This window comes from Olleya sp. ITB9 (genome assembly GCF_001315805.1).
Classification (GTDB): Bacteria; Bacteroidota; Bacteroidia; order Flavobacteriales; family Flavobacteriaceae; genus Olleya; species Olleya sediminilitoris.
The window spans coordinates 1-57,671 of the sequence record NZ_BCBW01000032.1 but is presented as its reverse complement, the minus strand read 5'-3'; the positions used below and the strand labels follow the sequence as shown (position 1 = coordinate 57,671).

At 30.9% G+C, this 57,671-nt stretch carries 53 protein-coding genes (1 of these 53 running past the window's edge); 47 read left to right on the top strand and 6 right to left on the bottom strand.

From position 1 onward, the window contains the following. The 15 genes from metH to ITB9_RS08830 all read left to right on the top strand — a co-directional run. A protein-coding gene (gene metH, locus ITB9_RS08900; RefSeq protein ID WP_054851942.1) for a methionine synthase crosses the window boundary here: on the top strand, window positions 1-2,032 show its 3' portion. 680 nt of this gene lie to the left of the window's left edge; 2,032 of the gene's 2,712 nt are visible here — the last part of the coding sequence; its start codon lies off the left edge, out of view; it ends in the stop codon at window positions 2,030-2,032. Window positions 2,033-2,183: 151 nt separating this feature from the next. Further along, the gene (gene metF, locus ITB9_RS08895; protein WP_054851941.1) at window positions 2,184-3,137 is read left to right on the top strand and encodes a methylenetetrahydrofolate reductase [NAD(P)H]; all 954 of its coding nucleotides are present in this window, start codon (window positions 2,184-2,186) and stop codon (window positions 3,135-3,137) included. 26 nt (window positions 3,138-3,163) lie between these two features. After that, the gene (locus ITB9_RS08890; protein WP_054851940.1) at window positions 3,164-3,574 is read left to right on the top strand and encodes an Rrf2 family transcriptional regulator; all 411 of its coding nucleotides are present in this window, start codon (window positions 3,164-3,166) and stop codon (window positions 3,572-3,574) included. A gap of 115 nt (window positions 3,575-3,689) precedes the next feature. Further along, window positions 3,690-3,977 (top strand): DUF2061 domain-containing protein, encoded by a 288-nt coding sequence (locus ITB9_RS08885; RefSeq protein WP_028289043.1) that lies wholly within the window; start codon window positions 3,690-3,692, stop codon window positions 3,975-3,977. Continuing rightward, entirely contained in the window at window positions 3,977-4,591 is a 615-nt protein-coding gene (locus ITB9_RS08880) for a phosphoadenosine phosphosulfate reductase family protein (RefSeq protein WP_028289042.1), read from the top strand. The genes ITB9_RS08885 and ITB9_RS08880 overlap by 1 nt, the downstream gene beginning before the upstream one ends. Window positions 4,592-4,601: 10 nt before the next feature. After that, window positions 4,602-5,504, top strand: a complete 903-nt coding sequence (gene cysD, locus ITB9_RS08875) for a sulfate adenylyltransferase subunit CysD (RefSeq protein ID WP_028289041.1) — start codon at window positions 4,602-4,604, stop codon at window positions 5,502-5,504. 83 nt (window positions 5,505-5,587) lie between these two features. After that, window positions 5,588-6,835 carry a sulfate adenylyltransferase subunit 1 gene (locus tag ITB9_RS08870; protein WP_054851939.1) on the top strand — a complete coding sequence of 416 codons (1,248 nt, stop codon included), beginning with the start codon at window positions 5,588-5,590 and terminating at the stop codon, window positions 6,833-6,835. A gap of 79 nt (window positions 6,836-6,914) precedes the next feature. Further along, the gene (locus ITB9_RS08865; protein WP_054851938.1) at window positions 6,915-9,008 is read left to right on the top strand and encodes a HEPN domain-containing protein; all 2,094 of its coding nucleotides are present in this window, start codon (window positions 6,915-6,917) and stop codon (window positions 9,006-9,008) included. A 6-nt stretch (window positions 9,009-9,014) separates the two neighbouring features. Further along, the gene (gene cobA / locus ITB9_RS08860) at window positions 9,015-9,794 is read left to right on the top strand and encodes a uroporphyrinogen-III C-methyltransferase (protein WP_054851937.1); all 780 of its coding nucleotides are present in this window, start codon (window positions 9,015-9,017) and stop codon (window positions 9,792-9,794) included. 5 nt (window positions 9,795-9,799) lie between these two features. After that, entirely contained in the window at window positions 9,800-10,381 is a 582-nt protein-coding gene (locus ITB9_RS08855; protein WP_054851936.1) for a bifunctional precorrin-2 dehydrogenase/sirohydrochlorin ferrochelatase, read from the top strand. Window position 10,382: 1 nt separating this feature from the next. Then, window positions 10,383-11,432 carry an NAD(P)/FAD-dependent oxidoreductase gene (locus tag ITB9_RS08850; RefSeq protein ID WP_054851935.1) on the top strand — a complete coding sequence of 350 codons (1,050 nt, stop codon included), beginning with the start codon at window positions 10,383-10,385 and terminating at the stop codon, window positions 11,430-11,432. 84 nt (window positions 11,433-11,516) lie between these two features. Continuing rightward, window positions 11,517-12,263 carry a serine O-acetyltransferase EpsC gene (epsC, locus tag ITB9_RS08845; protein ID WP_054851934.1) on the top strand — a complete coding sequence of 249 codons (747 nt, stop codon included), beginning with the start codon at window positions 11,517-11,519 and terminating at the stop codon, window positions 12,261-12,263. Continuing rightward, the gene (gene cysM, locus ITB9_RS08840; RefSeq protein WP_054851933.1) at window positions 12,260-13,138 is read left to right on the top strand and encodes a cysteine synthase CysM; all 879 of its coding nucleotides are present in this window, start codon (window positions 12,260-12,262) and stop codon (window positions 13,136-13,138) included. The genes epsC and cysM overlap by 4 nt, the downstream gene beginning before the upstream one ends. 57 nt (window positions 13,139-13,195) lie before the next feature. After that, window positions 13,196-14,287 (top strand): acyloxyacyl hydrolase, encoded by a 1,092-nt coding sequence (locus ITB9_RS08835; RefSeq protein ID WP_054851932.1) that lies wholly within the window; start codon window positions 13,196-13,198, stop codon window positions 14,285-14,287. Window positions 14,288-14,352: 65 nt separating this feature from the next. After that, on the top strand, window positions 14,353-15,096 hold the full coding sequence (locus tag ITB9_RS08830) for a head GIN domain-containing protein (RefSeq protein WP_054851931.1): 744 nt from the start codon (window positions 14,353-14,355) through the stop codon (window positions 15,094-15,096). A gap of 2 nt (window positions 15,097-15,098) precedes the next feature. On the opposite strand, the gene ITB9_RS15365 is transcribed toward ITB9_RS08830, so the two are convergent. Both ITB9_RS15365 and gldA read right to left on the bottom strand, forming a co-directional pair. Then, window positions 15,099-15,260 (bottom strand): PH domain-containing protein, encoded by a 162-nt coding sequence (locus ITB9_RS15365; RefSeq protein WP_082396142.1) that lies wholly within the window; start codon window positions 15,258-15,260, stop codon window positions 15,099-15,101. A 5-nt stretch (window positions 15,261-15,265) separates the two neighbouring features. Continuing rightward, window positions 15,266-16,159: a gliding motility-associated ABC transporter ATP-binding subunit GldA gene (gldA, locus tag ITB9_RS08825; protein ID WP_054851930.1), complete on the bottom strand. Its 894-nt coding sequence runs from the start codon at window positions 16,157-16,159 to the stop codon at window positions 15,266-15,268. Between the two features lie 345 nt (window positions 16,160-16,504). On the opposite strand from gldA, the gene ITB9_RS08820 reads away from it, so the two are divergent. From ITB9_RS08820 to rlmN, 12 genes are all read left to right on the top strand, one after another. Further along, window positions 16,505-17,332: a prephenate dehydratase gene (locus ITB9_RS08820; RefSeq protein WP_054851929.1), complete on the top strand. Its 828-nt coding sequence runs from the start codon at window positions 16,505-16,507 to the stop codon at window positions 17,330-17,332. Further along, window positions 17,329-18,471 (top strand): pyridoxal phosphate-dependent aminotransferase, encoded by a 1,143-nt coding sequence (locus ITB9_RS08815; RefSeq protein WP_054851928.1) that lies wholly within the window; start codon window positions 17,329-17,331, stop codon window positions 18,469-18,471. The genes ITB9_RS08820 and ITB9_RS08815 overlap by 4 nt, the downstream gene beginning before the upstream one ends. Next, window positions 18,468-19,322: a prephenate dehydrogenase gene (locus ITB9_RS08810; protein WP_187294262.1), complete on the top strand. Its 855-nt coding sequence runs from the start codon at window positions 18,468-18,470 to the stop codon at window positions 19,320-19,322. Before ITB9_RS08815 ends, ITB9_RS08810 begins: the two co-directional genes overlap by 4 nt. Window positions 19,323-19,345: 23 nt before the next feature. After that, on the top strand, window positions 19,346-20,428 hold the full coding sequence (locus tag ITB9_RS08805; RefSeq protein ID WP_028289027.1) for a bifunctional 3-deoxy-7-phosphoheptulonate synthase/chorismate mutase type II: 1,083 nt from the start codon (window positions 19,346-19,348) through the stop codon (window positions 20,426-20,428). Between the two features lie 148 nt (window positions 20,429-20,576). Continuing rightward, a complete protein-coding gene (gene rsgA, locus ITB9_RS08800; protein ID WP_028606534.1) occupies window positions 20,577-21,527 on the top strand; it encodes a ribosome small subunit-dependent GTPase A in 951 nt (316 codons plus the stop codon). A gap of 1 nt (window position 21,528) precedes the next feature. Beyond that, the gene (gene dtd, locus ITB9_RS08795; RefSeq protein WP_054851927.1) at window positions 21,529-21,981 is read left to right on the top strand and encodes a D-aminoacyl-tRNA deacylase; all 453 of its coding nucleotides are present in this window, start codon (window positions 21,529-21,531) and stop codon (window positions 21,979-21,981) included. A 274-nt stretch (window positions 21,982-22,255) separates the two neighbouring features. Continuing rightward, complete coding sequence (locus ITB9_RS08790; RefSeq protein ID WP_082396138.1) at window positions 22,256-24,163, top strand: DUF3857 domain-containing protein; 1,908 nt, start codon at window positions 22,256-22,258, stop codon at window positions 24,161-24,163. Then, entirely contained in the window at window positions 24,164-26,167 is a 2,004-nt protein-coding gene (locus tag ITB9_RS08785; protein ID WP_054851926.1) for a DUF3857 domain-containing protein, read from the top strand. Between the two features lies 1 nt (window position 26,168). Beyond that, complete coding sequence (locus ITB9_RS08780) at window positions 26,169-26,495, top strand: nucleotide pyrophosphohydrolase (protein WP_028284341.1); 327 nt, start codon at window positions 26,169-26,171, stop codon at window positions 26,493-26,495. A gap of 37 nt (window positions 26,496-26,532) precedes the next feature. Next, the gene (locus ITB9_RS08775; protein WP_054851925.1) at window positions 26,533-27,765 is read left to right on the top strand and encodes a 3-phosphoshikimate 1-carboxyvinyltransferase; all 1,233 of its coding nucleotides are present in this window, start codon (window positions 26,533-26,535) and stop codon (window positions 27,763-27,765) included. 86 nt (window positions 27,766-27,851) lie between these two features. Next, on the top strand, window positions 27,852-28,901 hold the full coding sequence (gene queA, locus ITB9_RS08770; RefSeq protein ID WP_054851924.1) for a tRNA preQ1(34) S-adenosylmethionine ribosyltransferase-isomerase QueA: 1,050 nt from the start codon (window positions 27,852-27,854) through the stop codon (window positions 28,899-28,901). A gap of 240 nt (window positions 28,902-29,141) precedes the next feature. Beyond that, the gene (gene rlmN, locus ITB9_RS08765) at window positions 29,142-30,182 is read left to right on the top strand and encodes a 23S rRNA (adenine(2503)-C(2))-methyltransferase RlmN (protein WP_054851923.1); all 1,041 of its coding nucleotides are present in this window, start codon (window positions 29,142-29,144) and stop codon (window positions 30,180-30,182) included. 82 nt (window positions 30,183-30,264) lie between these two features. On the opposite strand, the gene ITB9_RS08760 is transcribed toward rlmN, so the two are convergent. Beyond that, complete coding sequence (locus tag ITB9_RS08760) at window positions 30,265-31,581, bottom strand: T9SS type A sorting domain-containing protein (RefSeq protein WP_054851922.1); 1,317 nt, start codon at window positions 31,579-31,581, stop codon at window positions 30,265-30,267. A 268-nt stretch (window positions 31,582-31,849) separates the two neighbouring features. Between ITB9_RS08760 and ITB9_RS08755 the strand changes: the two genes are divergently transcribed. From ITB9_RS08755 to ITB9_RS08705, 11 genes are all read left to right on the top strand, one after another. Continuing rightward, window positions 31,850-32,827, top strand: coding sequence for a polyprenyl synthetase family protein (locus ITB9_RS08755; protein WP_028606527.1), 978 nt, complete (start codon window positions 31,850-31,852; stop codon window positions 32,825-32,827). A 78-nt stretch (window positions 32,828-32,905) separates the two neighbouring features. Beyond that, window positions 32,906-33,466: an RNA polymerase sigma factor gene (locus ITB9_RS08750; RefSeq protein ID WP_054851921.1), complete on the top strand. Its 561-nt coding sequence runs from the start codon at window positions 32,906-32,908 to the stop codon at window positions 33,464-33,466. After that, window positions 33,453-34,196 carry a hypothetical protein gene (locus ITB9_RS08745; protein ID WP_054851920.1) on the top strand — a complete coding sequence of 248 codons (744 nt, stop codon included), beginning with the start codon at window positions 33,453-33,455 and terminating at the stop codon, window positions 34,194-34,196. The genes ITB9_RS08750 and ITB9_RS08745 overlap by 14 nt, the downstream gene beginning before the upstream one ends. A 32-nt stretch (window positions 34,197-34,228) precedes the next feature. Beyond that, window positions 34,229-35,281, top strand: coding sequence for a hypothetical protein (locus ITB9_RS08740; protein WP_054851919.1), 1,053 nt, complete (start codon window positions 34,229-34,231; stop codon window positions 35,279-35,281). Between the two features lie 433 nt (window positions 35,282-35,714). Further along, window positions 35,715-37,112: an arginine decarboxylase gene (locus ITB9_RS08735; protein WP_054851918.1), complete on the top strand. Its 1,398-nt coding sequence runs from the start codon at window positions 35,715-35,717 to the stop codon at window positions 37,110-37,112. Then, window positions 37,102-38,040 (top strand): agmatinase, encoded by a 939-nt coding sequence (speB, locus tag ITB9_RS08730; protein WP_054851917.1) that lies wholly within the window; start codon window positions 37,102-37,104, stop codon window positions 38,038-38,040. Before ITB9_RS08735 ends, speB begins: the two co-directional genes overlap by 11 nt. Beyond that, window positions 38,030-39,004 (top strand): deoxyhypusine synthase family protein, encoded by a 975-nt coding sequence (locus tag ITB9_RS08725; RefSeq protein WP_054851916.1) that lies wholly within the window; start codon window positions 38,030-38,032, stop codon window positions 39,002-39,004. Before speB ends, ITB9_RS08725 begins: the two co-directional genes overlap by 11 nt. Before the next feature lie 12 nt (window positions 39,005-39,016). Then, window positions 39,017-39,340 (top strand): hypothetical protein, encoded by a 324-nt coding sequence (locus ITB9_RS08720; RefSeq protein ID WP_054851915.1) that lies wholly within the window; start codon window positions 39,017-39,019, stop codon window positions 39,338-39,340. Window positions 39,341-39,342: 2 nt separating this feature from the next. Beyond that, window positions 39,343-40,119, top strand: a complete 777-nt coding sequence (locus ITB9_RS08715; protein ID WP_054851914.1) for an RMD1 family protein — start codon at window positions 39,343-39,345, stop codon at window positions 40,117-40,119. Window positions 40,120-40,268: 149 nt separating this feature from the next. Continuing rightward, complete coding sequence (locus tag ITB9_RS08710; protein ID WP_054851913.1) at window positions 40,269-40,592, top strand: hypothetical protein; 324 nt, start codon at window positions 40,269-40,271, stop codon at window positions 40,590-40,592. Between the two features lie 361 nt (window positions 40,593-40,953). Then, window positions 40,954-43,335, top strand: coding sequence for a GAF domain-containing protein (locus tag ITB9_RS08705; protein ID WP_054851912.1), 2,382 nt, complete (start codon window positions 40,954-40,956; stop codon window positions 43,333-43,335). Here the strand turns inward: ITB9_RS08705 and ITB9_RS08700 are convergent. Next, on the bottom strand, window positions 43,332-44,597 hold the full coding sequence (locus tag ITB9_RS08700) for a Pycsar system effector family protein (protein ID WP_054851911.1): 1,266 nt from the start codon (window positions 44,595-44,597) through the stop codon (window positions 43,332-43,334). The two genes, ITB9_RS08705 and ITB9_RS08700, sit on opposite strands and share 4 nt — an antisense overlap. A gap of 55 nt (window positions 44,598-44,652) precedes the next feature. On the opposite strand from ITB9_RS08700, the gene ITB9_RS08695 reads away from it, so the two are divergent. Continuing rightward, window positions 44,653-48,363, top strand: coding sequence for a metallophosphoesterase (locus ITB9_RS08695; RefSeq protein ID WP_054851910.1), 3,711 nt, complete (start codon window positions 44,653-44,655; stop codon window positions 48,361-48,363). Window positions 48,364-48,373: 10 nt separating this feature from the next. Next, window positions 48,374-49,657, top strand: a complete 1,284-nt coding sequence (locus ITB9_RS08690) for a DUF2254 domain-containing protein (RefSeq protein WP_054851909.1) — start codon at window positions 48,374-48,376, stop codon at window positions 49,655-49,657. Here ITB9_RS08690 and ITB9_RS08685 read toward each other — a convergent pair. Next, complete coding sequence (locus ITB9_RS08685; RefSeq protein WP_082396132.1) at window positions 49,652-50,458, bottom strand: SdiA-regulated domain-containing protein; 807 nt, start codon at window positions 50,456-50,458, stop codon at window positions 49,652-49,654. The two genes, ITB9_RS08690 and ITB9_RS08685, sit on opposite strands and share 6 nt — an antisense overlap. Window positions 50,459-50,544: 86 nt before the next feature. Between ITB9_RS08685 and ITB9_RS08680 the strand changes: the two genes are divergently transcribed. Genes ITB9_RS08680 through ITB9_RS08670 form a run of 3 tightly spaced genes read left to right on the top strand, consistent with a single transcriptional unit; the run spans window position 50,545 to window position 52,976 of the window. Further along, window positions 50,545-51,231 (top strand): glycerophosphodiester phosphodiesterase family protein, encoded by a 687-nt coding sequence (locus tag ITB9_RS08680; RefSeq protein ID WP_054851908.1) that lies wholly within the window; start codon window positions 50,545-50,547, stop codon window positions 51,229-51,231. Continuing rightward, the gene (locus ITB9_RS08675; protein WP_054851907.1) at window positions 51,228-52,439 is read left to right on the top strand and encodes an NAD(P)/FAD-dependent oxidoreductase; all 1,212 of its coding nucleotides are present in this window, start codon (window positions 51,228-51,230) and stop codon (window positions 52,437-52,439) included. Before ITB9_RS08680 ends, ITB9_RS08675 begins: the two co-directional genes overlap by 4 nt. A 3-nt stretch (window positions 52,440-52,442) precedes the next feature. Next, window positions 52,443-52,976 (top strand): DUF1697 domain-containing protein, encoded by a 534-nt coding sequence (locus ITB9_RS08670; RefSeq protein WP_054851906.1) that lies wholly within the window; start codon window positions 52,443-52,445, stop codon window positions 52,974-52,976. Here the strand turns inward: ITB9_RS08670 and ITB9_RS08665 are convergent. Next, window positions 52,973-53,533: a TetR/AcrR family transcriptional regulator gene (locus tag ITB9_RS08665; protein WP_028606518.1), complete on the bottom strand. Its 561-nt coding sequence runs from the start codon at window positions 53,531-53,533 to the stop codon at window positions 52,973-52,975. The genes ITB9_RS08670 and ITB9_RS08665 overlap by 4 nt on opposite strands. 201 nt (window positions 53,534-53,734) lie before the next feature. Between ITB9_RS08665 and ITB9_RS08660 the strand changes: the two genes are divergently transcribed. The 4 genes from ITB9_RS08660 (at window position 53,735) to ITB9_RS08645 (ending at window position 57,621) form a co-directional block, all read left to right on the top strand. After that, a complete protein-coding gene (locus ITB9_RS08660) occupies window positions 53,735-54,817 on the top strand; it encodes a diphosphomevalonate/mevalonate 3,5-bisphosphate decarboxylase family protein (protein WP_054851905.1) in 1,083 nt (360 codons plus the stop codon). Window positions 54,818-54,845: 28 nt separating this feature from the next. Continuing rightward, on the top strand, window positions 54,846-55,775 hold the full coding sequence (locus tag ITB9_RS08655) for a mevalonate kinase (protein WP_054851904.1): 930 nt from the start codon (window positions 54,846-54,848) through the stop codon (window positions 55,773-55,775). Window positions 55,776-55,793: 18 nt separating this feature from the next. Then, on the top strand, window positions 55,794-56,714 hold the full coding sequence (locus ITB9_RS08650; RefSeq protein WP_054851903.1) for a geranylgeranylglycerol-phosphate geranylgeranyltransferase: 921 nt from the start codon (window positions 55,794-55,796) through the stop codon (window positions 56,712-56,714). A 70-nt stretch (window positions 56,715-56,784) separates the two neighbouring features. Continuing rightward, on the top strand, window positions 56,785-57,621 hold the full coding sequence (locus ITB9_RS08645; RefSeq protein WP_054851902.1) for a pseudouridine synthase: 837 nt from the start codon (window positions 56,785-56,787) through the stop codon (window positions 57,619-57,621). Window positions 57,622-57,671: the final 50 nt, after the last annotated feature.

Here is a 57,671-nt window from a genome sequence, read left to right as displayed (position 1 = left end):
GTCTGGTGGTGTAAGTAATGTCTCATTTTCTTTTAGAGGAAACAATACTGTGCGTGAGGCTATGCATTCTTCTTTTTTATATCATGCCATAAAAAACGGAATGAATTTAGGTATTGTAAATCCAACAATGCTTGAGATTTATGACGAAATTGATAAAGAGTTGCTACAATGTGTTGAAGACGTTTTGTTTGATAGGCATGATGACGCAACAGAGCGTTTATTGGAATTTGCCGAAACCGTAAAAGGTAATAAAAAAGAAAGTTCAGAAATTGTTCAGGAATGGAGAAACGATCTATTACAAAATAGGATTACACATGCTTTAGTAAAAGGAATTGATACGTTTATTATTGATGATGTTGAGGAAGCAAGATTAATTGCTAAAAGACCAATTGAAGTTATTGAAGGTCATTTAATGATTGGGATGAGTGTAGTTGGAGATTTGTTTGGAAGCGGAAAAATGTTTTTGCCACAAGTAGTAAAATCGGCTAGAGTCATGAAAAAAGCTGTAGCTTATTTACAACCATTTATTGAGGCTGAAAAAGATGGAAAACAAGCCTTTGCTGGTAAAATTTTAATGGCTACGGTAAAAGGAGATGTCCATGATATTGGTAAAAATATTGTGAGTGTAGTTTTAGGTTGTAATAATTACCAGATTATAGATTTAGGTGTTATGGTTCCACCAGAAAAAATTATTGAAACTGCTATAAAAGAACAGGTTGATATTATTGGCTTAAGTGGTTTAATTACACCTTCATTAGACGAGATGGTTTACGTGTCCAAAGAAATGGAAAAACAAAACCTTGATATTCCTTTAATAATTGGAGGAGCAACAACATCAAAAGCACACACGTCGGTTAAAATTGCACCTCATTATAAAGATGCTGTGGTACATATTAATGATGCATCAAGAGCTGTAACAGTTGTTGGTGAATTATTAAATAAAAATAATGTTGTTTATAAGGAGCAAATTAGAGAAGAATACGATGTATTTAGAGAAAAGTTTTTAAATAGAACCAAACAAAAAGAATACATAAGCATTGAAGAGGCTAGAAATAGAAAATATAAAATAGATTGGCAAACCTCTAAAATTGTAAAGCCAAAACAATTAGGGATTCAAATAATCGAAGATTTTGATATTACAAAATTAGAGTCGTTTATAGATTGGTCTCCATTTTTTAGAAGTTGGGATTTGCATGGTAAATATCCAGATATTTTAACCGATAGCGTGGTTGGTACTCAAGCAACAGATTTGTTTATTGACGCTCAAGAATTATTAAAAAGAATTTTTGACGAAAAGCTATTAAAAGCAAAAGCCATCTTTGGACTATTTCCTGCTAATACTATAAATGATGATGATATTGAGGTTGCTCTCAAAGGACGTCATGCTGAACTTGTTTCAGTATCTCATAATCATGAGGACCAACTAACTTTCCTAACCTTACGTCAACAATTAAAGAAAAGAGAAGGTGTGCCTAACCATGCGTTAGCAGATTTTATTGCTCCAAAAGAAACAGGAATACAAGATTATATTGGTGCTTTTTGCGTGTCTACTGGTTTTGGTACAGCAGAATTAGCAGAGCAGTTTGAGGCTGATAACGACGATTATAATTCGATTATGATTAAAGCATTAGCAGATAGATTAGCCGAAGCTTTTGCAGAATATTTACACAAAGAAGTAAGAACAAAACATTGGGCTTATGCACAAGATGAAAGCTTAACTAACCAAGAATTAATTAAGGAAAATTATAACGGAATCCGACCAGCTCCTGGTTATCCTGCTTGTCCTGATCATTTAGAAAAACAAACCATTTGGAAGCTATTAAACGTGGAAGAAAATATTGGTGTAAAACTTACCGAAAGTCTTGCTATGTGGCCTGCAGCAAGTGTAAGTGGTTATTATTTTGGTAATCCTGAGGCTAAGTATTTTGGCTTAGGAAAAATTAAGGAAGATCAATTGTTGGATTATTCAAAACGAAAAAATATTAGCGTAGCAGAAGCTACCAAATGGCTAAACCCAAATTTGGCAGATTAGTGCGTTAGGGATTGATGTGGCATCCTTTTTACGTCAGTTGGAGTAATACGACGAAAGGAGTATTGTATCGAGAACAAGTAAAAAGATATAGCGGAAAGCGTGCCCCTTGTGGTAACGCCAAAAATAACAGAGATATAATTTTAGGTAATACATGAAAGTAACAGAACATATAAAAAATGCAAATGGAAAAACATTGTTTTCGTTTGAAATTATTCCGCCTAAAAAAGGAAAAAGTATTCAGGATTTGTATGATAATATAGATCCTTTAATGGAGTTTAATCCACCTTTTATTGATGTAACCACTTCTAGAGAAGAGTATATTTATATTGAAAAACAAGGTCTTTTAGACAGAAAAATTACCAGAATGCGACCAGGAACGGTTGGTATTTGTGCTGCTATTAAGCATAAGTATGATGTAGATACGGTTCCGCATGTGTTATGTGGTGGTTTTAGCAAGGAGGAAACCGAGTATTTGTTGGTAGATTGCCATTATTTGGGCATTAATAATGTGATGGCTTTACGTGGTGATGCGATGAGTCATCAAAAATATTTTGAAGCTTGTGATGGTGGTCATCAATATGCATCGCAATTAGTAAGTCAGATTCAAAATTTAAATTGTGGTACCTATTTGCACGATGTTGTTGAGGTTGATGATACATCTAATTTTTGTATTGGTGTTGCTGGTTATCCGGAAAAACATATAGAGGCTCCATCGCTACATACTGATTTAAAACGATTAAAGGAAAAAGTAGATGCTGGTGCAGATTATGTGGTAACGCAAATGTTTTTTGATAATAAAAAGTATTTCGAGTTTGTTGATGCTGCAAAAAAAGTAGGAATAGATGTGCCTATTATTCCTGGTATAAAACCTATTGCCATAAAAAAACATTTACAATTATTACCTCAAGTTTTTAAGATTGATTTGCCTCAAGATTTAATTACCAATATAGAGCAATGTCAAACTAATAAACAGGTTAGGCAAGTAGGAATTGAGTGGGCAATCCAGCAATCTAAAGAATTACAAGCTGCTGGTGTACCTGTTTTACATTATTATTCTATGGGAAAAAGTGATAATGTAAAAGCTATTGCTGAAGCTGTTTTTTAATAATAAAAAACGCTTACTTTTGTAACATGTTATCTAAGAAAACAAAATACGGAATCAAAGCGCTAACCTATTTAGCTAAACAGGAGACCAGAACTCCTGTTAGAATTGCGACTATTTCTGAAAGTGAAAATATTTCTTTAAAGTTTTTAGAAAGCATTTTATTATCGCTTCGTAAGCAAGGTTTTTTGGGATCCAAAAAAGGTAAAAATGGTGGTTATTATTTACTTAAGGAGCCTAAAGATATTGCAATGACAGAGGTTATGCGTGTGCTGGAAGGTCCAATAGCAATGGTGCCTTGCGTAAGTTTAAATTTTTACGAAAAATGCGACGATTGCCCAGATGAAAGTATTTGCGCTGTTAATAAACTGATGCTTAAGGTAAGAGATAATACATTGCAAATTTTTAGAAATACCTCTTTAGAGGATCTTTGCAATTAACAAATTTTTATAAAACGCTTTTTATTTTTTAATTAAAAGCCTTGATTTATAAGGATTAATTACATAGGTTTGCACTATTACCCTAGTATTCCGATAGGAATTAAAATTTACGATAATGATAATTGATGTTTTACATAAAAATAATTTAAGAAAAGAAGCTTACAGAACTTCTGAAATTAAAGGAATAGAAGAGGTGGATACAGCCCAAGAGAAAATTAAACGAAGTCTACTTAAAACAATTAGCTGGAGAATAATTGGAACTTTAGACACAGTTTTAATTTCTTACTTAATTACAGGAACTTTAAAAATGGCTATTTCAATAGGAGGTATTGAGTTAGTTTCAAAAATGGTGTTGTATTTTTTTCATGAAAGAGCTTGGAATAAAATAAAATGGGGAAAATAATGAATTTAGATATTGATAAAATAAATAAGGAGTTAAGTACAAAAACACCACAGCAAATAGTTGAATGGGCAATTAGTGTTGCAAAATCACCTGTTGTGACAACAAACTTTAGACCTTATGAAGCTGCTATTTTGAAACTTACCAGTAGTGTCAAAAGCGATATTAAAGTTATCTGGTGTGATACAGGTTATAATACACCAAACACTTATAAACATGCAGAAGATGTAATTGAAAAATTAAATCTTAACATAAAATTATACGTTCCAAAACAAACTAGCGCACATCGTGATGTAGTTTTAGGAATACCTAATATAGATGATCCAAAGCATAAAATCTTTACAGAGCAAGTAAAGTTAGAACCTTTCAAGCGTGCAATGAATGAGCATAAACCAGATGTTTGGTTTACTAATTTACGTAAAGGTCAAACAGCTTTTAGGGATAGTATAAACATTGTTTCGCAAGATAAAAATGGAGTCGTAAAAATTAGTCCTTTTTATAATTGGACCGACAAAGATTTAGATGGTTATTTAGAAGAAAATAATTTGCCAAACGAATTTAAATACTTTGACCCAACAAAACAATTAGAAAATAGAGAGTGTGGTTTACATGCTTAAAAAGATATAAATGAAAGATACTTCAAATATAAATCCGTTAGAAAACGAAGCCATTTACATTATGAGAGAAGTTGCAGCACAGTTTGAAAAACCAGTGCTTCTTTTTTCAGGAGGAAAAGACTCAATTACCTTAGTAAGATTGGCTCAAAAAGCATTTTTCCCTGCTAAAATCCCTTTTCCGCTAATGCACATAGATACAGGTCATAATTTTCCTGAAACTATAGAGTTTAGAGATCGCTTAGTGAAAGAATTAGGTTTAGAATTAATTGTTAGAAATGTTCAAGATTCTATTGATGAAGGAAAAGTTAAAGAAGAATCTGGACGTTATGCAAGCCGTAACCAATTGCAAACAACAACACTTTTAGATGCTATTGAAGAGTTTAAATTTGATGCTTGTATTGGTGGAGCTCGTCGTGATGAAGAAAAAGCAAGAGCTAAGGAGCGTATTTTTTCTGTACGAGATGATTTTGGACAATGGGATGAAAAAAATCAAAGACCAGAATTGTTCGATATGTTAAACGGACAAATTGAATTAGGGCAAAATGTACGTGTATTTCCTATTTCCAATTGGACAGAATTAGATGTTTGGTCATATATAGAAAAAGAAAAAATTGAAATCCCTTCAATTTATTTCGCACACACAAGAGCTACTTTTTTACGAGATGGATTAATTTGGTCTGCAGATGATGATGTTGTTTATAGAGATGAAGACGAAGAAGTGATAGAAAGAATAGTTCGTTTTAGAACCGTTGGAGATATGAGTTGTACAGCAGCAGTTTTGTCTGAAGCAGCAGATATATCAAGTGTTGTTCAAGAAATTAGAGATTCCTCAATTTCAGAGCGAGGTGCGCGAATAGACGATAAACGTTCTGAAGCCGCAATGGAAAAACGTAAGCAACAAGGGTATTTTTAGAATATTATTTTTATTTCCTAGATAAACGGAAAACATTACAAATTAAATAAAAGTTCCTTCAAGTTAAGAAGGTAATATATAAAATGGACGTATTAAAAATAGCAACAGCAGGTAGTGTAGACGACGGTAAAAGTACTTTAATTGGTAGATTATTGTATGATACAAAATCTTTGACTTCAGATAAGTTAGAAGCTATAGAAAAAAAGAGTAAACAACTTGGTTATGATTATTTAGATTTTTCTTTAGCTACGGATGGTTTAGTAGCAGAAAGAGAACAAGGAATTACTATAGATGTTGCGCATATTTATTTTTCTACAGCAAACAAAAGTTATATCATTGCTGATACTCCTGGTCATGTTGAATATACAAGAAACATGGTAACAGGAGCCTCAACGTCTCAAGCCGCAATAGTTTTAATAGATGCACGTAAAGGAGTAATAGAACAGACTAATCGTCATTTTTTTATCAATAATTTATTAAGAATTAAGACTGTTATCGTTGCTATTAATAAGATGGATTTAGTTGATTTTTCTGAAGAGAGATACAATGAGATAAAATCTGAATTTGAAGTTTTGATGAGCAAACGTGACTATCAAGATCAGAACATTACATTTATACCAGTAAGTGCTTTAAAAGGAGATAATGTTGTTAATAAATCAGATAATACACCTTGGTATACAGGAGAAACATTATTAGAACATCTAGAAAATATTAATCAAAAGGATGTATTTAATGCTGGTACTCCAAGATTCCCAGTGCAATATGTTATTCGACCTAAAACTGAAGAATTTCATGATTTTAGAGGTTATGCAGGTAAAGTATATGGAGGCGAATTAAGTGTAGGTGACGATGTCGTTATTTTACCATCACAAACTAAGTCAAAAATTAAAGAGATACATTTTTACAATCAAAAAGTAGAGACAGCTTCAAGACGATCTTCTGTATTAATTACTTTAGAGGATGATGTAAATATAAGTCGTGGAGACATGATTGTAAAGTCTAATGATTTACCGGTTGTAGATAAACAGTTTACTGCAACTATTTCTTGGATGGACTCTCAAAATCTAACTGCAGGAAATAAATATGTAATACAACATGGTGTTAATAAAGTTTTAGCTAAAGTAAATGCCATTAATCACAAAATAAATCCAGATTATTCTGGAATTGATGATTCTGTGAGTGCTTTGGGTATGAATGATATTGCATCTGTTACCTTTAAGCTTAATAAACCAGTTTTTTACGATGCTTTTAAAGACCATAGAACTAATGGCTCTTTTATTATCATAGATTCAAAATCAAATAATACTGTAGGCGCAGGATTTATTCAATAGTTTTTATTGAATAAATCTTATGGCCTAATATTTCATTTTTAATTACCCTACCAAATCCATAGGAATTATATATAAAATAATGCAAAGTTTTAGAACCGAAATAGAAAACCCTTTAGTACAAAAGGATATTATTGAATTAGCTAATAAGATTGAGCTATTTAATAACGGAAAAATTGACGAAGAAAAATTTAGAAGTTTGCGTTTAGCACGTGGTGTTTACGGTCAGCGTCAAGAAGGTGTACAAATGATACGTATCAAGCTACCTTATGGTAAAGTGTTAAGTAATCAATTACTTCGTATTGCTGAGGTTTCAGATGAGTATTCTAGAAGCAGATTGCACATAACAACGCGTCAAGATATTCAAATTCATTATGTAGATTTAAAGCGTACACCACAACTTTGGGCAGAACTAGAACGTGATAATGTAACCTTAAGAGAAGCTTGTGGAAACGCTGTACGAAACGTTACAGCAAGCGAAACTGCTGGTATTGATATTAACGAGCCTTTTGATGTTTCTCCTTATGCAGATGCGGTTTTTAAATTCTTTTTACGTAACCCAATTTGTCAAGAAATGGGACGTAAGTTTAAAGTATCTTTTTCTGGTACAGATGAAGATACAGGACTATCATACATGCACGATTTAGGATTTATAGCTAAAATAGAAAATGGTATAAAAGGTTTTAAAGTTATGCTTGGTGGTGGTTTAGGATCGCAACCAAGACATGCAGATTTGTTTTATACTTTCTTAGCTTCAGATAAAATAATTCCTTTAATGGAAGGTGTTTTAAGAGTGTTTGATCGTTATGGAGAACGAAAGAGTCGTGCAAAAGCAAGGCTTAAATTCTTAATAAAAGATATTGGTTTAGAAGCTTTTAAAACTTTAGTTGAAGAAGAACAAAACGCAATAGAATTTAAATCTGTTGCTATAAATGAAGCCACATATCAAACTTCAACTCCCGTTTCAGTCGAAGCTCCAATAGTTGATATTAAAGATACCGAAGCCTTCAACTTATGGAAAGCCACTAATATAATTCCGCAGAAGCAAGAAGATTATTTTGCTATAGGTATTAAAGTGTTATTAGGCGATTTTTACACAGATAAAGCTAGATTGTTAGCAGATTTAGTAGAGAAATATGCAGCAGGAGAAATACGTTTAAGTTTAAGACAAAACATATTAATTCCATTTGTAAAAGCAGATTTAATTCCGTTTTTCTATCAAGAATTAAAAAAACTAGGTTTTGCAGAAGCTGGTTATAACAAAGCAGTAGATATTACAGCTTGTCCAGGAACAGATACTTGTAATCTTGGGATTGCTAGTAGTACAGGAATTGCGGAAGAGTTGGAACGTGTTATAAAAGCAGAGTATCCACAATATTTATCTAATAACGATTTAGTAATAAAAATTAGTGGTTGTATGAATGCTTGTGGACAACACAATATGGCAAATATTGGTTTTCAAGGCATGTCTATTCGTACCAAAGATAAATTGGTTGCTCCAGCATTACAGGTTTTATTAGGTGGAGGAAATCTTGGAGATGGAAATGCCTATTTCGCAGATAAAGTTGTAAAAGTACCAAGTAGAAGAGGTCCTGAAGCGTTAAGAAGAATTTTAAACGATTTTGAAGCCAATGCCAACGGAAAGCTATTTGTGGATTACTACAAAGAAAAAGGTGAAAAGTACTTTTATCAATTACTAACAGATTTGTCTGATGTTGAAAACTTAACACAAGAAGATTTTATTGATTGGGGAACCGAAGAAGCTTATGTAAAAGCAATTGGAGTAGGAGAATGTGCAGGAGTTGTTATCGATTTAATTGCCACCTTGTTTTTAGAATGTGACGAGAAAATTGAAGAAGCAGAAGAAGCCCTAAACAACAAAGTATATTCTGGAGCAATCTATGAAACTTACCGTTCTATGGTCAACGCAGCAAAAGCCATTTTACTTTCAGAAAATGTAAAAACCAATACACAAGCAAGTATTATTAGTCAGTTTGACGAGCTGTTTGTTAGCACAAATAAAGTAGAATTAGGAAACACCTTTTCAGATTTAATCTATCAAATAAAAGTATTTCCACCAACTAAAGAGTTTGCAATAAACTATTTACAATCGGCAAAAACCTTTTTACAGGTTGTAAAACAGTATCGAGAATCGCAATTAGTTGTTAAAAATTAAATCATTATGACACCAAAATTAACAGTCGTTGGCGCAGGTCCAGGAGATCCAGATTTAATAACCTTAAAAGCTATTAAAGCAATAGCATCTGCAGATGTAATTATGTACGATGCTTTAGTAAATAAGGAGTTGTTGCAATATGCATCAAAAAAAGCAGAGCTTATTTTTGTTGGTAAACGCAAAGGATGTTACGCTTACCAACAAAATCAAATTAACGAGTTAATTGTGGTGCGTGCTTTAAGAGGTAATCATGTGGTAAGATTAAAAGGAGGCGATCCATTTATTTTTGGTCGTGGAGCAGAAGAGCTAGAGTATGCTAAAGAATATGCAATTGAAGTTGCTGTGGTTCCTGGTATTTCCTCATCTGCAGCAGTACCAGCTTACCAAGGTATTCCGTTAACAAAACGTAATGCATCTCAAAGTTTTTGGGTCATTACAGGCACTACAAAATCGCACGAAATTTCAAAAGATATCACGTTAGCAGCACAGTCAACTGCAACAGTTGTTATTTTAATGGGAATGGGAAAACTTTCAGAAATTGTTTCCATTTTTTCTTCGGAAGGTAAAGCAGAAACACCTATTGCAATCATTCAAAACGGAACGCGTAAAGACGAAAAAGTTGGTATTGGTACAATCAGTTCTATTGAAGCTATAGTTAAAGAGAAACAACTGTCTTCACCAGCAATTATAATTATTGGAGAAGTAGTAAACCAACGTGTAGATTTAACTTCAATGTATGAAAAAGCAAATCAAACTAATAAAGTGTTACAACGTATTTCAGCATAAAAACTATGGAAAGAAATAATTTATATCCTGTATTTTTAAAAGTGAAAAACTTACAGGTTTTAATAGTTGGTGGTGGATTTGTGGCAGAAGAAAAATTAACTTTTTTGCTTAAGTCAAGTCCAGATGCAAATGTGACTATGGTTTCTCCAATGTTTAGGGAAGATACTATTAAAATAGCCGAAACCGGAAATGTAACAAGAATAATAGATACGTATAACGATACTTATTTAGAAGGCAAGCATATGGTTGTAGCAACCACAGATAGTCCAGAGGTTAATGTGGAAGTTTACAATGCATGTCGTGCACAAAGTAAATTAGTAAATGTAGCAGATAATCCACCTTATTGTGATTTTTATATGGGAGGAATTGTAACCAAAGGAAATGTGAAAGTAGCAATTTCTACTAACGGAAAATCACCAACTACAGCAAAACGTTTACGTCAGTTTTTTGAAGATGTCATACCAGAAAACATAGACGATATGGTTAAAAATCTTAATGAATATAGAAAAACTATAAAAGGAGATTTTGAGCAAAAAGTTGAAACTTTAAATGAATTTACTAAAGGCTTAGTAGAAAAAATAAAATAAAATGATTAAAACAGATATATTAATAATTGGAGCAGGACCAACGGGTTTATTTACAGTTTTTGAAGCTGGATTGTTAAAATTAAAGTGCCATTTAATTGATGCATTACCACAACCTGGTGGTCAATGTTCTGAGTTGTATCCTAAAAAACCTATTTACGATATTCCTGGTTTTCCAGAAATATTAGCTGGAGATTTAACTGGTAATTTACTAGAACAAGGTAAGCAATTTGAACCTGGTTTTACTTTAGGTGAACGTGCCCAAACTATAGAAAAACAAGACGACGGGAGTTTTATTGTAACCACCAATAAAGGGACGCAACACCATGCGCCAATTGTTGCTATTGCAGGAGGTTTAGGTAGTTTTGAGCCTAGAAAACCAAAGTTGGAAAATATAGAAAAATACGAAGATAAAGGTGTTAATTACTTTATTAAAGATCCTGAAATTTACAGAGATAAAAAAGTGGTTATTGCTGGAGGAGGAGATTCTGCTTTAGATTGGTCAATTTTTCTAGCAGATGTAGCTTCAAGTGTGACTTTAGTGCATAGAAGAAATGAATTTAGAGGTGCATTAGATTCCGTAGAGAAAGTACAAGAATTAAAGCTGTTAAATAAAATAAACTTAATTACTCCAGCTGAGGTTACTGCGTTACATGGAGAAGATCATATAAACGGAATAACAGTTACTAAAGATGGTATAGAGACAACTTTGGATACAGATTATTTTATACCTCTTTTTGGTTTGTCGCCTAAATTGGGTCCAATAGGAAATTGGGGATTAGAGATCGAAAAAAATGCAATCAAAGTTAACACTGTAGATTACCAAACCAATATTCCTGGTATTTTTGCGATAGGTGATGTTAATACCTATGAAGGTAAATTAAAACTGATTTTATGTGGTTTTCATGAAGCAACATTAATGTGTCAATCGGCTTATAAAATTTTAAATCCAGGTAAAAAATTCGTTTTAAAATATACAACAGTAAGCGGTATTGATGGGTTTGATGGAACACGTAAAGAATCACCAAAAGCAGTTGTGAAGGCAATTGTTTAAATGATTATTGTTAAATTCCTGTTACAAAAGTATAAGATAATTTAAAAATAGAATTAGCTTTATAGCTTCAAATAACATTATAGTATGCAGGAGACGTTGCAAATTCCATTTAGGTTTAAAGAGAAGGTTGAAGATTTAGCAAAAGAGTTGTTTTATTGTGCTTTAGAAACTAGCGAAGCTCAAGACCAATTGTTAAATAGTATTAAAGAACAATTTTTTTACGTGTCTCAGGCATTAGATTGTGGCGTTTGTAATACCAAATGGGAACAGTTTAAAGCAGGAGTTAAAGCTTTAAAATCAAAATTGCAACTGGATGCAGAAGCTGCTTATAATAGCGATCCAGCAGCAAAAAGTGTTAGAGAAGTCTATTTAGCTTATCCTGGTTTTTATGCTATTGCAATGTATAGATTAAGTCACATTTTATGGCAATTAGATATTCCAGTGTTACCACGTATGATATCCGAATATGCTCATGGCGTTACAGGAACAGATATTCATCCTGGAGCGACTATTGGAGATTCATTTTTTATAGATCATGCAACAGGGGTTGTTATTGGCGAAACAGCTGTTATACACAATAATGTTATTATTTATCAAGGTGTAACTCTAGGAGGAATTAAAGTTGAAAAAGCTTTAGAAAACACCAAAAGACATCCAACAATAAAAGATAACGTTACCATTTATGCTAATGCGACGATATTAGGAGGAGATGTAGTTATTGGAGAAGGGTCAGTTATTGGAGCCAATGTTTGGATAACTAAATCTATTCCAGAACAGTCTTTAGTTACCTACAAATCAGATATTAAAATTATCAATAAATATAGTAAATGAGTATTTTAAAACAAATAGGAAACACACCTTTAGTAGAAGCAACTAATTTAGTTTCAAAACCTAATGTTAAGTTATTTTTGAAACTAGAAGGTAATAATCCTGGTGGAAGCGTAAAGGACAGACCTGCTTTTAATATGATTGCTGAAGCTGTAAAACGAGGCGACATCAAAAAAGGAGGACATTTAGTTGAAGCAACAAGTGGTAATACAGGTATTGCTTTGGCTTATGTGGCAAGCTTGTTTGGTATAAATATATCTTTAGTAATGCCTGAAAACTCAACCATTGAGCGTGTCAAAACAATGCGAGCTTATGGCGCAGAGGTTGTTTTAACAGATTCTGATCGTGGTATTGAAGGCTCTAGAGATGTTGCTTTTAAAATGAGAGACGAAAAAGATTATTTGTTATTAAATCAATTTGAAAATAACGATAACTGGAAAGCACATTATAAAACCACTGGACCAGAAATTTGGAGAGATACAAAAGGAGAAGTCACTCACTTTGTATCTGCAATGGGAACCACAGGTACCATTATGGGAACCTCTACATTTTTAAAAGAACAAAATAAAAACATTCAAATTATTGGAGCACAACCAGCTGATGGCTCTAGAATACCTGGAATCCGTAAATGGTCTCCAGATTATGTACCTAGTATTTTTGATGTTTCCAAAGTAGATCAAGTTATTGAAGTTAGCCAAGAAGAAGCAATAGCTATGACTAAACAATTAGCAAAAGAAGAAGGTATTCTTGCAGGAATGAGTAGTGGTGGCTCTGTAGCAACAGCATTAAAATTAATAGATACTTTAGATCAAGGTGTGGTCGTAGCAATTATTTGTGACAGAGGTGACCGTTATTTGTCTTCAGCTTTATTTGATTAATATACATTATGGGGTTGTATAATTTAAGTACTTTTGTATCCTAACTAATAGTGTTTAATGAAGTCTTATTTTAATTACCTATTCTTATGTTGTGTCTTTTTCGCTACTGCACAACAAGAAAAAAATCCATTTACCTTAGAAGCCAATTTTTTCTATGGAAATATTGCTGAACATAACTCAGATATATCTCATCTTATAAAAGGACATCCAACAGGAGTTATTTTAAGTTATAACCAGAAAACATTTGGAAAAAATGCTTGGGAAAGCAGGTTTAATTATCCAGATTATGGAGCTTCTTTTATTTATCAAGATTTAAAAAACGAAACTTTAGGTAATAATTTTGGTGTCTATGCACATTATAATTTCTACTTTTTTAAGCGTAATTTAATGTTTAGGATAGGTCAAGGGTTAGCCTATAATACCAATCCTTATGACAAAGTAAATAATTACCGTAATAATGCGTTTGGGACAACATTATTAAGTAGTACTTATTTGATGTTAAATTACAAAAAAGAAAATGTTTTTAATAATTTTGGATTGCAAACAGGTTTATCTTTAGTACATTACAGTAATGCTAACGTCAAAGCACCTAATAGTTCAATAAATAGTATTACTTTTAATTTAGGCGTAAATTATATTTTAGATAACGAAACACAAACGGAGTATATTAAACACGTCGATAATAAGTTTACTGAAAAAGTAAAATATAATATTGCAGTCAGAACAGGGGTTAATGAGAGTGATGTTATAGATACAGGTCAATATGCTTTTTATGTTATTTCAGCATATGCTGATAAGCGTTTAAACCATAAAAGTGCCATTCAGTTAGGGACTGATGTGTTTTTTTCTAATTTTTTAAAAACGCATATTAGGTATAAATCAGTAGCTTTTCCTGAAGATAATGTCTCTGGAGACGAAGATTATAAACGTGTTGGTTTATTTGTAGGTCACGAATTGTTTATAAACAAAACATCATTAATTACACAATTAGGTTATTATGTGTATTACCCTTTTGATTTTGAAGGTAGTGTCTATAATCGCGTAGGTTTAAAACGCTATTTTGGAGATAAAATCTTTGGTGCATTGACCTTAAAATCTCATGGAGCAAAAGCAGAAGCTGTAGAACTAGGGATAGGAATACGCCTGTAATTTGTTTTTTCGCGTTTGACGCGGAATTTTTTTAAATTAAAACATATCGCTTTCGCGGAAATTATATGAAGAAGCTAATATTTATTTTAACAACAATTGTTCTATTTGGTTGCAACTCTGAAAACGCACCAGATTGTTTTCAAAGTACAGGAGATATTATACAACAAGAGTTTAAAGTTGATGTATTTTCAAAAATAACTGTATATCAAAATATCGAGTTGTTTATAGAGCAAGGTATGACACAAAAAGTTGTTGTAAACACTGGTGAAAATCTTATTGGTGATATCCAAATTTATGTAGAGAATGGTCGTTTAATTTTAAAAGACAATAATACGTGTAATTTAACACGTGATTATGGAATAACTAAAATTTACGTTACAACACCCAATGTAACCGAAATTAGAAATAGTAGCACCTTAGATGTACATAGTATTGGTGTTTTAAATTTTCCTGAATTAACTTTAAAGTCAGAAGATTATAATGGAGACTTTTATAATGTAGGTAATTTTAATTTAGAGGTTAATAGTACAAACATTGCAGTCGTGATTAATAATCTATCTACATGCAAAATTTCTGGTGATACTGAAAACTTAAACATTAATCATGCGTCTGGAAATGGTCGTTTTGAGGGTCGTTATTTAGTCACGAATAATGTTAATATTTATCACAGAGGGAGTAATGATATTGTAGTTAATCCTCAGCTTAGTTTAACTGCTAATTTGGTTAGTACAGGCGATGTGATAGCTGTAACTACACCACCTACAACAAATATTACAGAACAGTTTGATGGTCGTGTGATTTTTGAATAAAACTAATAGTCTTTGACGCTTATTGCTGAGTTTACTTTTAATAAATCAAAGACCATATCATTGTTGTCTGTAGGAGCAATGTATACAGCATCGTAAAAGTTGTAATTAATAATTAAGCCGTTTTTTGCTAAAGCAGGTTTTAAGCAGTACCAGTTACAAGATATTTAAATTAACTAGTTAATTCTCTAAATAAACTTTCTAAACTTGCGTTTTTCTGATTTAACTGCAATATTTTTAGTTGGTTATCGTGTGCAAAATCAAAAACGTGACTTCTCATGTCTTGAGTTGTCGAAAACGTGATTTCGTAAATAAAATCATGTGTGTTTTTAACACTTTTAGCATTTGGTAATCGTAGTAAAAAAGCATCTTCAACACGATAATCAAACTCGACAATTACTGTTTGGTCCTGACCATCACGTAACTCTCTAAGTTTTTTGTTAGCAACAATTTCACCTTTATTAATTATAATAACACGATCACACATAGCTTCAACCTCTTGCATAATATGTGTTGATAAAAACACAGTTTTATCTTTTCCTAAATTTTTAATCAAGTTTCTAATGTCAATTAATTGATTAGGGTCAAGTCCAGTTGTAGGTTCGTCTAAAATTAAAACTTCAGGATTATGCAGTAAAGCATTAGCTAGTCCAACACGTTGCCTATAACCTTTAGATAATTGTCCAATAGTTTTATGCGCTTCAGGTGTTAATCCAGTTAAAGTGATAACTTCCTCCACCCTAGATTTTGAAACCTTATAGACGTTAGCGTTAAAGTTTAAATACTCTCTAACATATTGGTCTAAATATAAAGGATTGTGTTCTGGTAAGTAACCAACACTTTGCTGAACATTTTTAGTATCTGTCAAAACATCATGTCCATTTACTAAGGCATTACCTTCGGTTGGATTAATATAGGTCGTTAAAATTTTCATCATTGTAGATTTTCCAGCACCATTTGGACCTAAAAAACCAACTATTTCTGGTCTGTTTACTTCAAAGGATATATTGTTTAAAGCCTTTTGCGTGCCATAAACTTTAGAGATGTTTTCAACTTTAATCGACATATTTGTAATGTTTACTCAAAAATAGACATTCTGTAAATTATACCATAGATTATTAATAAATCTTTAATTATTTCTTAAAAAGCATAAAAATAGAGACTTAGTGTTTTGTTATGTCATTTAATTAATTACTTTAGCAATATAATTACAATAATGAATTTAATTAACACTACATATTACAACTGGTATTACTTCTTTTTTAGCAAAAGGAGCGAGACGTTGTATATGTAATTTATAAACATATATTTTAAAAAAAGTCTCGATATATATCGAGACTTTTTTTTGTTTAAACCTTTAGGTTTTATTAATAATTTAAGCATCTAACTAACATTAATACGTAATTTTATTTTGATAAAGACAGTCGCAATTCAAGGTATTAAAGGATCATTTCATCATATAGTATCTCAAAATTATTTTGAGACACCTGTTAGTATCTTACCATTTATGTCTTTTGATAATACAGTTGGTAGTGTATTAAAAAACGAGTCTGATGCAGCAATTATGGCTATAGAAAACTCAATAGCAGGCTCTATAATTCCAAATTATGCTTTAATAGATACGCATAATTTACAGATAGTTGGAGAGCACTATTTGGACATTCAACATAATTTAATGGCTTTACCAAATCAGAGTATTCAGGATATAAAAGAAGTGTATTCTCATCCGATGGCTTTATTACAATGCAAAGCATTTTTTAAACAATATCCTCATATAAAATTAATTGAAGATAAGGATACTGCTGAGGTTGCAGAGCGTATACATAATAAACAGTTAAAGCAGGTTGGAGCTATTGCAAGTACATTAGCTGCTAAAATTTTTAAGCTAGATATTTTAGCAGAAAGTATACAAACTATAAAACATAACGAAACACGTTTTGTAATAGTTAAACAAAATAAAGATGAAGTTTTAGAAACCGAAATTAATAAAGCTTCAATTAAATTTGAATTAGATCACAAAAGAGGAAGCTTGGCGACTATACTTAATGTTATGAGTGATTGTAAGCTAAACTTAACAAAAATTCAATCTTTACCAATTATAGAAACTCCTTGGAAATACGCCTTTTTTGTAGACGTAACTTTTCAAGATTTTCAAGACTTTAAAAAAGCAAAAACCATAATGGATATCATGGCAACATCATTTAAAGTCATTGGACAATATAAAAATGCTAAACAATAATGGAAGTAGCAAACAGATTACATAGCGTTGAAGAGTACTACTTTTCTAAAAAATTAAAAGAGGTTAATGCTTTAAAAGCAGCAGGAAAGCCTATAGTTAATCTGGGAATTGGTAGTCCAGATTTAAAACCATCAAGTCAAGTTATTGATGCTTTAACTAAAGCTTTGGTAGAAGATAATGCACATAAATATCAGAGTTATCAAGGTTTGCCAGAGTTTAGAGAAACTATTTCAAAATTTTATGATACACATTATAATGTACAAGTTAATCCTGATTCAGAAGTGTTACCATTAATGGGAAGCAAAGAAGGAATTATGCATGTGTCTATGGCTTTTTTAAACGAAGGTGATGGTGTTTTAATTCCTAATCCAGGTTATCCAACTTATGCAGCGGTTACTAAATTGGTGCAGGCAAAAGCAATACCTTATAATCTTGATGCGACTAACAATTGGTTGCCAGATTTAGCGCAAATTGAAACCCAAGATTTAACTAAAGTTAAATTAATGTGGATAAGTTATCCACATATGCCAACAGGAGCAAAAGCAAATTTTGAAGATTTAAAACAGTTAGTAGTTTTTGCAAAAAAGCATAATATTTTACTAGTAAATGATAATCCGTATAGTTTTATTTTAAATCAAGAACCATTAAGTTTATTAAGTGTACCTGGAGCAAAAGAGGTAAGTTTAGAGTTTAATTCTTTAAGTAAAACTTTTAATATAGCAGGTTGGAGAGTAGGTATGGTTTTGGGTAGTCCAGAGAACATACAATCGGTTTTAAAAGTAAAAAGTAATATGGATTCCGGAATGTTCTATGGTATTCAAAAAGGAGCCATTGCTGCATTAAATAGTCCGCAAGAATGGTATGATGATTTAAATAAAATATATGCAAAACGACGAGAGTTAGTTTGGCAATTAGCAGACAAATTAAAATGTACATATAATAAAAAAGCCTCTGGATTATTTGTTTGGGCTAAAACACCAAAAGGGTATAAGTCAGAGCAGTTTATAGATCAATTGTTACACGATAAAAACCTATTTATTACACCAGGAACCATTTTTGGGTCTCAAGGTGAAGGATATGTAAGGTTCTCACTATGTGCAACACTAACACAAATTGAAGAAGCGATAGCAAGAGTATGATACAAAATATATACATAATAGGAGTTGGATTGATAGGAGGAAGCTTAGCTTTAGATATTAAAAATAAACGTCCTGAAGCCACTATTTTTGGAATAGATAAGTCAGAAGACCATCTAAATCAAGCATTAGAATTAGGTGTTATTAATAACAAAGCAACTCTAGAGGATTTAGATAAGGCAGACCTGGTTATTTTGGCAATTCCTGTGGATGTGTCAGTGACTTTATTGCCAACTGTTTTAGATAAAATATCAGACTTTACTTTGGTTGCAGATGTAGGATCTACCAAATCCGATATATGTAAAGTGGTAGAACATCACCCTAGAAGACGTAATTTTTTAGCAATGCATCCTATTGCTGGAACCGAGTTTTCTGGACCCAAAGCTGCTATTAGAGATTTGTTTAAACAAAAAACTAATATTATTTGTGAGGTCGAAAAAACAGCATTCAAACTTCAAGAAAAAGCAGTTAGTCTGTTTTCCGAAATTGGTATGCGTATGCGATACATGAATCCAGAATCTCATGATAAACACATTGCTTATGTGTCTCATTTATCTCATATCAGTGCCTTCATGTTAGGAAAAACTGTTATTGAAAAAGAAAAAAACGAACGAGATATTTTTGATATGGCTGGTTCAGGATTTGAAAGCACAGTACGATTAGCCAAAAGCAGTCCAGCAATGTGGACGCCTATTTTTAAGCTAAATAAAAATAATGTAGTCGAAACTCTTGACGATTATATAGCTAATTTAACACAGTTTAAAAAACTGATAGAAAATGATGATTTTGAAGGTGTTTTTAACGAAATGAAAGACACCAACTATATAAAACAAATATTAAACGGAATACAATAAAATAAACTGAAAAGTGAAAAATTATGGAAAATAAAAAAGAAATGAGAACTTGGTTGGATGACATGAAGTTAGATCATCCATTAGTAATCGCTGGACCTTGTAGTGCAGAGACTGAAGAACAAGTATTAAAAATAGCGCACGAGCTAAAAGATACAGATGTAAGTTACTACAGAGCAGGAATATGGAAGCCACGTACTAGACCAGGTAATTTTGAAGGTGTTGGAGCTTTAGGTTTAAAATGGCTTAAAAAAGTAAAAGAAGAAACAGGAATGAAAACCTGTACCGAAGTAGCCAATGCTGCACACGTTAAGTTAGCTATTGAAAATGATGTAGATTTACTTTGGATTGGAGCTAGATCTACCGTTAGTCCATTTATCATGCAGGAATTAGCTGATGCTTTAGCAGGAACAGATAAAATTGTATTAGTTAAAAATCCAGTAAACCCAGATTTAGCGTTATGGTTAGGTGGTATTGAAAGATTGTATACTGCTGGAATTAAAAATTTAGGAGCCATTCACAGAGGGTTTTCTACTTACGAGAAAACAAAATATAGAAACATTCCAGAATGGCAAATTGCTATCGAGTTTCAAAATAGATTTCCAGACTTACCATTGATAAACGATCCATCACATATTACAGGAAAACGTGATATGGTTTTTGATGTGTCTCAAACAGCATTAGATTTAAATTTTGATGGGTTAATGATTGAAACTCATTTTGATCCAGAAAATGCATGGAGTGATGCTGCACAACAGGTTACACCTGCATCTTTAATTCAAATGATGGTTGATTTAAAGATTAGAAAAGAATCTGATCCTGAAGCAGAGTATAATCAAGAATTAAGTAATCTTAGAGCGCAAATAGACGTGGTAGATAATCAAATTATCGAAGCTTTAGGTAAGCGTATGAAGATTGCTGACGGAATTGGAGGTCTTAAAAAGGAAAGAAACGTTGCTGTTTTGCAAAGCAAACGTTGGAATGAGATTTTAGGAAAAATGGTTTTAGAAGGTGAGTCAAAAGGTTTAAGTGAAGAGTTTATCTTAAAAATGTTTAAGGCTATTCATCAAGAGTCTATAAACCATCAAGAAAAAATTATAAAAGGATAATTTTGAAAATAGCCTCTAAGAAATTAGAGGCTTTTTTAATTGTGACCTAAGTGACAACATCATATAAAAGAATAATTAAATTAAATTTTAAAATCTATTTTGGTGTCTTTTTTTGTTGGAAGACAAAATAATATCCATATTTGTAATAATGACAGGACGCGTATATAAATCAACAGGAAGCTGGTACACAGTTAAGACCCAACTAGGTCAAACTTACGAGTGCAGAATAAAAGGTAAATTTAGACTTAAAGGTATTAAAAGCACCAATCCAATTGCTGTTGGAGATTTTGTAGATTTTGAATTGGACACAAAATCTGATCAAGAAACAGGTGTGATTAATACCATTCATGATAGGCAAAATTACATTGTACGTAAGTCTGTTAATTTGTCTAAACAAACCCATATTATTGCATCCAATATTGATTTGGTTTTCTTACTAGTTACAATAGATAATCCACCAACTTTTACAAGTTTTATAGATCGTTTTTTGGTTACTGCAGAAGCCTATGATATTAAAGCAGTACTTCTATTTAATAAAATAGATGCTTACAGTGATGATACTTTAGATGAAGTCAGATATTTGGCTCACGTATACAGACAAATAGGTTATGAGTGTATAGGTATTTCGGCTAAGACCGGAAAAAATATAGATCAAGTTAAAGGACTAATGGAAGGAAATGTTAGTATGTTTACTGGGCATTCAGGTGTTGGTAAATCTACTTTGGTTAATGCTATCGAGCCGACTTTGGATTTAAAAACCAAAGCAATATCTATGCAACATATGCAAGGCCAGCATACAACTACATTTGCTGAGATGTTTGATTTAAGTTTTGATGCTAAAATTATTGATACACCAGGAATTAAAGGTTTTGGAGTTGTTGATATGGAGAAAGAAGAAATTGGAGATTATTTTCCTGAGTTTTTTGCTTTAAAACAAGATTGTAAATTTAATAATTGCTTACACATTGAAGAGCCTAAATGTGCTGTGAAACAAGCTTTAGAAAACGATCAAATTGCAGCCTCGAGATATAGAAGTTATGTTCAAATTATAGAAGGAGACGAAGAACATTATAGAACAGATATTTGGGATAAAGAATAAAATGAAAGCAGTAATCCAGCGTGTTAGTAAAGCTAGTGTAACCATTAATAACACAGAAGTTGCTAGTATTAATAATGGCCTTTTAGTATTGTTAGGTATTGTACTTGAGGATACCGAAGAGGATATAAATTGGTTGGTTAAAAAAATAACAAACTGTCGTATTTTTAACGATGATAATCAAGTCATGAATTTGTCGTTATTAGATACCAAAGGAGAAGTTATTGTAGTAAGTCAGTTTACATTACATGCAAGCACAAAAAAAGGAAATCGTCCAAGTTACATAAAAGCAGCTAGACCAGAGGTTGCAATCCCTTTATACGAAACATTTATTAAAAACCTACAATCTGTATTGCCATCTAAAGTTCAGACAGGTCAATTTGGTGCAGATATGAAAGTTAGATTGCTAAATGATGGTCCAATTACTATAATTATGGATTCTAAAAATAAAGAGTGACATGAATAAAAAGGTTGCGTCATTTATCTTAGTTAGTATTATTACATAATAATAAGTTATATAATTAATTATTTGTTTAATGATAATTATACTCAAATTCAGAGGGTTAAAATGTCTGTTTTTAATGGAGTAACGTTGGCTTTTTTTGAAATACTAATTAGACCTTTGCTATTTAAAAATAAGGATTAAAATAAATCGTTAATTTATATAAATTTAAACTAAACAATTTTCTTTTTTTAGGTCTTATTTATATATTGAGAACTAAATTAACAAAATGTTACTTAACCAATTATTTAAAAGTATAAGTCTTATACTTTTATTCTCAACCACCAGTTTTTCACAAGATAATTTTCAATCTTTAATTTTTAATCCAGAACTAAAAAAAAATGCAGATGCTATTGTTAGATCAAGTAACCTGAATTATACAATAGAAGCAAGAGATAAAATAGTAATCACAGAAAAACGAATAGTTACTGTTTTTAATAAAAGTGGTGAAAAACATATTCAAGCAGTTGTTTATTATGACCAATCTAAAACTATCAAAAAGCTAGAAGCAGTTATATTAAACAGTTTTGGAAAAGAAGTCAAGAAGATAAAAAAAAGAGACTTTTTAGATGTAAGTGTAGCTGATGGCGTTTCAATTTTTAATGATACTAGAGCTAAATATTTTGACTATACAGCATCAAGTTATCCTTACACAGTTGTTTTTGAGGCAGAAGTCGTTTCTAATAATACAGCATTTATACCACAATGGTTTCCTGTTAGTAATTATTATTTAAGTGTAGAGCATGCTTCAATATCTATTGATAATCAAACAGATATTCAATTAGATTTTAAAGAAAACAATATTGAAAACTATGAAATTACTAAATTGTCAGATTTCAATTATGAAGTTAATAACCTTAAAGCCATAAAAAAAGAAGCTTATAGTCCTTCGTTTTATCAATTTGCTCCATCTGTTAAGTTCGCGCTTAAACAGTTTAGTATGTTAGGTGTAGATGGTGAAAATAATAACTGGAACGAATTTGGTAAATGGATGAGTGATAAATTAATATCAGGTACAGAGGTTTTACCAGAATCAGTTGTTAATCAAATTAAATCCTTAACTAAAGAAGCAAAAACAGATCTTGAGAAGGCTAAAATAGTTTATAATTTCATGCAAAATAAAACACGCTACATTAGTGTGCAAATTGGTATTGGTGGATGGAAGCCTATGTTAGCAAGCGATGTTGATAGATTAGGTTATGGAGATTGTAAAGGTTTGTCTAATTATACAAAAGCATTATTAGACGCAGTTGGTGTTACATCGTATTATACTATAGTTTATGGTGGTCATGACCTGAGAGATATTGATCAAGGTTTTTCATCATTACAAGGTAATCATGCTATTTTGTCAATACCTAATGGAGATCAGTTTATTACTCTGGAGTGCACAAATCAAACCGTACCTTTTGGTTATAATGCAAACTTTACAGATGATAGAGACGTTTTGATTGTTACTCCTTCCGGAGGAAAAATTATACATACAAAAGTATACTCAGTTTTAGAGAATAGCCAATTTAGCAATGCTAAAATAATTTTGGATAGTTTAGGTGGTTTTAAAGCTAATTTAAACATTCATTCAAAAGGAACTCAATATGATAAATACAGAAGATTTGAGGTGCAAACTGATAAAGAAAATAAACTATCCTATAAAAATAAGTTTTCAGATATAAATAGTCTAGAAATAAATAAAATCAAATTCGAAAATGATAAGGATCAAGTTGTTTTTAAAGAGTCAGTAGATTTGAGTGTTGATAAATATGTTACCAAAGCAGGAGGTCGATGGATATTACAACCAAATGTATTTAATAAGTTTAAATCAGCACCACCAAGATACACAAATAGAAATTTGGATTTTGAAATTGATAGAGGTTTTATAGATGAAGATGAATATAAATTTATATTACCTAGTAATATATTGGTAGAGGCTTTACAAGATGAAGTTAACATAAAAAATAAGTTTGGTGAATACCATTTTTCAATCACAAAACTTGATGACAATCAGTTAGTTTTCAAACGTAAAGTTATTATAAATAAAGGTCAATTTTTAAAAGAAGAATATAAAGCTTTTAGAAAATTTAGACTGGCTATCTCAAAACACGATAATTCAAAAATAATACTAAAAACAACCAATAATTAAATGAAGAAAATCGCTATTATCACAATTTTATTAATCTCTTATTTAAGTCATTCTCAAAATTTTAAATTTGGAAAAGTCAGTAAAGAAGAGCTACAACAAGAAGAGCATCCAACAAATAGTGATGTTAATGCAGCTTTTTTATTTAAAAAGCAATACATCAATTTTCCTTTTAATGAAAATGATGGATTTACTCAAGATATAAAAGTACATGAACGTGTAAAAATATATGACAAAGAAGGTTTTGAATGGGCAACCAAGAAAATTCAATTATATGATGAAAACAGCTCTAAAAGACAAAAAGTTGTAAACTTAAAAGCCTATACCTATACTTTAGTAAACGGTAAAGTAAAAAAAACAAAACTAAAAAGCGAAAGTGTTTTTGAGAAAAAAAACAACCAATATTGGAGAACAAAAACGTTTACAATGCCAGGTCTTTTGGAAGGTTGTATTATAGAATATGAGTATGTTATAAAATCACCGTTTTTGTCTATTGATGATTTAGTTTTACAAGAAGAAATACCCATTAACAAATTAGAATTTGATGTTATTACTCCAGAGTATTTTAATTACAATAAGTTAGTTAACCCAAAATCATCGTATATACCCAAAATTCAAGAATCAAAAAGAAGGAGGAAAGAAACAATATCTAGTAAAAGTCGATCAGGTAATAGGACTGTAAGTTCTACTACAACTATATCAAACTTCGATTTTACAGAAAATGTAATAAAGGTGTATCAGGATGACATACCTGGGCTAACTAAAGAACCTTATACTAATAATATAGATAGTTATAAAACTAAAGTAGCTTTAGAGTATGCTTATTTTAGAGGTAGAGATAGTAAGGTTAAGAGTTATGCTACTACTTGGGAGAAAATTGCAGAAAATATTAATAAAAATGAAAATTTTGGAGGAGAGTTAAAAAAAAATAAATACTTTAAAGAAGTAATTGATAATTTGATTTCAGAAACTAAATCTAATAGTGAAAAATTAAATTTAATTTTTAATTACGTTCAAAATAATATTAAGTGGAATGATTTTGTAGGTGTCTTGACATCTAAAGGGTTAAAATCTGCATTTAAAGATAAGGTAGGTAATATAGCAGATATTAATTTAATGTTGGTGTCAATGCTACGTTACGCTGGATTAAATGCAAACCCAGTCTTGGTTAGTACAAAAAGCAATGGAGTGCCTCTTTTTCCAACACAATCAGGATTTAATTACGTTATTTGTGCTGTAGAAGATACCGATAATGTAATTTTATTAGATGCTTCAAACCCAAATACTAAACCTAATATAATTCCTGAATTTGTGATCAATTGGAAAGGTCGATTGATAAGAGAGAATGGATCTTCAACTTGGATTGATTTAAATCCTAAAAATATTTCTAAATCAATGATATTAGCTAATTATCATTTTAATGAAGATTTATCTATTTCTGGAAAAGCTCGAGAAGTTAAAACTAATTACGAAGCTTTAAGTTTTAGAGATGATAATTTGAGTTCTCAGTCGATAATTCAAAAGTTGGAGAATAAACATTTAGGTTTGACTATTAGTAATTTAGAGGTTAAAAATACTAAGTCTAAATCAAAACCTATATTAAATTCTTATGAGTTTAATATAGAAAATGGACCAGAGGTTATTGCAGATAAATTGTATTTATCCCCTTTGTTATTTTTTAATCAAAAAGAGAATCCTTTTATTCAAGATACAAGATTATACCCTGTAGATTTTGTGTTTCCAAGATCTAATAAAATAACGGTTGGTTTCGAACTTCCAGAAGGTTATATTGCAGAGTTTGTACCTGAAAAAGCCATGGTTAGTTTTAATGATGGCGAAGCTAGTTTTTCTTATTTAATAAAACAAACAGCTAATAATTTTCAATTAATAGCTACATTAGATATTAACAAAACACTAATTTTACCTAAAGATTATGAGAATTTTAAAAGCTTTTATCAATTGGTAATCGATAAGTATAACGAAAAAATAGTGCTTAAAAAACAATAAAATGGATATCAAAAACGCACAATTAGAAGTAGATAATTGGATAAAGAATCATGGTGTTCGTTATTTTAACGAGCTAACAAACATGGCGCAACTTACAGAAGAAGTAGGTGAAGTAGCACGTATAATAGCTAGACGTTATGGAGAGCAAAGTGAAAAAGAATCCGATAAAAACAAAGATTTAGGTGAAGAGTTAGCAGACGTCATGTTTGTTGTCTTATGTTTGGCAAATCAAACAGGAATAGATCTTCAAGAGGCTTTTGATAAAAAGTTAGACCTAAAAACTAAGCGTGATCATGATAGACATCACAATAATCAAAAATTAAAATAACGTAACGTTATTTCTGCGTAAGCAAAATTAATATCACATGAATTTACATTTAAATATATCAGTAATAGAGTCAAAGTCATCCATTCAAATTACAGGCTCAAAAAGCGAGTCTAATAGGTTGTTACTGTTACAAGCTTTATATCCAAGTATTAAAATTGAAAATGTATCCAACAGTGATGATTCTGTATTAATGTCAAAAGCATTAGCTTCTAAAGATCAAATTGTAGATATCCATCATGCAGGAACAGCAATGCGATTTTTAACTGCTTATTTTTCAACTAAAGAAGGTCGTGTTACAGAGCTTACTGGTTCTAAACGCATGAAAGAACGTCCTATTGCAATTCTTGTAGATGCATTAAATCAATTAGGCGCAGACATAACTTATAAAGAAAATCATGGGTTTCCTCCTCTAATAATAAAAGGAAAAAAGTTAACTAAAAGTAAAGTTAATCTAAAGGCAAATGTAAGTAGTCAATACATTTCGGCTTTACTGCTAATAGCCTCTACATTAGAAAACGGTTTAGAATTAACTTTAGATGGAGAAATTACCTCTGTGCCTTATATAAAAATGACATTAAGTTTATTAAATCAAATAGGCATTAAAACGACTTTTGAAGGTAACATCATAACTATTCAGCCTAAGCAGCAATCGCAAGTTGATTTAAAACAATTAACTGTTGAAAGTGATTGGTCATCTGCATCCTATTTTTATAGTATAGTAGCGATGTCTGCTTTAGGTACTACAATTAAACTATCCTCATATAAACAAGATAGTCTTCAAGGCGATTCGGTTTTAGCTAAAATATATCAGGCATTTGGTGTGACTACAACTTATAGCAATAATGCTGTAACTCTTGAAAAAACTAAGGATGTAAATCAAGATACCAATATAGAGTTTGATTTAAAAAATGCTCCAGATATAGCACAAACTATATCTGTAACAGCGTTTGGATTAGGACTAAGTTGTCACTTAACGGGTTTACATACTTTAAAAATTAAAGAAACAGACCGTTTAGTCGCTTTAAAAACCGAAATAGAAAAACTAGGAGGCCAAGTTGCAATTACTGATAATAGTTTAACGCTACAAAAAGCCACAAAACATAATGCTAATATTACAATTGCTACCTATAATGACCACAGAATGGCTATGGCATTTGCACCTTTAGCACTAAAACAAGACATAATTATTCAAGATTATAAAGTAGTTTCTAAATCTTATCCTACATTTTGGGACGATTTAGCAGCTTTGGGCTTCATTTTTAGCGTTTAATAAATAATAATTGGTCATTTACTTGACAAGGCCTATCTCCAGATTGTATATTTGCAATCTTGTTTAACTAAACATTTTTTTATTACATGAAATTATCACACTTCAATTTTGAATTACCTGAAGAGCTTCTAGCGGAATATCCAGCAGAAAACAGAGACGAGTCTCGTTTGATGGTATTAAACCGAAAAGAACAAACCATTGAGCATAGAATGTTCAAAGATTTAATCGAGTATTTCGACGAGAAAGATGTGATGATTCTTAATAATACCAAAGTATTTCCAGCACGTCTATTTGGTAACAAAGAAAAAACTGGAGCAAGAATAGAAGTATTCTTATTACGCGAATTAAATCAAGAGCAACGTCTTTGGGACGTATTAGTAGATCCAGCACGTAAAATTCGTATTGGTAACAAACTGTATTTTGGTGATGACGAAACCTTAGTAGCAGAAGTCATTGACAATACAACATCAAGAGGACGTACATTACGTTTTCTTTATGATGGATCATACCAAGAATTCAGAAAAAAATTACAAGACTTAGGTGAGACGCCATTACCTAAATATATTAAAAGAGAAGTTGAGCCAGAAGACGAGCAACGCTACCAAACCATCTATGCTAAAAACGAAGGTGCAGTAGCAGCTCCAACAGCAGGATTACATTTTTCTAGACATTTGTTAAAACGTCTAGAAATAAAAGGAGTTGACTTTGCAGAAGTAACTTTACACGTTGGATTAGGGACTTTTAATCCAGTAGAAGTTGAAGATTTGTCAAAACATAAAATGGATAGCGAAGAGCTTAAAATTGAAGCTCCAGCAGTAGAAGTTATTAATAAAGCGCAAAAAGAAAAACGTCGTATCTGTGCAGTAGGTACAACAGCAATGCGTGCCATAGAAAGCTCAGTGTCATCAAGCGGTACTCTTAACGAAATAGAAGGATGGACCAATAAATTTATCTTTCCACCATACGATTTCAGTATTGCAAATGCAATGATTACAAACTTCCATACGCCCAAATCAACATTATTAATGATGGTTTCAGCATTTGCAGGACATGATTTCATGAAAAAAGCATACGAAGAAGCAGTAAAAGAAAAGTATAAATTTTACAGTTACGGAGACGCGATGTTAATCATATAAACCTAAATTAATTTAGGAGCACATCCAAAACATAAAACCTCTTTAAACCCTAAAAAGTAAAAGAGGTTTTTTTATGGCATTACTCAAGGGTCGCGCTCTCGACAGTCGCTTTGCATTTGCTTTAATGCAAAAGCAAGAGCTTCAACAAATGTCTCTATCGCTAATGCAATAGCAGCCAAGGCATAGTAAGTAAATTAAAGTATAGTAAATCCGCAAAGCTTTCACTATTTTTGCAATTCAATGGAAATCAAGAAAAAAGACATACGCGCATTAACCAAAGACCAATTAAGAGAATTCTTCCAAAATCAAGGTGATAAAGCCTTTAGAGGTAATCAAGTCTATGAGTGGCTATGGAATAAAGGAGCACACACCTTTGAGGACATGACTAATCTGTCCAAAGACACACGTCAAATGCTACAAGATAACTTTGTGATAAATCATATCAAGGTAGACGTTATGCAACGTAGTAGTGATGGTACAGTAAAAAATGCAGTACGATTACACGATGACTTAATAGTAGAGTCTGTTTTAATACCAACAAAAACTAGGACCACAGCATGCGTCTCTAGTCAAGTAGGTTGTAGTTTAGATTGTAAATTTTGTGCTACAGCACGATTAAAACGTATGCGTAATCTAAATCCAGACGAGATATACGACCAAGTAGTAGCAATAGACAGAGAAAGTAGATTATACTTTGATAGACCACTTAGTAACATTGTGTTTATGGGAATGGGAGAACCATTGATGAACTACAATAATGTACTTAAAGCTATAGATAAAATTACATCACCAGAAGGTTTAGCAATGTCACCAAAGCGTATTGTGGTATCAACATCAGGAGTGCCAAAAATGATAAAAAAAATGGCAGATGATGATGTTAAATTTAAACTTGCAGTATCCTTACACTCAGCAATAGATGAAGTTAGAACATCCATAATGCCATTTAATGCAACATTCCCCTTAGCAACGTTAAGAGAGGCTTTAGTATATTGGTATGAAAAAACAAAAAACAGAATTACTTACGAGTATGTCGTGTGGGAAGGTATAAACGATAAACGTAAGGATGTTGATGCTTTGGTCGAGTTTTGCAAATTTGCACCAAGTAAAGTAAACTTAATAGAATACAATCCTATCGATGATGGAATATTCCAGCAAGCTAAGTCAGAAGCTATTGATATGTATCAAAAAGTTTTAGAAGCTAATAATATAACAGTAACAGTAAGACGCAGTAGAGGTAAAGATATTGATGCTGCCTGTGGACAATTGGCAAATAAAGAATAATTCTTTAATTAAATAATGTAAAACATAAAAAAGGGACTTTAATATTTTATTAAAGTCCCTTTTTTATGTTTTATAACTAAACTTATTCCTTAATAAATTTAATGGTTTGTTCTTGACTGCCAGCTGTAATTGTCATAAAATAAATACCAGTATTTAAGTTGTTTATTTTAATAGATTTATCAATAATACTCTCTGAATTAAGATTAATAACACGTTGACCAACTTGGTTATAAACTTCTACTGTATCAAGTACAGCATCAGATTTAATATGTATAACATCATTAGCAGGATTTGGATAAAGACTAAATTTAGTTTTATTAAATTGTTCAACAGATAGATTAGGATCTGCTTCAGTAGTAAAACTCCAAACTGTACCTGTAGATGTACCTGCACAGTTTGTGCTTTCTATATACCAATAGTAAGTTGTATCGTACTCCCAATCATAAATTACTCCATCACCATTATCAACAGGGTCAATTGTCCCTATATCATTGCCAGAAGTCGTAGTTCCTAAGCTTAAACTATAAGATGACGCTGCTCCACCTGCAGTGTCATCAGCCCATAAAAAAGGTGTGATAAGTAGTTCTGTCGGATCTGTTGTATCTATTGCAACGCCAATAGCTCCATTAGCAGGAGTAGGAGTTATAGCAGCAACAGGAGCACTGTCTGTACAAGATGTTGTTGTAAAACTCCAAACAGTTCCTGTTGTCGTACCAAAACAATTTACAGCATCCACTTTCCAGTAATATGTTGTGTTATATTCCCAGTCATAAGTAATTCCATTTCCACTAGTAGCTCCAGTAATGGTCCCTAAATCAGCACCAGAAGTGGTGATTCCTAGTGTAAGGTTATAGCTATCCGCAAGATTACCTGAGGTTGCATCAACCCATTCAAAAGGTGTGATTAAAAGATCTGTTGGATCTGTCGAGTCTATTGGGATATTAGTAGCACTATTTATAGGTGTTGGTGTTGTTGCAGCATTTGGAGCACTTGTCGCTGTGCATGTACAGGTAGAACATTCTATGTTAGTGGCTATATCTGTATTTCCTCCTCCAGTACAAATACTATTAACTGTCCAGAAACAGTAGATGCTAGTAACTCCAGTACCAGCAGTAAATGTAACAGAATTTGCTCCATGAGTTATTACTGTTGTAGCATCACTTTCAGTTACAGTAATATACATTGCTGCAGTTACTGTATATGTCTCTCCAGGAACAATACCTGTTAATATAGAAAATTCGTTGTCAGCATAATTGTCAATAGCAATTGATTGAACTCCTGGAGCATTAGAAATATTTACACTAAATGATGGCCATTGGAAGTCTTGATTGGTACATTGTCCATAAGACCAATTTATAAAGCCTAAAAATAAAATAAATAATAGAGTAGTTTTTTTCATATTGTTAGTATAAGTAGTTTAGTATTGATTAAAGTTATTTAAATATACTTTTTTTAGAAGTGATTTAACATATTTTTAAGCCCAAGGATCTGTATTTTAATAAGTTGTGTGAATGTTTGTGCTAATATTATGGATAATGTATTAAAAAAGGTCAATATTTAAAATATTAAAATCAGAGTAATATGTAATTTTGTTTTATGATTAATTTTATTAATCACTTACAAAGAAGTTCTTTAATTATCATTAATTTTGCTAAAAGCACTTTAAATTGAAAATTACCGAACAAATAAAACAGCCTATTGCGTTTGAAATGGAACTTTTTGAACAAAAATTTAGGTTGGCAATGTCTTCTAAAGTTGCTTTACTAAATCGTATTACTTATTATATAGTTAATCGTAAAGGGAAGCAAATGCGACCTATGTTTGTCTTTTTGGTAGCCAAAATGGTGTCTAATGGAGAGATTAGCGAGCGTACTTATCGAGGAGCTTCAGTAATTGAGCTTATTCATACCGCAACTTTAGTTCATGATGATGTTGTTGATGACAGTAATAAACGTCGTGGCTTCTTTTCAATTAATGCCTTATGGAAAAATAAAATAGCTGTACTGATTGGTGATTTCTTATTATCAAAAGGACTGTTGTTATCTATTGATAATAATGATTTTGATTTATTAAAAATCATTTCTATTGCTGTAAGAGAAATGAGTGAAGGTGAATTACTTCAAATTGAAAAAGCCAGAAAACTTGATATCACAGAAGACGTTTATTATGAAATTATAAGACAAAAAACAGCAACATTAATTGCTGCTTGTTGTAGTCTTGGTGCAGCCTCAGTAAAACCTAATTCTGTTGAGGTTGAAAGTATGCGTAAATTTGGAGAGTTAATAGGTATGGCATTTCAAATTAAAGATGATTTGTTTGATTATGGTAAACAAAGCATAGGTAAACCTACAGGAATAGATATTAAAGAGCAAAAAATGACGCTTCCATTAATATATGCTTTAAATAATTGCTCTAAAAAGGACAAAAAATGGCTAATTAACTCGATTAAAAATCACAATAAGGATAAAAAACGAGTAAACCAAGTCATTGATTTTGTTAAGCAAAATGGAGGTTTAGATTATGCTATTTCTAAAATGGAAGCTTTTCAGCAAGAAGCTTTATTGCTACTTAATAATTTCCCGCAATCTGAATACAAAGACTCACTTGAGTTAATGGTTAATTACGTTATTGAAAGAAAAAAATAATTTTTTTTCATCCTCAGGCAACCATTAGTATAAAGTTTGCGTCTTTATAAATAGAAGACCAAACTAAATAACATTTTTGTGAAGGTAGTAACTTTATTTAATAACGAAGCCAAGCTAATAAAAAAAGCAATTCAGAATAATCGTGAAGCACAACACGTATTGTTTGAAATGCATGCGCCTAAAATGCTAAGTGTATGTCGTTATTATGTAAAAGACCTTCAACACGCTGAAGAAGCTATGCTAAATGGTTTTTTTAAAGTGTTTTCTAATTTAAAAAACTTTAAATCAGAAGGAAGTTTTGAAGGTTGGATAAGACGCATTATGGTAAGAGAGTCTATTTCTTATTTAAGACAAAAAAAAGAAGTACAGTTTGTTTATGAAGATTATCAGCATGTTGAGATTGAGGATTCAAATTCGCAACAATATGATGTAGCCCAATTACAAGAATTAATTGATACGTTACCCGAAGGCTATAAAATGGTTTTTATAATGTATGCAGTTGAGGGTTACAAACATGCTGAGATTTCAAAGCTTTTAAATATAAGTGAAGGAACATCAAAATCGCAGTTATTTAAAGCAAGAAAATTATTACAAGAAAAAATTAAGGCATTAAACACAAAAGATTATGGCACCAAATAAATTTGAAAATCATTTAAAAGAGACTTTGGATCGTCGTACAATTACGCCAAGTAAAAATGCTTGGAGTCAATTAGATTCAAGATTAGATAACCAACAAAGTAAACGTAAATTTCCGTTTTGGTTGTTAGGGTTGGCTGCTACCTTTACAGGAGTTTTCTTAGCTGTTTTTCTATTTAATAATAATCAAGTAGAACCCATTAATGTTGTAATAGATCTTAAAAAAGAAAAAATAGAGGTTCCTGTTAAAAAAATAAACAAAAAGAAAATTGAAGTTGCGAACTCAGGAGAAACAGAAAAAGAAACAAAAACAAAACAAGAAGAAAGTACTAAAATAAAACCAAGTAAGATCTCTTCTAATAATATAAATAAGACTATTGCAAAAGTTTCAGTATCTACTAAAATAGAAAAGGGTAATCAACTTACTACTAAAGCATCTGTTTCTGAAAATGATAATAATACTGCAGTTGCTAATGCAATTACAGATTCAATTAAACCTAATAACGCTTCAAGTAAACCATCTGTTAATAATGAAGCGGAAGTATTATTAAATAAAGCTTATGCTGAGGTAAGACAGAATAAAAATAAATATAAATCAGAAAAAATAAACGCTAATTCACTATTGGAGGATATTGAAATGTCATCTGAAAAATCCTTAAAAAACAGATTGTTTCACGCTGTAAAATCAGGCTACGAAACTTTAAAAACGACAGTAGTTGAACGCGATTATTAAATCAATTAATCATTAACAAAAAACGAACAATTATGAACACCATTACAAAACATTTAGTATATATGTTATTAGTATTGACAGCTTATCAGGTCAGTGCGCAGGATCAAGATTCGGTTACTAAACTAGAAGAAATTAAAGCAACCATTAAAGCTCAAGAAAAAGAAGCTTTAAAAGTTGAAGTCGACCTAATTAATGACCAGTTAGAAGCAGATGAGATTTCTTTTGATGAAGCTGAAGTTTTAAAAAGACTTGCTGCAGAAAAAAGGGCATCTAATATTGAAAACAGAATAATCATTGCTCAAAACCGATTAGACTATTTAAAGCGTAATGATAAAGAGTTTGATGTCAACACTAGAAAAACACTACTTTCACTAAAAATTGGTGATGATGATAATAATGAGATTTTAGGTATTCATACAGCTGTAACGCCTCCAAAAAAAGACATACGTACGTCTAATCAATTGATATTTGCAATGGGATTTAATAATGCTATAATTGATGGTGTAAATTTAGATGATTCACCATACAAATTAGGAGGTTCTGGTTTTGTAGAGCTAGGTTGGGTTTGGAAAACAAGAGTATTTAAACAGTCTAATTTTTTAAGATTTAAATATGGTTTTTCATTACAATGGAACAAATTAGATATTAAAGATAACTTATACTTTGTTCAAGAAGGTGATCAAACAACATTACAAGAATTTGATGGAGATTTAAAACAAGCTAAGTTTAGAACTACTAGTTTGGTCTTACCACTTCATTTTGAGTTTGGACCATGGAGTAAAAAAGAATATGATGATGGTAGAATACGTTATAATACTTATGATAAGTTTAAAATAGGTATTGGAGGTTATGTAGGTGTAAATGGTAAAGCAGTACAAAAATTAACGTATAAAGAAAATGGAGATCGTGTTAACGATAAGGTTAAAAAAAGCTTTAACACCAATACGTTTACTTATGGATTAAGTGCTTATGTTGGTTTTGATGATATCAGTTTATACGCAAAATACGATTTAGCACCAATTTTTAAAAATCAAACCATTGATCAAAATAATATTTCACTAGGTCTTAGAGTTGATCTAGATTAAATTAGAGATTATTTTTTTCAAAAAAGCACTTCTTTTTTTAGTAAAGGAAGTGCTTTTTTGTTTTTGGATGTTGTAAACACTCATTTTTTCAGTGTGTTAAATAAAAATTATTTTTTTTGTAAAAAAGTTTTTTATTCAAAAAAAAGTATTTCATTTGTAGCCATAATAGCTGAACACTTTGAACTCTGTTTCTATGTTCGGGCTTTTGGAAATTAGGAAGTCATATTCAAAAGCAGCTTACAGATTAAGCAACCGAATTTTAAAGCTAACTTCCGCTTTTACTTCTATATATGCTAGTCAGCATCAATTTGGCTTTGTGCCTACTTGTGACCTTAAAATTCAGATTTGACGGACTGTTTAAATTTCTTTTTAATTCTAAAAGAAACCTTTAATAACACGATTTCAATTTTAATTTTAATGTTTCAAAACAACAATGAATACTAAATACATAGACTTAATAAGTCAAACTTTTGATTTTCCTCAACCAGAATTTAAGTTAGAGGATAAGACGCTTCAATTTCATGATATAGATTTAATGGATTTGGTGGAAGAGTATGGTGCACCTTTAAAATTCACCTATTTGCCACAAATTTCTAACAATATACAACGCGCTAAAACTTGGTTTAATAATGCTATAAAAAAGCATGATTATAAAGGTAATTATAACTACTGTTATTGTACAAAAAGCTCGCATTTTAAACATGTTTTAAACGAAGCTTTAAAAAACGATATACATATAGAAACCTCCTCTGCTTTTGACATTGATATAGTCGAAAACCTAAAAAAAGAAGGTAAAATTACTAATGAAACTTTTGTTATAAGTAATGGCTTTAAACGCGAGCAATATGTAACAAACATTGCAAGATTAATTAATAATGGGCAAAAAAACTGTATTCCTATTATTGATAATTATGAAGAGATAGATTTACTATCAGAAGAAATAGAAGGCAACTTTAAAGTAGGTATTAGAATAGCATCAGAGGAAGAACCTAAATTTGAATTTTATACCTCAAGATTAGGTATAGGTTATAAAAATATCCTTCCGTTTTATAAAAATCAAATTAAGAATAATACAAAAGTCGAGCTTAAAATGCTTCACTTTTTTATCAATACAGGTATTAGAGACAATGCCTATTATTGGAACGAGCTTTTAAAATGTCTTAAAGTATATACAAGTTTAAAAAAGATTTGTCCAAGTTTAGATAGTTTAAATATTGGAGGAGGTTTCCCTATTAAAAACTCGTTGGCTTTTGAGTTTGATTACGAGTATATGATAGATGAAATTATTAATCAAATCAAACAGACTTGTGAAGAGGAAGGTGTAGGTGTACCAAATATTTTTACTGAGTTTGGAAGCTTTACAGTTGGAGAAAGTGGTGGAGCAATCTATAAAGTATTATACCAAAAACAACAAAACGATCGTGAAAAATGGAATATGATAAATTCATCTTTTATAACAACTTTACCAGATACTTGGGCTATTAACAAGCGTTTTGTGATGTTACCAATTAACCGTTGGAACGATTCTTATGAGCGTGTTTTGCTTGGTGGATTAACTTGCGATAGTGACGATTATTATAATAGTGAGCAACACATGAATGCTATTTATTTACCAAAATATAATAAAGACAAACCCTTATACATAGGTTTTTTTAACACAGGAGCCTATCAAGAAACAATAGGTGGTTTTGGAGGTTTGCAACACTGTTTAATACCATCTCCAAAACACATATTAATAGATAGAGATAAAGATGGAAACATCACAAAAACAATTTTTTCAGAACAACAAAAAAGTGAAGACTTACTTAAAATTTTAGGTTATGCAAACTAAAACGTATGCTGGTATTCCAGAAGAATTAGCTAAACTAGAAAAAGCTAAAATTGTATTAATACCTGTGCCTTATGATGGTACAAGTACATGGCAAAAAGGAGCAGATAAAGGTCCTGAAGCATTTTTGGATGCTTCTGAAAATATGGAGCTTTACGATATCGAAACAGATACTGAAGTATATAATCAAGGTGTGTATTTAGCTAATGCAGTAACCGAAAATAGCTCTCCAGAAGCGATGGTAGACGCAGTACATCAAGCGACTAAAAAGTACATCAAAAAAAATAAGTTTGTAACTATTTTTGGAGGTGAGCACTCTGTATCTATTGGTACCATACGTGCTTTTAATGAAATGTACCCAAGTCTAACCGTTTTACAGTTGGATGCACATGCAGATTTACGTAAACAGTATGAAGGGTCTACATGTAATCACGCATGTGCTTTGTATGAAGCTAGTCAAAATACTAACTTAATTCAGGTTGGAATCCGATCTATGGATGCAATTGAAAAAACAGTCATGGATCAAGACAAAACATACTTTGCGCATGACATGGCTATGGATGACACTTGGATTGATAGTGCAGTCGACCAAATGACAGACAATGTATTTATAACAATAGATTTAGACGCTTTTGATCCTTCAATAATGCCAAGTACAGGTACACCAGAACCAGGTGGATTATTATGGTATGAAACATTAGAATTTTTAAAACAAGTTTTTGAAGAAAAAAACGTCGTAGGTTTTGATATAGTGGAATTGTGTCCTAACAAAACAGACAAGTCTTCAGACTTTTTAGCAGCAAAATTATATTACAAAATGTTAAGTTATAAGTTTTTAAATCAAGACGCAGAAGACGATTACGACAACACATACGACAGCAATACACAAAAAAATAACACTTCTAAATTTAACGAAGATGATGAATACTAAAGGCCCAATTTCTCAATTTATACAACACCATTATTTACACTTTAATGCAGCAGCTTTGGTAGATGCAGCTAAAGGTTATGAAACCCAATTAGACAATGGTGCAAAAATGTTAGTATCCTTAGCAGGAGCTATGAGTACTGCTGAACTTGGTAAAAGTTTTGCTGAAATGATAAGACAAGATAAAGTACATATAATTTCTTGTACTGGAGCAAATTTAGAAGAAGATATCATGAATTTGGTAGCGCATTCTCACTACAAGCGTGTTCCAAATTATCGCGATTTAACACCTCAAGAAGAGTGGGATTTACTAGAAAAAGGTTTAAACCGTGTGACAGATACTTGTATTCCAGAGCACGAAGCCTTTAGACGTTTACAACATCATATTGAAAAAATATGGAAAGACGCAGAAGCCAAAGGTGAGCGTTACTTACCACATGAGTATATGTATAAGATGTTATTGTCAGGTGTTTTAGAAGAGTATTATGAGATTGATTTAAAAGATTCTTGGATGTATGCTGCTGCAGAAAAAAACTTACCAATAGTTTGTCCTGGTTGGGAAGACAGTACAATGGGTAATATTTTTGCAAGCTATGTTTTAAAAGGAGAGCTTAAAGCAAGTACAATGAAGTCAGGTATAGAATACATGACATTTTTAGCAGATTGGTACACAGATAATTCTCAAAACGGAATTGGATTTTTTCAAATAGGAGGTGGTATTGCAGGAGATTTTCCAATTTGTGTAGTGCCAATGCTGTATCAAGATATGGAACGTACCGAAACTCCGTTTTGGAGCTACTTTTGTCAAATAAGTGACTCAACAACAAGTTACGGATCATATTCTGGAGCTGTGCCAAACGAAAAAATAACTTGGGGAAAACTAGATATAGACACACCTAAGTTTATTGTAGAAAGTGATGCAACAATTGTAGCTCCATTAATTTTCGCCTACATTTTAGGCTTATAATTACTTTTAAAAATGAAAAAAACAGACCATTTAAAACGCGTTATTGTTGATTTTAAAAAGCTAACACCAGAAATACTGAAATTGTTAGTAGACAAATATCCATATGGTTATGATGACGATCATATAATCGAATTTAAAAATGCTAAAAATGAACTAGTTGAAGCTGTAGAAGTCACTACTGACGACACAAAATATTTAGTAAAAGTTAGCACCAAATTGGTGAAAACTATGGAGGATTACGATGAAGATGATTATGAAAATTTTGAAGAGGACGATCCTGATGCAATACAAGATCCAGAGGTAAAATCAAGCGAAGAGCAAGATCACGATTATTAAACATGTATACAGTAGTTGCCTATCAGGTAGCCAGCACTATCAATATTAAACAATGTAAACAACAACTGTCTTGGCAGTTGTTGTTTAATGATAGTGATGAGCTGTATTACAAATGCGACGATAATGCATTTGTATACATTTTTCAGTATGGTATTGTAAGCTTTTTTAATATGACAGAGCAATCTATTAAGCAAGCTTTAGATCGTATCAAACCTTTTTCAAATAATTACTTGTCAGAAAAATTATCAGAAGAAGTTAATGTTATTATTAAACCAAATAGTCTAAAAGTAGATTATAATCATATTCAATTGCCAGAGCTTAATGACGAGACTATAAGATTAGTCATGCTTAACGTGTCACAAAGTGTAGCTTTAGATCGTTATTCTGAAATTACATATGATTTATTAGAACAAACCAATAAACACACCTTGTATTTAGAGCAAAAAGGAAAGCTTGATATATCTGGTAATAAATTAAAACGTTTTATTGGTAGAACATTAAACATTAAAAACCGAATTTCTGAAAATTTATACATATTTGATTCGCCCAACATCACTTGGGAAAATCAACAATTAAATCAGCTTAATCAAGATTTAAAAGCCATATTTGATTTAAAAGATAGGTATAGATTAATTAGAGACCGAATAGAAATTATTAAAGAAAATCTAGAGCTTTTTAAAGATATAATGGACCATAAGGAAAGTAGTAAACTAGAGTGGATCATTATTATTTTAATTGTCATAGAAGTGTTTGATATGTTTATTGCTAAAATTTTGTAAACTAAATTCTTATATCTAACTTATAAACTGCAAAAAACAATAACCACGCGTATTAAAACAGATTTTAATACTAAAAGCAATTTTGGACTTGAGGTGGCAAACTTCCAAAAACAAAAAACATCAGCAATTAAATACTATTTAAATTTAAAATGAAAGCAAAATTAATTATCATAGCAATAGCTTTTTTAAGCTTAACCTCATTTGTCTCTAATAATACTATGACTGTAACAGGTGTTTACAAAGGAGTTGTAGAATATGATTATGTGTTTCATATAAATGAAACCGACAGGTCAATGACGTTTCAATATTTGTCTGATGAAGCTTTAGAAGCTTTTGACTTGGACTCAGAAGAATTTGTTGGAAGCAAATTTGAAGTAACCTATGAGGTGCTTCAAGAAATGAGTGAAGACACTGAAGGTAACGAAGTAGAGATAGAAATATATACAATCACAGCGTTAGAGTTGATAGACTAATTTTTTTACTCGCTAGCATTAAAAAACAATCGGAATCTATTCCGATTGTTTTGTTTTATACCATTAAAATAATTCTAATTTATTTAAGATAATCTGTCTTTAAAACAAAAAGAAAAAGGTGACTTATTTATTTTTTAATTAAAAAAAAGTAGTATTATAATAATTTTAATTGGTTAAAATGCATTTAAATCTACGTTTAGGTTCTCTTTTTTGTTTTTTTTAACTCAAAATTTCAATTTTTATTAGTAAATTCATTGTAGTGGTAAGTTCTAATATTATTAGGTTTTATAAGGTGTCAGCTTATTAAAAACTTTACGACTAATCACAATAATACGTATCTTTGCGTAATTTTTATAATACAATGATTGACTTAAACGACAATATAAATTTACCTTTTTCGTTGCAGATTAGTTTTAATAAATTAATCCAACGATATGAAGCATTAGTAAATAGTGATGATCCATTTACTGCTGCCAAGGCACGTCGTATATTAAAACTTCAAGAAGATCATCCAGAGTTAAAAGATGGTTTTAGTAAAATTTCAGTATTAGAGCAACACAAAGAAGCTATTCAAATTTTATTACAAGATTCGTTTAGTGAAGTTTTGACACTAAACGAAATTAAAACAGCAAGTGTACCGTATCACAATTTTATTTTTAATGCCACAAAGCGATTTGAAAATATAATAAAAACTGCTGGTCCAGACTTTGAGTTGGTCATAAAAAATATGCCAGAAAACGATTGGTATATTTTAAGTTGTACCATTATCATGAGTTTTTGTTATAATTTCAATACCAACTTTAAAAGACCATTGTATTATGAAATTCCTGATGAAAATGGAATTTTAAGAATTTATAGAATTACTTATAATGCAGATTTTATGGAAATTATTCCAACAGAAGCTGCGCCTAAATTAACTCAAAACGATTTTGATGAGTTATTAGATAATTTTGAAAATATAGATCTTTGGAAAGAAAAATTTCCTCCAAACAGTTACATTTCAAAAGGATTTGTAATTTCTAACATATTTGATGTTACAGACGATCAGTCTATTTCTAATATAAAAACTACTTTAATAGGTAACAATAAGCGTCAAGACAAAAGTTTTATGGCAGACTTCCAAAAAGTCTTCCGTTCTTTACTTGCTGTTACAGATTTAGAAGTTGGTTTTTCTATTTTTAATAAAGAAGAAAACACCTTAATGAAGGTGCATGATTCTAGTATTAATAGCTTTTTACTTAAAGCAAAAGAGCAATTTAAATGCGAAAATCTATTTTGTCATTACAGTTATGATAAGATTTTAAAAAGCAAAGCTAATTTTGCAATATCTGATGTTGATAAAAGTTTTAAAAAATCGGAAGGACAATCTCCACAAATTAAAGTCTTAAAAGAACAAGGTTTTAAAAGTGCTATTTTTGCTCCAATTGCAGAAGAAGGAGAGTTATTAGCAGTTTTAGAGTTAGTGTCCAAAACACCTAAAGCATTAAATAGTATTAATGCTAATAAGTTACTAGGTGTGATGCCTTTTATTTTGTCTGCTGTTAAACGCTCTAAGTTAGATGAAGAAAACTTAATTCAAGCAATCATCCAGCGTGAATGTACATCAATACATCCAAGTGTAAAATGGAAATTTGAAAGTGCTGCACGTCAATTTATGCAAGAGCAATATAATGGAAATGAAAACCCATCATTTAATAAAATTAGTTTTGATGAGGTTTATCCATTGTTTGGTCAAATAGATGTTAAAGGGTCTTCTGAAGCTAGAAATAGTGCAACTCAAAAAGACTTAGCATTACAATTAACTTTAGTTGAAAAAATTGTTGAAAAAGCCATTTTAAACGAAAGACTTCCAATTTTTGAACAATTATTATTTCAGATTAAATCATATCAAGTCACTTTAAAAGATAGTTTTAAGGTGGATAGTGAGCAAAAAGTAACACATTTTTTCAAACATGAAATTGAGCCACTTTTTAGATTTCAACTTAAAACAAAGTCGTCAATAACAGAAGATATTGAAGATTACTTTAGTAAAGTGGATACTAATTTGGAAGTGATTTATTACTATCGTAAAAATTATGATGATACCATAAGTTTGATTAATAAAAACATGTCTACTTTATTAGATAAAAAGCAGGTTGAAGCGCAAGCTATGTATCCTCACTTTTTTGAACGTTTCAAAACCGATGGAGTAGAGCATAATATGTACATTGGAGAGTCTATAACTAAAGAAGATTCGTTTAACGAATTGTATTTGTATAACCTTAGATTGTGGCAAATGCAAGTTATGATAGATATGGAAACTGCTTTTTATAACAAGCAACACAAATATCCAATTGCATTAGATGTTGCTTCAATGATATTGGTATTTAATCAACCTTTATCTATTAGATTTAGAACAGACGAAAAGCATTTTGATGTTGACGGAACTTACAATGCAAGATATGAGGTTGTAAAAAAACGTGTAGACAAAGCTAATATTAAAGGTACCGATGAGCGTATTACCGCAAAGGGTAAATTGGCAATTGTATATTCTCAACAAGAGGACGAGTATGAATACTTAAAATATGTTAGATTTTTACAATCTAAGCATAAATTAGGTGATGAGGTCGAAATTTTAGAGTTGGAAGACCTTCAAGGTGTCACTGGTTTAAAAGCAATACGAGTTAATATCTTGTATCAAGATGAAACTAATACAAAACAGTTTTATACCTACGATGACTTAATGAACACTATTAAATCTTAAGCTATATAAAATAAATTAAAGGCATTTGGTATTAGTTGTTTGATTTGAGATGTAGTGTTTAAAACATCCTGAATATTTACACCTGGATTGTTTTTTACTGCAATACCAAATGCAATTAATGAGATAATAATACCAATCATAAATACAGTGTAAGTTATTCTTAATAATCTGTATTTGCGCTCTAAAACAATACCTAAAAAGTATAAATCTTTAGTTAAAGATTGATAAATGTAATCTTTGTCACTTATCATTTCATTAATAGCCCATTCAAACTCATCTAATTTCATTTTATGGAAATTACCAAAAAAGGTTAAATTTACTTTTTTATTTTTAACGTCTTCCTTTGTAAACTGACCACTAGTCACGTTTGGTCGTGTGGCAATTATGGACATTACCATTGAGATAACACTAAATAATGTAAAAATAACTGTTGGCCAAGTTAAATAAGGGTTAGTGTCTAATTTTGATATTAAATTAGCTAATACTACAGATATAATAATGGCATTTACCGATAATAATATATTGGCTTTAGTATCAGCAATATCACTTAGTTTGATGTGGTTTTTTAATGCTGTTCTGTAAAACGATTGTATAGCACGTTCAGGACTTTCGTTTTTGTACTGCGCTTTGTATTTAGCCTTAAGCTCTTCGTTTTTTATTTTTGACTTCTGTTTCTTTTTAGATTTAATTAGTTTGGCTAAGTTTTTTTCTTTTCTAGATTGCCAATTTTTTAAAGCGTAATCAGTGTAAAATTTATGTTTTTTAGATAATACTTTTATATTTTCATTTAACCATTCACTAGGTGTATAGTTTGCTATTCCTGCAATTTCAAGTTCTTTTCTTAAAAACTCACTAGCTTCAGGAAAGTATTTTTTTCCAAAATGAGACGAGTCAGCATCGCGTAATACTTTTTCTAATTCTGTAGTTGGTTCAGAGTCAAACTCGGTTGCTAAAATACAATCTTCTACAGCTTTAATTGTAGGTTCGTCTACATTTTGAGTCGTCAAAAATTCTCTTGCAATTTTCGCACTTACAGCTTCATGACCTTCTCTTGTTTGTGTATATCCAACGTCATGTAACAATGCTGCTAATTGAAGTATTTGCGCATCATTAACATCAATTTTAGAGTTTTCTATAATTTCTTTCGTACTTTTAAATACTCGTAAAGTATGTGTATGGTTGTGATAAACTATAGTGTTAGGTAACTCATTTTTAAGGAGTTCAAAAACAAAAGCTTCGGTTTTTTCTATAAGTTTTGACATATATGTGCAGTAAATCTTATCCAAAGTACTAAAAAAATAAAACTATCAACCTTTAATGACAAAAAATAACATATTTCTAACGTTTATTTTAGCCTTCTTATTAACCAATTGCGCCAGTTTTGAAGCACAATATAAACATGAAACTGATACAAAAACACAATTGCCAAATAAAGAAATTCATAAAACTTTTTACTTAGTTGGTGACGCTGGAAAATCTCCTAAAGATGGGTTTTCTGATGGTTTAACAGCTTATAAAAACTTTATTAAAGACAAGAATACTAAAGGAGATTACACTGTTTTTTTAGGAGATAATATATATCCTGCTGGATTACCAACTAAGGATAATGAAAACTATGAAGACGCTAAAAATCACATTCAAGCTCAAGTAAATTCTGTTGAAGGATTTGATGGTAACGTATTATTTATTCCTGGTAATCATGATTGGTATGCAAACGGATTACATGGTTTAAAAGACCAAGAAAAATATATAGAAAAAGCTTTAGGTAAAAATACTTTTCAACCAGAAAATGGTTGTCCATTAGAAGTTGTGGAGGTTAGTGATCAAATAGAATTAATCATTATTGATACACAATGGTATCTAGAAAATTGGAATAAACATCCAACTATAAATGATGAATGTGAAATTAAAACAAGAGAGCGTTTTTTATTAGAATTGGAAGGCGAGTTTAAAAAAGCACAAAATAAGACGGTTATTGTAGCAATGCATCATCCTATGTATACAAATGGGTCTCATGGTGGATTTTATAGTCCTGATAAACATTTGTATCCTTTTCAAAGTAAATTACCATTACCTATAATTGCATCACTTTTAACTCAGGTTAGAACACAAGGTGGAGTATCCATCCAAGATCGTTATAACGAGCGTTATAATAAAATGATGAATCGTATTAGTACCTTAGCATTAGAGTATCAAAACATCATTTTTGCATCTGGACACGAGCATAGTTTGCAATACATAGAAAACGAAGGAATAAAACAAATCGTTTCTGGTTCTGGAGCTAAATCAAGTGCAGCCTCATTAAGTCATAATGGATTGTTTACCTATGGTGGACAAGGTTTTGCAGTGTTAAACATCTATAAAGATGGTAGTAGTTATGTCAGTTTTTATGGCGAAGACAATCAGCAAGCTAAGCTGTTGTATACTAAACAAGTATTTGATAAGCGTGAAGCTGAGTATGATATTTCTACTTTACCTGATAGTTTTGAGACAACAACCAATGCCTCTATTTATACAGAAGAAGAAACTAGTAAAACAGGAGTGTATCAAGCGCTTTTTGGTGAAAAATATAGAGCATTATATAGTCAAAAAGTTAATGTGCCTGTAGCGACTTTAGATACACTTTATGGTGGGTTAGAAATTGTTAGAGAAGGAGGAGGACATCAAACAAGGTCTTTAAGATTGCAAACTAAAGACGGTCGTCAATTAAATATGAGAGCTTTACGTAAAAGTGCAACTCAGTATTTGCAAACGGTTTTATTTAAAGAAACCTATTTAGAAGATGATTTTGATAAGACTAAAGTCGAAGATTTAATACTAGATTTTTACACAGCAGCGCATCCATATGCATTTGCAGTTGTGCCTGATTTATCACATGCAGCAGACGTGTATCATACCAATCCAAAATTATATTATATCCCTAAACATAAATATTTAAAAGATTATAATCGTAATTATGGAGGCGAATTGTATTTAATTGAAGAGCGTCCTGAAGATAACTACACTGACGAGAAAAATTTTGGATACGCAGACGATATTGAAAGTACACACGACATCATCAAAAAAATACGTACAGACGAAAAATATAAAATAGACGAAAACGCTTTTATTAGAGCACGTTTGTTTGATATGCTTTTAGGAGATTGGGATAGGCATCAAGATCAATGGAGATGGGCTCAATTTAATCAAGAAAATGGAGATAAATTGTACCGACCAATTCCTAGAGATAGAGATCAGGTGTTTTCTAATTTTGATGGAGCAATATTAGATATTATGCGTTTTATTTCTGGATCAACAAAACAATTACAAGTATATGACGAAGAGTTGAAAGACATCAAATGGATGAACAGTGCAGGAATAAAATTAGACAAAGTGTTAATCCAAAATTCTGATAAAGCAGTCTGGTTAAAACAAGCGCAATACTTACAAGACAATATTACAGATCAGGTTATTGAAAAAGCATTTAGTAAAGTTCCAACAGAGGCTCAAGACCAGTCCTTACAACAAATTAAAGAGTTTTTAAAAGGCAGACGTGCAAATCTACAAGATATTGCAACACGTTATTCTGATTATTTAAACGAGTTGGTTATTTTAACAGGAACAGATAAGGACGATTATATTGAAGTTAACCGTATTGCAGATAATAAAACACAAGTCGTAATTTCTAGAATTAAAGATGGAGACAAAGCAGATGTAATTGTAGATAGGACTTTTGATAAAGATATTACTAAAGAGCTATGGATTTATGCTTTAGATGATGATGATATTATTGAAGTTTCAGGTAAAGCTAGTAACTTGATTTTTACTAGAATTATTGGAGGTCAAAATAACGATGAATACATTATTAATAACGGAAGGCGTGTGCGTATTTATGATCATAAATCTAAACCTAATACAATCACAAAAAACAAAGGAGCTAAAATCAACTTTACAGATATTTACAATAATAACTTATTTGACTTTCAAAAAAACATTGTTAAAACTAGTGTTATTACACCAAGCTTAGGCTATAATCCAGATGATGGATTTAAAGTAGGAGTTGGTTTTAATTATACCGTTAAAGGATTTTCTCGTAACCCTTACTCGCAACAACACCGTTTTAAAAGTGGATACTTTTTTGCAACAGATGGTTTTAGTTTAAATTATAATGGTGAGTTTGCAAATCTTTTTGGAGATTGGAATCTACATGTTGCTGGACAATTAACTAGTGAGAATTTCACCAATAACTTTTTTGGTTACGGTAACCAAACCGTTAATAATGATGACGATTTAGATTTGGATTACAACCGTATAAAAACAAGTATTTATGCAGCAAGTGTAGGTATTCTAAAAAAAGGTGATTTTGGATCAGATTACGGTGTTAAACTTCTAACTGAAGCTATTGAAATTGGTGAAACTCCTGACCGTTTTATAGAAACAGTTCAACCAGCAGCAACAAATGATGATTTTTACAGCAGACGTTTGTTTGCTGGTTTAGAAGGTAATTTTAATTATAAAAGTTTTGACAATGGTGCCAACCCAACAAGAGGTATGACTTTAGGTATTGATGTTGGAGCCAAAACCGAAGTTAAAGACACTAAATATACTTATGGATTTATAAATTCGAAATTAGGGTTTTACAATGCATTATCAACCAATCGTAAGCTAGTGCTTAAAACAGACGTGCGTTCTCAATTGCGTTTTGGTGATGACTTAATCTTTTATCAAGCTGCTAATATTGGTGGTAATAATGGGTTAAGAGGTTACAGGTTACAACGTTTTACAGGTCAAAACAGTTTAACAGGTAGTGCAGATGTTAGATATAGTTTTAATCAGTTTAAAACTAAAACCTTACCATTGCAATTGGGTGTTTTTCTTGGTGGTGATGTAGGTCGTGTTTGGACAAAGCAAGGTGAGTCTAAAATATGGCATAACGATTATGGTCTAGGATTTTGGGTGACAGCAGCAGATAGTGTTTCTGGTACATTCAACTTTTTTAACAGCGAAGAAGGATTGCGTTTCTCTTTTGGGTTTGGTTTAAATTTTTAAACCCAGTTGCATGAAAAAAATAATAGTCAATGGATTAGAATATTTTAATAAAATAGAAAGTAAAATAGCGTTTTACCCAACACTTTATAGTTTGGCTGGAATGTTATTTGCTTTTTTTATGTACTATGCAGAAAACAAAGGAATATCGTCTTATTTAAAAGACAATATTCCTTTTCTAGTTATCAATAATACAGAAACAGCATTTAATATATTAACCACCTTTATTGCAGGACTAATATCTATTATGGTATTTAGTTTTTCAATGGTAATGATATTGTTAAACCAAGCTTCAAGTAACTTTTCGCCTAGAGTATTACCTGGATTAATTTCTAATAAAAGGCACCAAAAGATTTTAGGTATTTACAATGCTACATTGCTGTTTTGTATTTTTACAATGGTAGCCATTAAACCAGATGCAGATACTAACCAATTACCTGGTTTTTCAGTGTTATTAGCTATTGTTTTTATGGTTTTTTGTTTGGCAGCTTTTATTTATTTTATTCACTCTATTTCTCAAGAAATCCAAGTACACAATATTATGCATCGTCTTTTTAAAGATGCTAAAAATAGATTAGAGCAGTTAATACATTCTGAAAAAAACAAAAAAAATAATTTCCCAAATACAGAAAATTGGTCAACTTTTAATTCTAAAAACACTGGTTTTTTACAAGATATTATGCTCGAGCCTTTCGGCGAATTTGCTAATCAAAACAACAATAAGTTTCATGTTCTAGCAGTTAAAGGACAGTATATTTATAGTGACAAACCTCTTTTTAAAAGTGAATCAGAACTAAATGAAGAACAAATTGAAACCTTAACATCCTATTTTCATTTTTCAAAAGAAGAAGTTATTGATGATAATTACGTGTTAGGTTTTAAACAGTTAACAGAAATTGCAGTAAAAGCAATGTCTCCAGGTATTAATGATCCAGGAACAGCGTCTATCGCAATTGATTATTTGACTAATTTATTCGAAATTAGATTGCAAAAAAACGAAACCAGTCTACTATTTGAAGATAAGGAGGCTTTGGTGAAAATTAATACTATTTCTTTCCAAGAATTGCTTTATTTGGTGTTGACTCCAATAAGGACTTATGCAAAACACGATGTTATCATAATAGGCAAGCTAATAGATTTATATACGCATTTATTTACTAAGCTAGATAATGCTTCAAATTATAAAGATGTTATTATAAATGAAATAAACGCATTATATTTTGATGTTGAAAATAACATCAGTAATCCCAATGATCTAGAGGTGATTTCTAATAAAATGAAAGTGTTTAAATTATAGTTTTAAGCTATAAATATTATTGTCCTCTTTACCAGAATCCTCATCAGTGATGTAAATTGTACTATTGTTTTTAAAACACACACCTTCCTTTTGACTATCATGTTTTAAATCTATCTTTTGGACAGTACCATCAAAAAAAGCGTCGTTTTTAAAATTAGTTAAAGTCCATATACGATCGTGATTTAATAAAACTACTGTTTTGCCATCAGGACTTATATCTGCTGAAGTCACACGTGTGTCTTTTCCTTTTAATTTGTATTCAGTAAGGTAAGTTGCTTCATGACTACCTATTTGATTTGGTATTTTAATCACCATAGTCTTTTTGTTTTCTTTACTAAAAACATAAAAACTATCGTTCCATAAAAAAAACGCTTCAAAATCTTCAGACTTGATGTTTTTTGGAAGCGTGAAGTTTATGGTTTTAGCATTTGTTTTATCATCTATATTGGCAATGTTTTCAATTTTATAAATAAAAAACTGTTTGCGTTTTCTGGAGTTGTTTCCAAAATCACCAATATATAAATTACCATCAGTATCACTTGCTAAATCTTCCCAGTCATGGTTTTTAATATTGCTAATATCAATATCTCTAATAATATCACCTTTTAGATCCATACCATAGACATTATTTTTGTTTCCAGCATCCTCAATAGTCCATAATAGGTCTGAGGTATTAACTAATTGTGCTGCAGAAGCTTCTTGTAGGTCACTATCAATAGACCCTACAACAGTTAATTTACCTGTGTTACATGACATAAAAAGTAATGCTAAAACAGCTATTGGTTTTAACGGAAAAGTCATAAATTGTGATGTTTTAAAATTTACTTAAATGTAAGCATATAGTAAGCCATACGGAAGTTTGAAATCTTAAAATATTAATAAATTTAATGAGTGCATTTTTAAAAATTGGACATCGAGGCGCTAAAGGTCACGTTACCGAAAACACGTTACAATCCATACAAAAAGCTATGGATTTTAATGTTGATGGTATCGAGATTGATGTGCATGTTTGTAAAACGGGAGAGTTGGTAGTGTTTCATGATTTTACTTTAGATAGACTTACAAATGGTACTGGAGAAATTGGTAAAAAAACACTAAGCCAATTGCAAAATTTACAAGTGGAAGATCAATATACTATACCGACTTTAAGAGAGGTTTTACAGTTAATTGATAATAAATTATTAATAAATATTGAGCTTAAAGGCGAAGGTACAGCAATACCGACTTGTAACATTATTCAAGAATTGGTTAATGATAAAAAATGGTCATTAGACAATATTTTGGTTAGTAGTTTTCAGCAAAACGAACTAGTGGATGTGTTTAATTATGATTCAAATATTCCGTTAGGTGTTTTAACAAAAGCAAGTGTCAATCAAGCTATAGTATTTGCCAAAACCATTAATGCAAAAGCTATTCATCCGAGTTTTTCACTATTAAGTAAAAATAATGTACAAAAAGCTAAGGAAGAGGGATTGTTAGTAAATGCTTGGACAGTCAATACAAAACAAGCGATTAAAAGAATAAAAAGTTATCAAGTAGATGCTATAATTAGTGATTTTCCGGATAGATTATGAAACAGTATGATGTAATAGTAATAGGTGGTGGAGCAGCAGGTTTTTTTGCTGCAATTAATAGTGCAGAGTTATATCCTGAATTAAAAATTGCAATTCTAGAACGTGGTAAAGACGTACTTGGTAAAGTTAAAATTTCTGGAGGAGGACGTTGTAATGTTACTCATGCCGAGTTTATACCTCAGGAATTAACCCAATATTATCCAAGAGGGGAAAAAGAATTATTGGGTCCTTTTCATACGTTTATGACTGGAGATACTATGGAATGGTTTGAAAGTAGAGGTGTGTCACTAAAAATTGAAGATGATGGACGTATTTTTCCAATTAGCAATAACTCGCAAACCATAATTGATTGTTTTTTAAATGAAGCTAAAAAACATAATGTGGATGTGTTGACCAATCAATCTGTAATTAGTTTTAAACAAGACCATTCTTCTTGGATTACAGAAACTAAAACGGATACATTTTTATCTGAAAAACTAGTGGTTGCTACAGGTAGTAATCCTAAAATATGGACGTTTTTAAAACAATTAAAACATAATATTGTCACTCCAGTACCATCATTATTTACTTTTAATATTAAAGATAAAAGAATTAATGATATTCCTGGTGTTGTTGCACAAAATGTAAATGTAAAAGTTGTTGATACTAATTTAGAATCTTACGGTCCTTTATTAATAACACATTGGGGAATGAGTGCACCTTCTATTTTAAAATTATCTGCTTTTGGAGCTTTAGAATTGGCAAAAAGAGATTATAAGTTTAAAATAGAAATCAATTTTGTTAATCAGGATTTTGATTCGGTTTTATCTCAATTAAAAACAATTAAACAAGAGTTGTCCAAAAAAACTGTACTTAAAGCAACACAATTTGATATACCAAAACGTTTATGGCAAACTTTGGTTTTAGCCTCAGATATTATAGAGCAAACCCGTTGGGCAGATTTAAACAAGTATCAGTTAGAAGCCTTGGCAAATCAATTAACACAAGCTGTTTTTACTGTGGATGGTAAAAGTACGTTTAAAGAAGAATTTGTAACAGCAGGAGGCATAGACTTAAAGGAAGTTAATTTTAAAACTTACCAAAGTAAATTATACGATAACTTGTATTTTGCAGGCGAAATCATAAATGTTGATGCTGTTACAGGAGGTTTTAATTTTCAAAATGCTTGGACTAGTGGTTATATAGTTGCTAAACATATAAATGCATAAATCATGATTACTTACTTGGCTTTTTTAAGAGGTATAAATGTTGGTGGACATAATAAAATACCAATGCAAGAATTACGTACATTATTGTCAGATATAGGATTAAAAGACGTGAAAACCTACATCCAAACTGGTAATGTTGTGTTTAAAACTTATCAAACCGACATCCAAAAATTGACTTTGAAAATCGAAAATGCTATAACAGAAAATTTTCAATTTTCTATTCCTGTTTTAATTAAATCGCCTGAGGACATTTCAAACTTATTATCAAAATGTCCATTTAATCAAACAGAAAAAGAATCAAGTTATTTTGCATTGTTATTTAATGATATAACTGAAACCCAAAATAATTTAATTAATACATTTAGTTTTCCAAACGAAAAATTTGAAGCTATTAAAGACTGTATTTACTTGTATTCAAGTACAGGATACGGTCATGCAAAAGCAAATAATAATTTTTTCGAGAAAAAAATAAAACTTACAGCTACTACCAGAAACTATAAAACACTGGTAAAAATGATTAGTTTGTCAGAAGGTTAACCCTTGTGTTTAATAGAGTCCCAAGACATTTCAAGAGCCAAATCAATATGATTATTAGTCATTTCTAATTCTTCCTTTATTTTAAGTCTAACAGCAGACACAACATCTCCAAAAGTCATTTGTAACATTAATTTAACAGGCACATCTCTTAAATGTTTGTTTTTTATTCCATCTAAAAATATATCTCTAATATTTGAAATGTAAGGTATAGATTGCTTTACAATTTCTTTAGAGATAATAGGTGGCACAGCAACATACTCTATAAATTTGTATGCCAAAGGGTTGCCTACAAAGTAATTGTATAGGTTTAACCACATGGTTTTGTACTGTTTTTTAAAATCACCTTCGGGTAAATTCGCAATCAGTACTACACCATAATCTTTAACAATCATCATGTAAATTTCTTCAATGATTTGGTTTTTGTTTTCAAAATAATGATAAATTGTACCTACAGCTACGTTTGCTTCTTTAGCAACTTGAGACATGGGAGTAGCGTGTACACCTTGTTTTACCACTAGTTCTAACATAGTGATAATTATGCGTTGTTTTTTGTCCATATAGTAGACGTTTTTAAAGGTAAAACGCAGTGATGCAAAGTTTAAGGGGACTATTTTACCTATCAGTTAACTTGTTATTCATTTTGAAGACACTAATACGTTGTTTGTTAAGGGAGTAACGTATTGAATGTTCATTCGGTACGCAAAATTACTAAAATAGTTTAATTTTTAAAGCTATCTTTGTAAAAATTTAGCATTTAAATGGATTTATCACGCTTTTCTAGTAACATTTATCTCAATACCATAAATAAAGGTTCTGTGTCTTGGTCTTCACCAAGTAATATTGCATTAGTTAAATATTGGGGGAAAAAACAAACTCAAATTCCTGAGAATCCATCTATTAGTTTTACGCTAGATAATTGTAAAACAATAACTGTTTTAGATTTTGTTAAAAAAGAAATCCAAGACGATGTATTTTCTTTTGAAGTCTTTTTAGATGAAATACCTAAGCCTGAATTTCATCCAAAAATCGAAACGTTTTTCAATCGTATTGAAGCATATTTACCATTTTTAAAGCAATTTTATTTTACAATAAACACTAAAAATACGTTTCCTCATAGTTCTGGAATAGCATCTTCGGCTTCTGGTATGAGTGCTTTGGCCTTGTGTTTGATGAGTGTAGAGAAACAGTTAAATCCAAGTTTGTCAGAAACAGAATTTATTGAAAAAGCCTCTTTTTTAGCTAGATTAGGTTCTGGTAGTGCATGCAGAAGTTTAGAAGGGGATTTAGTGGTTTGGGGAAACCATCCAGAAATAAAAGGGAGTAATGATTTATTTGGTGTTAAATATCCATATAAAGTACACGATAATTTTAAAAATTATCAAGACACAATTTTATTAGTTGATAAAGGCGAAAAACAAGTTAGTAGTACTGTTGGACATAACTTAATGCATGGTCACCCTTTTGCTAGTCAGCGTTTTGGTCAAGCAGTAGATAATATATCTAAAATAAAAGTAATATTAGAATCTGGAGATTTAGAAGCGTTTATAGCCTTGGTTGAAAGTGAAGCATTAACCCTTCACGCAATGATGATGACTAGTATGCCATATTTTATATTAATGAAACCAAATACGCTTCAAATAATTAATAAAATTTGGAGTTTTAGAGAGGAAACAAAACTGCCAATAAGTTTTACTTTAGATGCAGGAGCAAATGTACATGTTTTATATCCAGAGCAATATGCTGATGACATTTTAAAATTCATTCAGGATGAGTTAGTTGCATATTGTCAAAACGGTCACTATATTTGTGATAAAATTGGTTTTGGTGCAAAACAATTGTAACTTTATACATCAAATCATCATATAGCTTATGAAAGGTCCTTTATTTTATTCAAAGATTTTATTGTTCGGTGAGTACGGAATTATCAAAGACTCTAAAGGACTGTCTATACCCTACAATTTTTATAATGGTGCACTAAAGACTGAAGATAACCCTTCAGAAGAAGCTGTTAACTCCAATAAAAGCTTAAAGGCTTATGCGGATTACCTAGCTAAAATGGATCAAAATTTAGTGGTTTTTGATATTAAATCTTTACAACAAGACGTAAAAGCTGGTATGTATTTTGACTCGTCAATACCTCAAGGTTATGGTGTTGGTAGTAGCGGAGCTTTAGTTGCTGCTATTTATGATAAATATGCATCAGATAAAATAACAGTTTTAGAAAACTTAACTAGAGAAAAATTATTGACTTTAAAGTCGATTTTTGCAGAGATGGAATCTTTTTTCCATGGAAAATCTTCTGGCTTAGATCCTTTAAACAGTTATTTAAGCTTACCAATTTTAATAAATTCTAAAGAAAACATCGAAGCTACAGGTATACCAACTCAAAGTAGTGATGGACAAGGTGCAGTATTTTTGTTAGATTCTGGTATTACTGGAGAGACAGCACCAATGGTAAGTATTTTTATGGAAAACATGAAAAATGATGGTTTCCGAAAAATGCTTAAAAATCAGTTTATTAAACATACAGATGCTTGCGTTGAAGACTTTTTAAAAGGTGATGTAAAATCATTGTTTAAAAACACTAAGCAATTGTCTAAAGTGGTGTTTAACAATTTTAAACCAATGATTCCTGCTCAATTCCATGAACTATGGAAAAAAGGAATAGACACCAATGATTACTACCTTAAACTTTGCGGTTCAGGAGGTGGAGGCTACATGTTAGGTTTTACTCAAGATATTAAAAAAGCAGAACAAGCACTTAAAGATTATAAATTAGAAGTAGTTTATAACTTTTAAACTCTACAATAAATTTTAATGTTTAACAGGAAACAAAAACATATATTACTTAAGTTTTTTAGTATGTTTTCTGTAGTAAGAGGCTACAATATTTTAATAGTAGTTATCGCACAATATCTTGCTTCCATTTATATTTTTGCATCAGATATGCCACTCAAAAAGGTGTTGTTTGATGTTAATTTATTAATGCTAGTTCTAGCAACAGCAGCTATTATTGCAGCAGGTTATATTATCAATAATTTTTACGACTCTGAAAAAGATTTAATTAATAGACCCAATAAAACAATGTTGGATAAGTTAGTAAGTCAAAACACCAAATTATCATTTTATTTCGTTCTTAATTTTTCGGCTGTTGTTATGGCAAGTTATGTGTCGTTTAAGCCTGTGTTATTTTTTTCATTTTACATTTTTGCTATTTGGTTTTATTCTCATAAACTTAAAAAAAGACCAATTATAGGAAACCTAGTTTCAGCGTTATTAACATTAACTCCGTTTTTTGTCATTTTCGTGTACTATTATAATTTTAAATATGTCATTTTAGTACATGCTGCTTTTTTATTTTTAATAATTTCAATTAGAGAACTAACTAAAGATTTAGAAAATATAAAAGGAGATCTGACTCAAAATTATAGAACTGTACCTATTGTATATGGTGAGGCTACCTCAAAACAAACAATTACAGCATTAGTTGTCGCAACATTGTTTCCTGTTTATTTTTTAATCGCAAAATTTGATATTGGTTACATGTATTTGTATTTTTTTATATGTGAAATTCTATTGATCATATATCTAATTTTACTTTGGAGTTTTTCAACTAAAACTCAATATTTGTGGCTGCATAATATTCTCAAATTTATAATTGTAGCAGGTGTTTTTAGTATTTTATTAATTGATGTTGATTTAGTTATTAACCGTATTATGTCAGTTAATTTTATTTAATAATTAACGATTAATAAGGTTTTTAATTTATAATGAAAAATTCGTTGTAGATTTGCAAAAAATAAATATTATGAGTAGACAACAAGGTGCTAATGGTAAAGGAAAGTCCTCTGGTAGAGGACGTGATAACTCAAAAAGCAAAACTTATGCTAGAGGTAACGCACCAGTTAAAAAGAAAACTACACCAAAATCTAATAGTAATCCTGATTTAATAAGGCTAAATAAATATGTTGCCAATTCTGGAATGTGTTCTAGAAGAGAGGCAGACCAACATATTGCAATGGGTTTAGTGACTGTAAATGGAAAGGTGATTTTAGAAATGGGTTATAAAGTAAAACTTGATGACGAAGTCCGTTATGATGGTGCACGTATTAATCCTGAGAAAAAAGCCTACGTTTTACTAAACAAGCCTAAAGGTTTTGCAACAACTACCAGCGAGCAAAAAGGACGAACTGTTATGGATTTAGTATCTAATGCAACTAGTGCAAGAATAAAGCCAATTGGTCGTTTGGGACGAAACTCTACAGGACTTTTATTATTTACAAATGATGAGAAAGTAGTTAGCAGATTTACAAGTTCTAATAAAGGAGTTGAAAGATTATTTCATTTAGAATTAGATAGAAATTTAAAATTTGAAGATTTAAAAACAATTAGAGAAGGTTTTAAAATTGAAGGAAAGCAAATTAGTGTTGAAGAAATTGATTTTGTTAATAATACTAAAAACGAAATTGGTGTTAAAATAAAAAATACTGGTAATACAATTTTACATACCATTTTTGAGCATTTTAAATATGAATTGGTTCGTATAGATTGTGTTCAAATTGCGCATTTAACCAAAAAAGATATTCCTAGAGGTAATTGGAAAATATTATCTCAACAAGAAGTAAATACTTTAAAAATGATGTAAAAAAAAGAGCNCTACGTTTTTAGTTTTATATTTTATTCTTTGTTTTAAAG

Bases quoted from the DNA above. Each gene is read 5' to 3' on its own strand.
- metF (WP_054851941.1), top strand. From the start codon at position 2,184: ATGAAAGTAACAGAACATATAAAAAATGCAAATGGAAAAACATTGTTT.
- ITB9_RS08890 (WP_054851940.1), top strand. From the start codon at position 3,164: ATGTTATCTAAGAAAACAAAATACGGAATCAAAGCGCTAACCTATTTA.
- ITB9_RS08885 (WP_028289043.1), top strand. From the start codon at position 3,690: ATGATAATTGATGTTTTACATAAAAATAATTTAAGAAAAGAAGCTTAC.
- ITB9_RS08880 (WP_028289042.1), top strand. From the start codon at position 3,977: ATGAATTTAGATATTGATAAAATAAATAAGGAGTTAAGTACAAAAACA.
- cysD (WP_028289041.1), top strand. From the start codon at position 4,602: ATGAAAGATACTTCAAATATAAATCCGTTAGAAAACGAAGCCATTTAC.
- ITB9_RS08870 (WP_054851939.1), top strand. From the start codon at position 5,588: ATGGACGTATTAAAAATAGCAACAGCAGGTAGTGTAGACGACGGTAAA.
- ITB9_RS08865 (WP_054851938.1), top strand. From the start codon at position 6,915: ATGCAAAGTTTTAGAACCGAAATAGAAAACCCTTTAGTACAAAAGGAT.
- cobA (WP_054851937.1), top strand. From the start codon at position 9,015: ATGACACCAAAATTAACAGTCGTTGGCGCAGGTCCAGGAGATCCAGAT.
- ITB9_RS08855 (WP_054851936.1), top strand. From the start codon at position 9,800: ATGGAAAGAAATAATTTATATCCTGTATTTTTAAAAGTGAAAAACTTA.
- ITB9_RS08850 (WP_054851935.1), top strand. From the start codon at position 10,383: ATGATTAAAACAGATATATTAATAATTGGAGCAGGACCAACGGGTTTA.
- epsC (WP_054851934.1), top strand. From the start codon at position 11,517: ATGCAGGAGACGTTGCAAATTCCATTTAGGTTTAAAGAGAAGGTTGAA.
- cysM (WP_054851933.1), top strand. From the start codon at position 12,260: ATGAGTATTTTAAAACAAATAGGAAACACACCTTTAGTAGAAGCAACT.
- ITB9_RS08835 (WP_054851932.1), top strand. From the start codon at position 13,196: ATGAAGTCTTATTTTAATTACCTATTCTTATGTTGTGTCTTTTTCGCT.
- ITB9_RS08830 (WP_054851931.1), top strand. From the start codon at position 14,353: ATGAAGAAGCTAATATTTATTTTAACAACAATTGTTCTATTTGGTTGC.
- gldA (WP_054851930.1), bottom strand. From the start codon at position 16,159: ATGTCGATTAAAGTTGAAAACATCTCTAAAGTTTATGGCACGCAAAAG.
- ITB9_RS08810 (WP_187294262.1), top strand. From the start codon at position 18,468: ATGATACAAAATATATACATAATAGGAGTTGGATTGATAGGAGGAAGC.
- ITB9_RS08805 (WP_028289027.1), top strand. From the start codon at position 19,346: ATGGAAAATAAAAAAGAAATGAGAACTTGGTTGGATGACATGAAGTTA.
- rsgA (WP_028606534.1), top strand. From the start codon at position 20,577: ATGACAGGACGCGTATATAAATCAACAGGAAGCTGGTACACAGTTAAG.
- dtd (WP_054851927.1), top strand. From the start codon at position 21,529: ATGAAAGCAGTAATCCAGCGTGTTAGTAAAGCTAGTGTAACCATTAAT.
- ITB9_RS08790 (WP_082396138.1), top strand. From the start codon at position 22,256: ATGTTACTTAACCAATTATTTAAAAGTATAAGTCTTATACTTTTATTC.
- ITB9_RS08785 (WP_054851926.1), top strand. From the start codon at position 24,164: ATGAAGAAAATCGCTATTATCACAATTTTATTAATCTCTTATTTAAGT.
- ITB9_RS08780 (WP_028284341.1), top strand. From the start codon at position 26,169: ATGGATATCAAAAACGCACAATTAGAAGTAGATAATTGGATAAAGAAT.
- ITB9_RS08775 (WP_054851925.1), top strand. From the start codon at position 26,533: ATGAATTTACATTTAAATATATCAGTAATAGAGTCAAAGTCATCCATT.
- queA (WP_054851924.1), top strand. From the start codon at position 27,852: ATGAAATTATCACACTTCAATTTTGAATTACCTGAAGAGCTTCTAGCG.
- rlmN (WP_054851923.1), top strand. From the start codon at position 29,142: ATGGAAATCAAGAAAAAAGACATACGCGCATTAACCAAAGACCAATTA.
- ITB9_RS08760 (WP_054851922.1), bottom strand. From the start codon at position 31,581: ATGAAAAAAACTACTCTATTATTTATTTTATTTTTAGGCTTTATAAAT.
- ITB9_RS08745 (WP_054851920.1), top strand. From the start codon at position 33,453: ATGGCACCAAATAAATTTGAAAATCATTTAAAAGAGACTTTGGATCGT.
- ITB9_RS08740 (WP_054851919.1), top strand. From the start codon at position 34,229: ATGAACACCATTACAAAACATTTAGTATATATGTTATTAGTATTGACA.
- ITB9_RS08735 (WP_054851918.1), top strand. From the start codon at position 35,715: ATGAATACTAAATACATAGACTTAATAAGTCAAACTTTTGATTTTCCT.
- speB (WP_054851917.1), top strand. From the start codon at position 37,102: ATGCAAACTAAAACGTATGCTGGTATTCCAGAAGAATTAGCTAAACTA.
- ITB9_RS08725 (WP_054851916.1), top strand. From the start codon at position 38,030: ATGAATACTAAAGGCCCAATTTCTCAATTTATACAACACCATTATTTA.
- ITB9_RS08720 (WP_054851915.1), top strand. From the start codon at position 39,017: ATGAAAAAAACAGACCATTTAAAACGCGTTATTGTTGATTTTAAAAAG.
- ITB9_RS08715 (WP_054851914.1), top strand. From the start codon at position 39,343: ATGTATACAGTAGTTGCCTATCAGGTAGCCAGCACTATCAATATTAAA.
- ITB9_RS08710 (WP_054851913.1), top strand. From the start codon at position 40,269: ATGAAAGCAAAATTAATTATCATAGCAATAGCTTTTTTAAGCTTAACC.
- ITB9_RS08705 (WP_054851912.1), top strand. From the start codon at position 40,954: ATGATTGACTTAAACGACAATATAAATTTACCTTTTTCGTTGCAGATT.
- ITB9_RS08700 (WP_054851911.1), bottom strand. From the start codon at position 44,597: ATGTCAAAACTTATAGAAAAAACCGAAGCTTTTGTTTTTGAACTCCTT.
- ITB9_RS08695 (WP_054851910.1), top strand. From the start codon at position 44,653: ATGACAAAAAATAACATATTTCTAACGTTTATTTTAGCCTTCTTATTA.
- ITB9_RS08690 (WP_054851909.1), top strand. From the start codon at position 48,374: ATGAAAAAAATAATAGTCAATGGATTAGAATATTTTAATAAAATAGAA.
- ITB9_RS08685 (WP_082396132.1), bottom strand. From the start codon at position 50,458: ATGACTTTTCCGTTAAAACCAATAGCTGTTTTAGCATTACTTTTTATG.
- ITB9_RS08680 (WP_054851908.1), top strand. From the start codon at position 50,545: ATGAGTGCATTTTTAAAAATTGGACATCGAGGCGCTAAAGGTCACGTT.
- ITB9_RS08675 (WP_054851907.1), top strand. From the start codon at position 51,228: ATGAAACAGTATGATGTAATAGTAATAGGTGGTGGAGCAGCAGGTTTT.
- ITB9_RS08670 (WP_054851906.1), top strand. From the start codon at position 52,443: ATGATTACTTACTTGGCTTTTTTAAGAGGTATAAATGTTGGTGGACAT.
- ITB9_RS08665 (WP_028606518.1), bottom strand. From the start codon at position 53,533: ATGGACAAAAAACAACGCATAATTATCACTATGTTAGAACTAGTGGTA.
- ITB9_RS08660 (WP_054851905.1), top strand. From the start codon at position 53,735: ATGGATTTATCACGCTTTTCTAGTAACATTTATCTCAATACCATAAAT.
- ITB9_RS08655 (WP_054851904.1), top strand. From the start codon at position 54,846: ATGAAAGGTCCTTTATTTTATTCAAAGATTTTATTGTTCGGTGAGTAC.
- ITB9_RS08650 (WP_054851903.1), top strand. From the start codon at position 55,794: ATGTTTAACAGGAAACAAAAACATATATTACTTAAGTTTTTTAGTATG.
- ITB9_RS08645 (WP_054851902.1), top strand. From the start codon at position 56,785: ATGAGTAGACAACAAGGTGCTAATGGTAAAGGAAAGTCCTCTGGTAGA.